Origin of the sequence: Streptomyces ortus (assembly GCF_026341275.1) — a bacterium.
Taxonomy (GTDB): Bacteria; Actinomycetota; Actinomycetes; order Streptomycetales; family Streptomycetaceae; genus Streptomyces; species Streptomyces ortus.
In genome coordinates this window covers 1-54,684 of the sequence record NZ_JAIFZO010000002.1, presented here as the reverse complement: position 1 = coordinate 54,684, position 54,684 = coordinate 1, and the positions used below count along the sequence as shown (strand labels likewise).

Genomic DNA, 54,684 nt, shown 5'->3' with positions numbered 1-54,684 from the left:
TCGCCCCCAGTGTGCCTGCGCTTCCAGGCGTCGATGATGCGCTGCTGGAGAGCGATATGCCCGGCGTCTGTACTGCCGGGGGAGATGCGATGGATGGCTCGTTCGACAGCCAGGACGTGCGCGCCGTTGAGACTGTCTTTCACCGGCGTGAGCTTGAACGACGTCTCTTCATCGGGCAGAGCGTTCCGGAAACCCAAGTCAGGCTCGGTGGCCCGGTAGAGGAGGCAGTAGGCGCGGCGGTAGTGCGGGCCCGGGTAGACCTCGCCTTGCTCGTGTTGCCACAAGGTCTGAGGATTTGCCGCCGGGATTCCCTTCAGCTTGGCCTGCTCAGCAACCGCCCGCAGCCGCTCGCCAGCCTGCTCCAGCGTCAACCCGTGCGACTCTCGCTGCTCGTGCAGCCGCTCGGGCCTCCACCCCAGGTGTCTCCCCACGCCGGTGACCTCCGTATTTCCCATGGCCCGGACCCTATGGCCGGAGCCCAAAAACCCGTGTGTATGCGGATGTTGAAAACGTGTGAACGAGGCCGTGCACAGGCTTCGACAAACTGCTGTGATGTTCCGTTTCCTTCGTCGCCAGTGTGATGGGGCCCACAAGTTGCAGTAGTCGAAGGGGTGCAGAGACGTGGGTGTTGAGGTCTACGACGGTCGTGGTCACCGTCCCTTACGCCGACAGTCAGACGGCCAAGGGCCGGCTCGCGCTCGATCAAAGTATCACCTTAAGTGGGTTCCGCTTAAGGGGGGAGTGATGGAAAGGTGCCCCAGCCTTGAGGCTTGGGACGCTTGGGATGCGACATCACACGACGTTGAGCCGGTACCTCATGCGATAGCGATGCGCAGCTTTCGCAAGAAGGGACACTTCGATCGGGCGGTCGTTATCCGAGTAGACGACACGGAACGTCAACAGCACCGGCATGTCCTTGGGGAGCTGGAGGGCCACCACCTCGTCCTCTGTGGGGATCTCCGAGGAAACCTCGTCGATGAACTCGCGCGGCGGATAACCCAGTTCGCTCAGAAGCGTAGGGGTGCCCCCACGGATCTTCCGGCGCTCCATCATCGCCGTACCTTCAGCCAGCCCAAGAGGGTAGTACGACCGCGTGAGCTCGGTGGGTTCCTCGTCCAGGAGCAGCACCTGTTTACGCAGAAGGGCACGCTCGTCTTGCTCCAGCCCGAGCGCCTGAGCGACTTCACTTGGTGGGGTGACCACAGCTACGTCCATCAGCTTGGACGAACCTCGCTGCGAGCGCTTTGCGGCCTCACTGATCCATCGGTAGGGCTCTCCGGTGGCGGCGGGCGGCATGTACACCGCCGGCGAGATGGCCTGCTGGGTACTGCCCTTGACGAACACGCCCCTGCCGGGTTGGCCGACCAGGAGCTCTTCCTCCTTCAGCATCAGGAGAGCCTTCTGCACAGTGGTACCCGCGACGCCATACTGCTCCATCAAGGCAGGGGTCGACGGCAGTTGCGCTCCGGGAGCCAGATCCCCTCGGGTGATCTGGCGGCGCAAGCCTGCAGCGATCTTCTGGTGAGCCGACCGCTTATCGTCAAATGCTCTCGCCATGGGTCAGCTGGCCTGCTTCCTCTGTCGGTACTGCAGGTGCCGCGTCATGGTCATGACGCTGACTTCCATCGGCGTGCCGGTGGTGGACATGGTGAATCGGGTCAAGACCAGTACGGGTGTGCGTGCCGGCAGGTCGAGCTCCTCACGCTCGCGAGCAGTCGCAGTGGACGCTGCAACGTCTTCAAGGGGTTCGCTTTCAGGGGTGAAGCCCAGTTTGGCGAGCAGCGTTACTGCGCCACCTGGAATCCTTCTCGCGTCCGCGAGCGGGGTGCCTCGGGCGATGTGCGCCGGGTAGTACGAATCGGCAAGCTCGACGGGTCGGTCGTCCAGTGTGATCAGGCGACGGCGAACCACGACCATCTCGCTGGTGTGAATGCCGAAGAAGTCACGCACTGGCTGTGGCGCCTCTACCTCCTGAACTGCCAGAAGGCGCTGACCGCCCCGTCGGCCGTGTGCTGCCGCCTCGGCGCTCCAGGCGTCGCCCTGTCCTGCTCCGCGCGGCACGAGGTACGGCTGCGCTTCGCCCATCCACGCATCGTCGCTGCTCACGACTCATCCCCTTGGATCGTCCAGACCTTCTCCAAACCCTAATCCCCTGACGCTTGAGCCATCATGGCGCCCACGACACCTTGCCACCTTAAGGCTCATGCGCTTATGGTCTCACTTAGTCATCCCGTGAGAGACGGATTACCTAAAGACGCCTGTCTTGATCTGCCCGAATCGCATGGCCCACCTCTGCGGGACCTCCTACCGAAGGGAGCTCCACCTCGTGAACGTCACCCGCCGCCCCGTCTCCAACCTCGCCACCGAGGACCTTGACGCTGAGACACAGGACCTGCTGGACGCGATCGAAGTGGGGCTGCCGGACTTCGGCGACACCGGTCTGGTCGACCTGGACGTCGCCTTCGGTACGCCACTGGCGATGTACGAGGCCGGCTTCCTGCCTCACGAGAGGCTGGAGGGCCTGGACCTGGAGGCGGCGATCGAGGCGATCGAGGCCCGGGAGAACCGGATGCTCGCCGCCCGTGACATCGCGGCCGCCGACCCGGGCCTCGCCCGCTTTGTGCGCGAGCGCCTGATGGATGTCCTTCTTCCCTACGCCGCGCAGCTACAGATCGCCCGGTCGGCCACTGGCACGGCCCTGCCCGTCGCGGCCTGACCTTCCCCTTGCCGGGTCTTCGGACCCGGCTCCCCCACCCGGAACTGCCCCTGTGGGCGGCGCCGGATGAGGGAGCCGGAACTTCGGCCCCTACCAGCACGACCGCAGTAGTCGCCACTTCGGTGGCCCCGGAGTCTGAGGCACTTCTAACTCCTCTCGGGACCAGGACTGCTGTGTGCACGTCGCAGCGCTGATGCGTTGTCTGTCCGTCAGGACGCCGGTTCGCCGTGCGGCCTGGAGGGCGGAGAGAGCACCTGCGAGGCACCCCTGTCACTCCGTAGAAGGAGCCCTCATGCTTACGCGAACCCGTGACCTCACCGCTCAGAAGCGTCCGCGCCGGGCCCGGTCCCGTGCCATCAGCACCCTCCCGCCGCTGGTCGTCTCCAGCCTCAAGCCGCACGAGGTCGACCTCGCCTACTCCACGCTGGTCTGCCCCACCTGCCGCACCTGGGTGCCGATCAGCACGCCGCACAGCTCGCGGCCCAAGCTGGTCCCCCACCACACGGAGAAGGCCGGCACCGACGACCCGATCCGCTGCCCCGGCAGCCACCGCCTGGTCACCGTCAACCTCACCGTCGACCAGTGGTTCCAGCGGCTGGAAGAGGGCCTGACCCAGACGAACGGACGACGCTCCACCCGCGTGATCCGCAAGCCGAAGACTGGTTCGACTCCCGCCGTCATGCAGATCGTCGGCGGCACCGTCGACGACAAGACGGCCCGCAAGCTGGACGAAGCCCACGTCCGCGGCTGTTCCACCTGCTCCGTCAAGGACGACAAGGGCAACATCCTGCGCACCGTCGACCTCACATCCCGGTGCGCGGACGGCCGCCGCCTCGCCCAGCTCGCTGCGCACACCAAACGCCTCGCCCCCACCCGCCGCAAGGCGCAGATGGACCACGAGGACTTCAACGACCGCCGCGCGTGGGGCCTGCGCCTCCTGCACGAGCAGCAGTGGCAGAACGCCTCCGAGTCGGTCGCCGACGCCGACCTCCAGCGCGTCCGCGACACCCTGGCCGCGCTGATCAAGGCGCTCAACCCGGCCAGGATCGACGCACCCCAGCTCACCGACTGGGAGCGCGCCGACCTCATGAGCGCGATCACGCTTCTTGCGGTGCAAGAGGAGCAGCTCAGCCGGTAGCCCTGTCTGACGCCCCGTGTTGCCCAGGCGTCACCGGCCCGCCCTGTGCGGTCCGGTGACGGTGGAGAGCACTGGGAAACATCCCAGTCCCGACATCCGGAGGACCACGATGACGATCAAGCTGGTCAGGGACGTCGTCAACGTCTACGACCTCAACACCAGGCAGTTCGTGCGGTGCGAGAGCCACACGATGAGCCGACGCCAGATGGCGGCGGCCCGCGTCCTGGACGACACGCTGACCGAGTACGCCACCACCGACCGGGACGGCAACCCGCTGTGCGTCGTCCTGCAGGTGGAGAACGACCTGTCGGAGTGGGCCGACTACAGCCTGAACGCCGGCGGCGAGCGTGTGGACGCCGGCACGGTCTGGGAGTTCACCGGCACACAGACCTCAACGGCTGCGGACGTTGCCGTGTACGACATCGAGTACGACGTCCGCTGCACCGCCGACCGTGCCGACCGGGAGCCCTGGGAGCGCATCGCCGGTCATGAGGCAGACGGCGTTCTGGCGGACTGCGCCGCGATGGGCGACACCGTCCAGACGTACGAGATGACCGCCCGCGACGGCACGCCGCTGCGGATCGCGCTCCTGCTGCAGGGCGAGATCGAGGCAGGCAGGACCGACATGGGCGCGGTCTACGAGTACACCCTCTGACCTGCCTGCACGACCGCAGCCTGCGCTGCCCGTCGTCGACCGGGCCCGCCTTGATGGCGGGGTTCGGCCGGCGGCGGAGTGCGCAGGACGCACTAGCCCCGCCGCACATGACGAACCCCCAGGGATTGCGCCCCTGGGGGTTCCTGGTGCTGCGGGCGCCCTTCCACAGAAAGGGAACCCACCGCATGCCCAGCATGACCGACGCCACCATGCCCGTCACCGCCACCCGCCCTCAGCTGCCGCGGCGACCGATCCCGCACGAGAAGACGCCGGACCGTCCCACGCCGACCAGCCCGCGCCCTCACCCCCGCACCGTCGGCGGACACGGCGACTGCGAGGTCGGCCCTCGCCGGCCCGGCGCGATCTACCAGAACGTGACCGGCGCCTTCGAAGTCCTCGCGCTCATCACCGATCCGCGCGAGGCCGCGCAGCTGCTGCGCCGCGACAGCGCGAAGTGGGCGGTCATCGTCCGCGATGTGCTGCGTGCCGACGGCGAGCCGTTCGCGGTCGGCACGGTGTGGACCACCGAGGACCACCTGGTCCGCGAGGCCAAACCGACCACGGTATACGCCCCGGCGGCCTGACGATCCCCCACGGTCCCTCTCCCACCCCGCCAACGCGTCGGGTGTGGAGGCGGGCCGTGGCTGGCCGTCCGGCCCGCCACGGCGACAGCCCCGGAACTCTGACCTTCCGGGGCTGTCCTGGTCAGCAGGAATTGGAGTTCCATATGACCGCTCAGATCATGGCACGGCCCCGCCCCGGCACGGCAGGGCCCGACGACGCAAACCGTCGTCTCGGACAGCACCTCCTGGACGTCGTCCGCCGCCAGGACGCCGCGATCCCCGCCGAACGGCGCGCCCCGCGCACCGTCGCGGAGATGCGGGCCCGGCTCGCGGAGCGCATGACCGATGACGCGTGCGGACTGTGCGGGTTCTGGCGCTGCCGTTGCAGTGAGCAGAGCATCGCGACTGCACACCCGGTGTCGGCCCGCTCGGCAAAGACAGAGGCCACCCGATGATCCTCACTCTCACCGACGCGGAGCGCGAGGAACTGTCGCGCAAGGTCAAGGAAGCCAACAAGCGGTCCGAGAACCGCCCCCGTGGCTGAAGACCTCTACGACCGCTACCAGCTCGCGTATGGCGCGCACCGCGCCCATCACGGCACCTGCACCGCGTGCACGGACACCGAACGCTGCCCGGCCGGGCAGCGGCTGTACGGCACGTTCGCCCGGCTGCAGGAGTCCTACCTCAACCGTCAGCGCGCACAACGGTGCTGACGATCCGACCAGCCCGACACCGCCACCTCTGTCGGCTGCCTGACCCGCACGGCCCGGCCACCGCACCCCCTACGCGATGGGCGGGCCGTGCGCGGTCCAAGGGAGCCACGCAGCCCGCGCACCCTCACCCCACCGTTGACCTCTCGGAGGTTCTGCATGCGCACCCTCACCCCGCCGGCCACACCCTCCCGCCAGCCCCGCAGCCTGTGCACGCACAAGCAGCCCTGCCCGAGCGCCGCCAGCCCCGACCAGGAGGCTGCGGTCGTCATCGCCGCGCACCCGGAGCAGGGATGGAGTCTGCTGTGCAACGGCGCCCTGCTCTTCGACGACACCGGCGTGCTGGCCGACGGCCGGGTCATCGACCCGCACCGGCCCTTCACCGCCACGGCCTGACGGCTGACCGTCACCGCCCGCACCTGCCCGCCGACCACGGCGGCCGGGGGTCGGGCGATGGCGGTCGGCCGGACAGTCCGGCCGGTCCATGAGGAGGATGCCATGGCCCACACCCTTCCGCTCCGGGCGCCGCTGGACGACAACGGCCTGCCCCACCACGAACCGGCACCGGCTCCCGTGCCGCCCCCGGCTCCCGCTCTCGTGACAGAGACCGAGGCCGGGCTCGGGGGGCGCGACTACAGGATCACTCCGCAGGGCATGACCGAGATCTTCGCCCGTCTGACGCCGTATCTGCCGCCGTACCTGAAGGCGGTGCAGCATCACCCGCACTACCTCCGGTTCGAGTTCGCGCCGTTCACGGGACGCGAGCCGGAGCCGTGTGCTCCGGCTGTCCGCCGCGACCCGAAGCTCGCCCACGGGGCGGACGACGAAGCCGAGCGGGCGTTACGGAACGCGGCCGTCGGCATCCTGGAAGACCTGTACGACCAGGCCCGGGGGAAGTGGAAGAACGCCGCGTACGTGGCGGACCTGAAGCAGGTTGTCGGGGATGCCGTCACCCGCTGGCAGACGTACGAGCGGGAGCTGAAGGCGCTGGAATCAGCGTCCGGCTACCTGCGCACTCCTCAGGCTTCCACGGAGTGGATGTCGGCGCTCTCCCGCCTGGTCGACGCGCAGGAGCGGGCCCTGGCCGCGGCTTCCGCGTTCGACGACCGGGCATGCGAGATCGCCCGCGTCCACGACACGCACCTGTACGCCGACCTCGGGCACGACGCCGCCCTCGAACAGGCCGGCTACCCCGAGGCCAAGCACTGGCACATCGCATCCGCCGACACCTACGCCACCTCCTGGGGGCCCGGCGTGCCGCTCACGGAGCAGGTACGCCGCCTCATCAAGGACCAGGACACCCACGTCGCCAAGGTCGCCCGCCTGGCCGGCACGGCCGGCTGACGTAAGCCCGCTCACCGGCCCCCTTGCAAGCAGCCCGCTTCGGCCCCACCGACCGCTGTTTCGAGGGCGGCCGTCCCTGTTTCGGGAACGGCCGCCCTCGTTTCGCGCACGCCCTGAACCGCCCCTTCCGGAGGACCTGATGACGCTCACCGACTGGCCGCGCACCGCGGCCGAACCTGCCCCCGACCCGGCGCCGCCGACCGCCGTTTCGGGAACACCGACGCCGGTTTCGCAGACACCCGCCGCCGTTTCGGACGCACCGGATTCCGTTTCGCAGACGACAAACGGAACCGGAACCACGTCCGGCGGCGACCGGCTGATGACGGCCCTGTCGATCGCGGTTGCGCTCGGCGGACCGCTGATCGGTGTCATCGGCTTCGCGATGTCCTACGACACTCTCTCGAAGAAGGCCGCGAGCTGGGGGTTCAGCGAGCAGCTCGCACCCTGGTTCCCGATCGGCGTGGACGCGTCGATCATCGTGTTCCTCGCGCTGGACCTGTACCTGATCCGCAAGGACACCCCCTGGCCGCTGCTGCGGCTGGCCGCGCACGCCATGACCGGCGCGACGATCTGGTTCAACGCCTCCTCGCAGGGCGAGATCGGCGACGACGTCGTCAAGGCCGCCAGCCACGGCGTGATGCCGTTCCTGTTCGTGATCGGCGTGGAAGCCGCCCGGCGCCTGTTCATCAAGAAGACGCAGCTCGAAGCCGGTACGCACACCGACCGGATCCCGCTGCAGCGCTGGATCCTCGCCCCCGTCGCCACCCCGCGGTTCTACCGCCGGATGCGGCTGCACAACGTCGCCTCCTACCCGCAGATGATCCGCCGCGAGCAGGACCTCATCGGCTACAAGCAGTGGCTCACCCGCAAGTACAACGGCGACCTGTCCAAGGCGTCCGAGGACGAGCGGCTGCCGATGAAGATGGCCGCCCACGGCTACACCGTCGCCGAAGCCCTCGCCCTGCCGGAGCGGCAGGAACGCGAGGCAGAGACCCGGGCGGAGGAGCAGGAGCGCCGGCGTCTGGACGCGGAAACGCGCCGGGAGGTCGCCCGCAAGCGCGCCGAAGCCGAGCGCCTGGAAGCCGACGGCGAGCTGGAAGCCGTCCGCGCCCGGGTGGAGGGCGAGACCGGCCAGGCCCGCGCCCATGCCAAGGCACAGGTCGGCGCTGCCCAGCGGGCCGTGGTCCTGGAAGAGCAGGCGCTGGAGACGGCCGTCATTGCCGAAGCCCGCGCCCGCGAGGCAGAAGCCGCCCGCCGGGAAGCCAAGGAGCGCGAACAGAAGGCCGCCGCTGATCTCCAGACAGCGGTACTGGAGAGGCAGGCAGCCGAGAAGCGGAAGGAAGCAGCGGAGGCCGACCGGGTGGCCGCGGCGGAAGCTTCGGCGATCGAGACGGCCGCCATCGCCGAAGCCCGCAAGGTTGCTGCCGAAGCCGACCGGGCCGCTGCCGAAACGGCACGGGCTGCTGCCGAAACACGGCGCGCTGCCGCCGAAGCCGACCGCCGCACCCAGGAGGAGAACACCCGCCAGGAGGTCGCCCTCGCGCAGCGGCTGGCGGCCCGCGAGGCTGCTGCCGAAGCCGAGCTGCGTGCCGCCGAAGCGCGGCTGGCCGCTGCCGAAATCGAGCGGTCCGCGGTCGAAACCGAGGACGCCGCACGGCTCACCCCACGTGAGCGGGCGGTGCGCAAGGTCGCCCGCATGACGTTCGCGGCCGGCCTCACGGTCGACGGCCTGGCCGCTGAGGACGTCCATCACGAACTGTGCGACCTGATCTCGATCGCCGATGTCCAGCGCGAGCTCGCAGTGTCGTCCACAGACACCGCGTCCAAGTACCGCCAGGAAGCCGCCGCCCTGATCGTGCACGGCTACCGGCCCTGATCCACCCGGACTGTCCCGACGGTTCCGCCGGCCCCCGAAGTGAAGCAAGCACCTCGGGGACACGGCGAAGGCGCCGTAGACGCCACCTGCACCTTTTCACCCCAGCGCACCGCCCCACCACCCCGAGGAGACGCCCCGCCGTGACCAGCACCAACGATCCGAACTACTCGCCTCTGCGTGATGTCGCGCAGTCCCCGGCGGCCACCGCCCGGTACCTGGCAGATGTCCAGCGGGTCCTGCTGGACATCGGCAAGAACCTAGAGACCCTCGCCCACGAGACCCGCGTGCACCTGCGCGACACCCACGTGGAGGGCGACCGCTGGTACCAGGCCCAGCTGCGGGCCCGGCCCGTCGAAAAAGCCCTCGCAGACGTCCTGAAAAACCTGAACAGCCTGACGGCGGGCCTGGAAAAGAGCGCCTACAAGCGCCGCGCCCACGACGAGAAAGTCGTGAACGTGGCACGCGAGAGGAAAACAAAGGAACTGGAAAAGGAGCGGAAGAAGCACCCGCAGATCCCGGCCGCACCGAATTACCCCCCGCAGCAGGGAGGACAGCAGAACCCCGGGCCTGCCTATAGCGCTCCCGCGTCGATTTACGACCTCGGGCAGCGCAGGGAATCCGCGTAATGGCCCGCCCTCTCAGCAGCGTCGAACGCTCCATTCAAGGGCGTAACACCTGGCTGCGGGAAGAGGAACGCAAAGCGATCGAATCACGCGGTGAGATGGGCCGGATGGAATTCTGGCTCCGCGTCACCCGCTCCCAGATCGCCAAGGACGTCAAAGCCGGACGCGAGGACGTCCTTACCGGATTCACCAGCGTGTGCCGCCTGTTCAAGCTCGCGGTCGACAAGCGGGCGCAGGGCGACGCGCGATTGTGGAACCACCTCATGCAGTACGCGAAGCAGGTGCTGGACCAGCACGGCCCGCGTCACTGAACGTCACCAGCGAAGGCCCCGCCGGGCTCCGGCGGGGCCTCGCGCGCGTAAAGCGTGCACACGTGCACGTGCACACGCGTGCACACAAAACCTCACGTTCTGTCAAGCCCTCTTGGAGGGAGGTGCACCGTGTCCGACGCCGACGAACCGAACGGGAACCTGGTCCGCGGCCCCTGGGGCGGTGATTCCTCATACGCCCCGCCGCCCACCCCGGACTTCGCCGACACCATTGACCCGCCGGACGAAAACTCTGACATTCCGCCGGAGTCGCCGGAAGAAACCACCATGGAACTCCCGGCCATTCCGGCCCAGCCCGACCCGCGTTCCGCACTGCGCTCGGAAGGAATTCCCTCCGCTGATCCACAGGCCGACGATGCCGAGGCGGAGGAGGGCGAATATGAACAGCCGCGTTCTCTCGCCGACCGTCTCGGAGACTGGCTCGAATACCGGATAGAGGTCGGCCGCTCCCGTATAGAAGGCGATTCGGCATTCCGTGAAGCGGAAATCGCGCGGAAAGTCGCTCTGCTGGAAGCGCAGACCGAGCGGGAAACCGGGCTGATGGAGGCGCAGAACAAGCTGCGCCAAGCCCGGGTGAAAGCGCAGGCGGACCGTACGGCGGCGCGCGGTAAATCCGACGCGTCGGCGGCCGGTTTCGGCGCGGACAAGGGCCGCGGTAAAGGATCCGGTGGCTCGGGTGGGGGTCGCTCCGGCGGCTCCGGGGCCAGCGGGGGCACGGGCCGCGGCCCGTCTGGCGGGCGCGGCACGGGAGGCGGCAGCGGCCGTGGTCCCGGCGGTGCCCGCGATACGAAAGGCCCCCACAAGGGCGCTGATCGCCCTGCCGGCGGCCGCAAGAACGGTGCGGCGAACCAGCAGACCGGTGCCGGCGGCAAAGGCCGCCAGAACCGCCCTGACGGTTCCGGGGGCCCGAGGAAAGGCCGCCAGAACCGTCAGGACACTCCCGGCAGGAAGGACTCCGCCAGGGGCGGCTCGAAGGACAGCGGCCGCAAGGACGGCAAGCCGTCTCCTGTTGCAGATGCCCGGTCCGAGCGGGCCCGCGGCCGCCAGGAGCGGACAGCTGCCCGCCAGGCAGCGCGCCAGCAACGCCGCGGCGCGGACCAGGCCGCCAAGATCGCGGACCGCAGCAAGGACCGCGACCACGCCCGCGCCGGCAAACAGACCGCACAGGAGCAGCGCCGCGAGCGGAAAGCCGAGAGGCAGGCTGCGAAGCAGGAGAAGCGGCAGAAGCAGCAGGCCGCTTCGGGCACTGATCCGGACCGCGTCACCCTGGGCACGGCCGTGGCGAAAGAGGCACGCGAGCGGTGGGAAAAGCGCCGCGCCGCCGAGGAAGCCAAGGCCAAGAACGACAAGAGCTCGAAGGAAGACAAAACCAAGGAGGACAAGGGCGGCGACACCGGCGCCAAGGATGCCAAGGACGCCAAGGACGGGCCCAAGGGTGATGCCGGCGGCTGGTCCGAGGACGATGCCGACCGGCTGCGCGAGCGCATCGCCGAGGAACGGGCCCGCCGCACAGAGAAGGACAGCGCAGAGAAGGACAAGGCCGCCAAGGACGACACCGGCAGCAAGAAGGACACGACAGACGGTACAAAGCCCGACGGCACCAAGCCGGACGGATCCGACGACGCCTGGTTGGACGAGGACGACCAGGAAACACGCGACCGGTTCGCCGCGGCACAGGCCCGCCGTCGTGCTGCGGAACAGGACGCCGCGAAGGCCGGTAGCGAGAACGCCAAGGGCACGACAGAGGGGGCCGCACAGGAAACCGCCGGCACCGGGCCGGACGGCTCCCAGCAGGCGTCCGGCAAGGACCAGTCTGCCAAGGCCGCCTCCGGGGGCGACGCTGACGAGTGGGACGAGTGGTGTGAGGAGGACGCGAAAGCCTTCCGCGACCGGCTCGCCTTCGAGAAGGCCCGCCGGGCCGCGGAGAAGGATGAGCCCGACCGGGCCGGCTTTGACGACGGGGACGACGACTGGACTTGGACTGACGGCGAGTGGACGTATGACTACGACGTCCGCTCCACCCATGTACGCGAGCGGGAAGAAGCGCAGCGGGAAGAGGCCCGGCGCGCGGAGGAAGCCCGGCGCGCGGAAGAAGCCGCGGCGCGGGCATGGCAGGAGACCGGCACCCCCACCCCCCACTTCTCCGGCCGTTACGCCCGGCCGCCCAAGCGTCACCCGCACCAGGACGACGACATCCACGACGGGGACTTCAGGGAGGCGGCAGAGGGGTGGGCGCTTCCACCTGCGCCGGAGCCACACACCCGCCGGCCCGGCACCACACGAGAGACCAGCATGAAAGGGAGCAGCGTGAGCGCGCAGGACAGTCTCGGTGTCCAGCATCAGACGGACATCACGTTCGACGAGTACCTGGTGGCCATGGTGAACGTCGCCCTCAAGGCGGCCGCCGATCAGGAGCGTGCGGAGACCCTGACGGAGGCGCTCGGCAAGGTCGCTGACGCGCTGCGGGACATGGCCGCCGATCTGGTGGGCGACCACAACGTTTCCACCGCCGTCACCAACCTGATCACCGATCTCGCTGATGCCGCCGACCGCATGAAGCGGCAGGCCGCACGGTGTGCCCAGCAGTGCGACCTGGCCAAGGAGTCGGCCCGGCTCGCGGCCACTCAGGTCGGTCGTGTGTACGGCGAGGACATGGCCGCCAAGGAAGACGCCGGCCTGCAGTACGCGTCGGCCGCCGCCCACCACGACTGAGCCCGATCTGAAAGGACGTCTGCTGATGAGCAGTGAACTCGCAACCCGCTCCGGCGCCGGGTCTCCCGCACCGGCCGATGGCGACAACCGGTACAGGTCCGTGCAGGCCAAGCTGCTACGGCTCGGCAAGGCCATGGACGACGCCACCCTCGAACTCGAATCGCTCAGGCGCAGCATGAAGGCCAACGCGTCCCGGACCGAGGACATCGCGGGCGACATCGCCAACGCCGACCTGGACGCCAAGTTCGTCGAACTGACGAATTTGGTGGCCGTCTCCCTGGGAGGCGCCGCCGTCGAGGTCCGCAAGCTGCACGACAGCGCGCAGGAGACCGCCGATCTCACGCACGAGACCCGACAGTCCCACTCGACGCTGTACGGGGCGCTGGACGACATCCGCTCCGGCCGGCGCGAGAAGACGCCGAAGCCGGCGTTCTTCAACCGCTGAACCCTCACCCCCCTCCCCCGCCACGGGCGGCCCCGCACCACGCGGGGCCGCCCGCCTCTGTTCCTGAAGGAGACACACGCCCATGGCCACGCCGCGCAGTGTCGCGCTCGAACGCCTCGCCTACACGCTCGCCGCGCCCGTGCTGGCCGTGGCCCCGAACATCACCCCCGACAGTCCCGTCAACCAGGTCGTGCAGCTGGCCGGCGCCGCCGGAGTCGGCGGCTGGGTCCTCGCCTACCGCGACGGCGGGCAGGGCTGTGGCCGCAAGATCCTGCGCTGGGCCCCGCTCGTCCTCGCGGCCGCCGTGGACGTGGCCGCCAAGACCACCACGGGCTGGGGGCCGTGGTGGCTGGACGGCCTGCTCGCCACCGGATGGGCGACGGCTGGTCTGCTGGTGCTGCCGTTCTCCCGGCACGCCCGCACCCGCCACCGCCCCGCCTTCGCCACCCCGGCCCCGCAGCTGCAGCCCGCCCCGGCCACGGAGGCGCCCCCGGCCCCGGACAACACGGACCTGCTCACCCGCGACGCCCGCCTGCTGTGGGAGGCCGCCGGGATGCCTGCCCGCACCCACATCGTCACCGCCACCCGGCACCCCGGCATGCAGCACGACCTCACGATCCTGCTGCGGGCCTCCGAGACCGGACGGCCGATCACCGGCCTGTCGGAGGCCGTGGTGGCCGCCGCGTTCGGCGTGCACGCCGACGACGTCGTCCTCGCGGACGTGGCGATACAGCCCGGCCGGCAGGGCGGGCCGGGCTGGATGGAAGCCCACCTCACGCCCGACGCCAACCAGCGGCGCCGCAAAGCGCCGACCGTGCAGGAACGCTGGACGGACAAGGTCGCCGGTCCGAAGGGCGGCGCCCCCGGCTCCGTCCTGGTCCACACGACCCGCGACACAGTGCGCGGGGTGACGTTCTACCGGGCGAGGATGGCTGATGGCACCGAGACGCCGCGTATCGACCTGGCCAAGGTCTGCCGCGGCCTGGGCCTGCCCGAGGACGACTCCTGCGTGTTCGTCCTCATCGACGGCACCGAGTTCCTGATCAGCGCGTTCGATGAGCCGCCGCTGTCGCAGATCTTCACCGCCACCCGCGACCTCCTCACCCCGGATGCGAAGGGCATGTACGTCTGCGGGTTCACCATCACCGGCCAGCCGGTGAAGACCATGGTCTACCAGCGCGACAAGAACGCCGCGGCCCACGGCCTGATCCTGGGTGTGTCCCGGTCCGGGAAGACACAGTATTTCGCGATCAACATGGCCGCTCAGTCCCTGGACGGCCAGGTGGTGTGGCTGTCCACCGTCCGCAAGGACGAAAAAACCACCGTCCTCGGGCGCTACATCGACCGGCAGGGATCCACCGCACTATGGATGGCCCGCCAGCTGCGCGCCGCGAAGGCGCTGTGTGAGATCCGGGCGGAGATGCCGTGGCCGCACGACGGCCAGCCGCACGACTACAAGCCCGGCGACTCCCGCTGCCCCTACCGGCAGCTGAACGTGTATGCGGATGAGTTCATGACCGCGGCGCAGGATGCGTTGTTCGGCGAGTTCATCCAGAAGGACGGCGACGACCTCACCGTCACCGGCCTGAAGTACGGCATCGGCTTCAACCCGGCCGGACAGTCCCCGTTCGCGCACAACGGGTTCTCCACCGAGATGAAGGACAACCTCCGGCAGAACTCCCGGCCGGTCATCTTCAACATGGGCTCGCCCGCTGCCACCCGCAAGGCCGCTGAAGGCACCATGGAGAACACCTTCGACGTGCCGACTATCCCGGCCCGCTACTCCCGCAGCGAAGGCTCCGCGATCGAGCGGGCCATGACCGGGGAGGCCGACCCCGAGAACGGCGTCTCCACCGGCGGTGTCGCCGTCATCGTCCTGGACAACGGCCGCGCCGTGCTCATGCGGTCGCTGTACGCGGACTTCGACACCGACCTCGCCGGGATCTTCCCCGACCAGGTCCACCGGCTCACCGACCACGAGATCCGCGAGCTGGAAAAGCGCGGCCTGTGGTTCGACTGGAACGAGCCCGTACGCCCCGGCGAGTTCTGGCCTGAGCCCGACGAAGACGACGACGGTGACGGAAAACCCCGTCGCCGCGGCGGCGGGGACGGCAGCGGTGGCGGCAAACGGCGTATCAAGTCCGCCGGCCACCGTGCCGAACCAAAGGTCACCTCACCCCAGCAGGCGCTGGCGGCCATCAAGAGCCTCAACAACGCCTGACCCGCCCCTGCACACCCGGCCCGCGCGCCGCGCCCCGACCTCCCGGGGCGCGGCGCCCTGCATTTGGGAGCTCCCGTTGACCACGCCAGCGTCCCTGTCCCCCACCGACTCCCAGCCCACGACGACCGCCCCGGTCACGGCCCGCGCCGCGCTGAGCCTGGAAGCCCGGTTGGCGGCCACCGACGCGGCGATGACCGTACGGCTGGACGAAGCCACCATCGCCTACGAGGTCAACACCGCTCACGCCTCAACGGTCGTCGACTTCGCCGACGTGGTGACCGTCCCGCTCACCCCCACCCTCCAACCGCCTGTCCTCCCGGCCCCGGCCGACGACACCTCCCCCGTCGCCGGGCTGCTGGAACGCGCACACCACCGCATGCAGGCCGACGGATGGTGCTCCGGCACCCTCACCGACGAAAACGGTGCGGTCTGTCTGCTCGGAGCGATCCGCAAAGAAGCCGGCGGCAACCGCGGCCTGGAGGCCGAAGCCAGCGCGGTGGTCCTGGACGCGATCCGCCGCCAGTTCGGCGACGACGTCGACTCCGTGCCCGCCTTCAACGACGCACACGGCAGTGGCGGCGCCCCGCTGCGGATCCTCGCCGACGCGGCCCGCGCCGCCGACGCCCGCGGCCTGTAACCCACCACCGCTCTCCCGCCTCGCCCTCCAGCGGCATCGAGGCGCGTAGCTGACTGCCGCGATCCATCGCGCGACGGCAGCCGTAGTGACCTGCACAGCCTCCCAGTGAGCGCCACGACCCACCCGGGCCGCGGCGCGGCCCCGACCTGAACGGAAACCCCATGAAGAACCTGAAGCCGAGCGAGTTCTGGACCGGCACCTACCACGGCCGCCACAACGGCCGCCCGGTCACGGTCACCGCCACCCGCGACGACACCCGCCCCCAGCCCTACGCCTGGACATGCACCTGCGGGGCCTCCCAGACCTTCCCCACCGAGGACGGTGTGGACCGCACCGCCTGGCGGCACACGCACCCGAGTCTCTGGGACCAGGTGAGGCAGCGGATCACCCGACTGCTTTCCAGGCGCTGAGACCTGACGTCCTGCCTGGTCCTCGCCCCCACACCTCCGTGGGGGCGAGGACCGGACAGGCCGCCTGGCCGCACGCACCACCCTGCGCCCCGCCGATACGAGCTACACGTCGGCGGGGCGCAGCGCTGTCCTCTCGACGCCCGGAGGAGATCACCTGTGCTCATTCCCCGCCCGCGCCGCCGGATCGGCCGGCCCCGCCCCCAGCGGCCCGGCCCCCGCTACCCGCAGCGCCCGGCCCGGCTGCCCGGCCCCTGGATCCGGTGATGCCCACGGCACGCACGAAACGCCCTCGCTGCCCGCAGATGATGCGGAAGCCGCGCGGCGCCAGCGGGCTGCCGGAGTACGACCGCGGCGCCTGCCCCGACCACCTCGCCACCCGACGGCAGCTGCGTGACCGCAGCGTCAGCCCCGGAGGACACGGCCCGGTCGGCATCCTGCGCTGCGCGCGCTGCCGCTACACCCCGCAGTGGTCCTGCCCGCCTGGGCACCGCGGCCGCGCCTGGCTCTACGACCTCCGGCTGACCCGGCCCAAAAGAGTCCCGACGCTCGCTCAGGAATGGGCGCTCGACCGGGCCATGGCCGCGAGAACCACCTGCCCCCGCTGCCGGCGCCGGTACGTGTACTGCCTCCCGCTGCGCACCCTCGGCAGCTGCCTGGAATGCGCGGAGGGCATCCCCGCCGACCCGGCCACCTACACGCTCCCGGCCGGCCCCGCACACCATCTCGCCGCCTGACCCAAGGAGACCCCTCGTGGCCCAGCCCCACATTGCCCGCCCCCGAGGTGAGCGTGCCCGCACCGCCATGCTCCTGGCGGTCGCCACCACCACCGTGGTCCGTACGGCAGCCGCCGTGCTGCGGGCCGGCCGCTGGCAGCTGCACGCCGACCGGCACCGCATCCACCTGCTCCCCCTCGCCGGCCACTCCTGCCCGAACTGCCGGGGCACCGGCGGCCGGTGGACGGGCGGCCCGTTCCCGGAGATGGAGGCCTGCACCTGCTGGTCCAACCGGCGCGAGCTGCACATCCGGCTCCTGCCGCCGGCCGGCCTGCCGGCCGAAGACCCGTTCTGACGCACCCGCCCTATTGCTGCCTGACGTCCTCAAGGAGAGCTGCCATGGCACTGCCCGCCCTGATCGTCCCTGACTACTCCAGCACCCACACCGACCACAACCTCACTGAGGCCTGGGCCGTTGTCAGCGGGGAGATTGCCCGCACCGACGGAAAGTCGTCCCTGCTGCTTGCCTTCACCGGCGCGGTGCTGGCCGGGCTCGCGTCTCTCACCGGCCGCCCGCTGCCCGCCGTCACGCAGGCCTTCGGCGCGGCCGGCGTCCTCGCCCTGGCCGCCGCCTCCATCCTCCTGCTTCTAGTTGTGCGCCCCCGGTTACGCGGAGGCGGCCTGGAGTCGTTCCCGGCGTGGGCACGGATGAGCGAAGCCGACATCCGCGAGGCGCTGCACGGCGACCTCCGCGCCGCCCGCATCCGCATCCTGTCCCTCATCGCCGTGCGTAAGTTCCGCCATCTTCAGCGCGCGGTCGACCTGATCCTCACCGCGCTCGCCCTGCTGCTCCTGGCCGCGATCGGCGCCCTGCTCTGACGGTCCCGTGTCCCGCCCCGCACCTTCGCCGAACCCGTCGGCCGGTGCGGGGCCGGGCGCAGGACCGGACAGCCCGGCCCTGCCACAAGGAGGCCTCCTGCCCGCTCGCACGAGGCCGCCGACCCCGAAGGGAGCCCCATGCAGGTCAATGCCTACGCGATCGGCCCGGCCCGCAGACCGGTCCTGGACCGGGTGTGCGCCATCGCCGACCAAGCCGCCCACCTTGTCGAGAACGAGATGGGTGTGTGCCTGCGCGGAGTGGAAATCCTCGTCACCGACACGTACTTCACCCGCCTCCTCGCCTGCGCAGAAGACGGCGCCAGCCTGTACGGGTGCACCGTGTACGGCCTGGACCGGATCATCGCCATCGCCAACGCCCAAGCCCACCTGAACGATCTGGCCGAGGTCGGCAAAACAGTCGTTCACGAACTCGTGCACGCCGCGCAGATGCTGCGCCCGGGCGTGCGGCGCGTCGAAAAGTTCCGCACCGAAGAATCCCTGTCCCGGCTCTCCGCACCAGCCCTGCAGCAGTACCACACGCGGTGGGACGACAGCGAAGCGCAAGCCTGCGACCTGGAGCGCCTCGCCGCCCACCTCGACCCGGCCGCCGGACCCGTCCGTGAAGCCCGCCACGCACCGATCCGCACCATCGTCTGAAGAAAGGACCGATGCCGAAATGGAGGTCGCGCTAGCCGGCCTGCTCGCCCTGGCGGGCACCGTGACCGGCGCACTGCTCCAACAGCGCGCCGAACGACACCGCGCACGGGCCGCCGACCAGGCCGCGCACCGCCAGGCGATGCGCGGGACGGTCGTGGACCTGGTGTCCGCGCTCAGCGCGCACCGCGAGCACCTCTGCCGCCGCTGGGAACTCGCCCGCGACGATGCCGCCACCGGCGAACAGACGGAAACGGAAGAGGTCCGGCTCGCCGGCCGTGCCTCGCGCGGTGCGGTCACCGCAGCCCTGTACCGGCTGCGGGCGCTCACCCGCGACGACGTCCTGCTGACCGCCGCCACCGCGGCGGTGGGCGCCGCCTACGCCGTCAAACCATAGGGCGAGGACCTCACCCAGGTCACCGCCGCCATGCAACGGCGCTATCAGCGGGCCATCGACGCCGACGACGCCGTCCTGACCCTCTGCGCCCGGCGCCTCAACCCCTGACCCGCCAGGCAGGACAGAACGTCATGCCTTGATCAGCACTCGCCACGCCAGACGAGGCTCTTCAGCTCCACTCCCGTCGGGAAGGAGAGCTTGTAGTCGCCCGGTCCCGGGTTGAAGTGCAGACACCTGTCCCAGGTACGGCCATCAAAGACCCAGGTGGCCTGGATGTGATCGGATCCGGGGCTGGGAAAGCCGTTGTTCATGATGAAGCCCACGCGCAGCGACCCGGACCAGTTGCCCTCAGTCTTCAGGATCGTAGGCCCGTGATAGCCGTCGGACGACCAAGCGCAGACGTTTCCTGTGGGGCAGTCCGGAGGGCTGGGCTCGGCGGATGCGTTCGGCGCGATGGCGATGACACCGAGGATGGCGGCAGAGGCAGCAAGAGCTGCGGAACTCCGCTTGCGCATGATGATCTCCCAGAAATGTGACGTATGAACAGGCTTCGACTCCAGCCGCCTTGGCGGCCAAGAAGTCGCCCCGAGCTGACGCCCCGAACCGTAGATCGCGGCAGGGACGCCGCGTCCCTGACAGATGTCAGGATGCGGTCTTCGCCGTCGATCCCCAGCAGGCGGGGCCAGCGACGAAAGGCCTCACGTCACGTGGACACGAACACCGCATTCCTCGCCTACGGCGTTCACGTCGGTGGCGACGGCCAGGAGGCTGAACGGATCGACGAAGTCCTGCTCACATTCAAGGACCGGTGCCCCAACGTGCACTCTGCGGTCGGCGGCTCCTGCCTCGGCGAAGAGGTCTTCCTGGTCGCCTACAGCAAGCAGGTCGCCTCCGGCGGACACGGTCGTGCGGCGGGCATCTCCCCGGAGCAGCAGGCCGGCTGGGACGTCCAACTCGCGGACTCGACCCGAGTCCTCGGCTACACCGGCAGAGCCAGCCTGCAACGGCCCGCCTGGCTGTGCTCCACCGAACTGTCCTGACCACCCCCAGGCCCCCGACCGTCCACAGTGACCGGTCGGGGGCCTGGGGGTGGAACCATTGCCCCACGCGCACAGCCCGGAGGAGGAGACATGCCGCACTTCAACGTCGTCACCTACCCCGCCGGCGAGTATGAGGACGCCCCCTCATTGGCCGACTGGTTCGACCCCGGCTTCGCCACCGGATACGAAGAGGACGCCGGCAACGTCTGCCCCACCGCGCTCGGCCGGTACGGGCACCAGGCCCTCTGCCGCGCCCGCGACGGCCGCTGGCTCTTCAACGCCTGGACTGAACAGGAAGACTCAGACACCTACGGATTCGTCGACGATGCGACCGCGAAAGCCTGGCTGCTCAACAACGGACATCATGACGCGGCCGAGCACTGGTTCGGTGAACAACAGTCAGCCTGAGCTGACACCAACCTCCCGAGACAGCACAGCTAAAGAGGCAAACCGGCCGCCCCGGGAGAATCGCTCCCGTCCCAGCAGGCCCGACCGCAGGTCAGGCCAGAAGGAAATGATCAAAAGGGCAGTACGAGGCGTCGCTTAGTCCTGCGGAGCCGCAGACTACGGCCCGGCGTACGGTTCGCAGGCGACCCCGTCGCCGTCACGGTCCAGGTGCGGCCCGTAACCCGGGTCCCCGCGGTACACCGGAGCCGCGCCGGCGTCCCGTGCCGCGTCACAGTTCTCGTAGTACACGTTGGCGTCCGGCGGTGGCTCCGCAGTGGTCTCTTCGCGGGTCGGTTCTGTAGTGGTTTCCTCACGGCGCGGCTCCCGGCTTGGTTCCGGGGCCGTCGTGTCTGGTTCCGCCGGACGCGGCGCGGACGTGAATGTGGGGCTGGCCGTCACAGGCTCCGGGGGCGTCTCAGCAGCGCTGACCGGGTCTGTCGGCGTGGCTGCGGGTGTGCTGGTGGGATCGGGCTCAGCAGGCTCTGAAGTCGTCACAGGGCTGGACGTGGCAGGTGCCCGAGGCTCTTCGTCCCCCGCGCCGCACGCCGCGAGGATGCCACCCAGCGCTACGAACAGCACGAAGAGACCCACAACAGCGCCGAGGACAGCTGTGAAGATCCGGCCCGGCAATCCCATTGCGGCCCACCTGCGCCGCGCCCGCCACATCCGCCCCCGCTTGTGCTGCCTGCCGGTATAGGCCATGGCCACTCCTGTTGAGCCGCGTCACCAACTCACCATCAGTGCAGCACGCGTCAGCATCCACCGCACGGCGATCTTGAAGCCCTCGCTGGCTCCCCTGTCTCTCTGACCACATCCATACACAGCAAGAGGCGCACCCCCGTGCCATGCAAAGCCGGGGTGCGCCTCTCCCATACCCGCCCCCGCAAAGGGCGAGAACTGGAGACCATCATGCCCGGACCCGGCGCCTTACGGCTGCCGACCCGCACACTCCTCATCACCGCGACCGCGCTGCCGCTCGCCCTGGCCGTCGTCGCCGACGACGTCCGGGTGCGGCGCCAGTTGCACACGGCCCGCCGGGACCCGCTCACCGGGCTGCCCGGCCGCGACATCCTCATGCACCGCATCGACCGCCTCGCGCACACACGCCGCGAGCTGCTGCACGTCCTCGTCTGCGACGCCGACGGACTCAAGACCGTCAACGACAGCCTTGGGCACGCTACCGGTGACGTCCTGATCGCCGCGGTCGGCCGTCGCCTCAGTACGTGGGCGGCCGGCCGGAGCGGGATCGCCGCGCGTCTGGGTGGTGACGAGTTCGGGGCCGCGGTGCTGATGCCGCCGGCTGCGGCGGTGCGTGAAGTCCTTGCGCTGCGCGAGGTGCTGGCGCAGCCCATCCGGCACGAGGGGCAGCTGCTGCACGGCATCGAGGGGCAGGTCCTGCGCCCGTCGGTGTCCATCGGTATCGCCCGCGCCACCGTCCTGCCGGAGGGGGTCGGTGCCTCGCGGATCCTGCGGAGTGCGGACGTGGCGATGTACCGGGTCAAGACCGGCGAGCAGCCGGTCGGGTATAGGGCGGCCCGCCGGGACGCGTACGTGCCTGCGGTGCACGGCCGCCGTCCTGGCCGTCCCGGCACCGCGCTGGCGGCGCGATGACGGCCCCGCTGCACGCCCCCGACTGGCTGCGCGGCATCACCGTCAAAGAACCCTGGGGGACGTGCATCGCGCGCGGCCGCAAGCGCGTGGAGAACCGGCCGAAGCCGTGGGCGCCGGGCTGGCGACTGCTGCATTGCGGGGCGGAGAAGACCATGGACCGGGCCGCTCTGCGCGACCCGCTCGTGGCCCGCACGATCCGCGGCCATCAGCTGCAGTTCAGCGCGGTCCTAGGTGTCATCCGGATCACCGGATCCCACGACTCCCGCACCGAGGCGGGAGACCTGTGCAGTCCGTGGGCGCAGCCCGGCTGCTTCCACCTCGACCTCGATGACGTCCACGTCCTGCCGCTGCCCGTGCCCTGCCCCGGAGCGCTCGGGCCATGGCGTGTTCCGCAGCCCGTCTTCGAGCAGGTCCTGCTCCAACTCCCCCACCTGACCGCACTGTTCCCGGAGGCCACGTCATGAGCCGGCCCGGCATTCCCAAGCCCACCGACTATGTGGATCTCGACCCGCGCTTCCCCTTCCCCCACACGCCCACCCGCACGGTCTGCCAGGAGAAGCCGTCCCTGTTCGACTTCGCCGCCGGTGACCGCGTCGCCGACCGTGCGGCGACGGAGAAGCGGCTGGCGCAGGCCGACGCGGCGTGTGCCGGCTGCCCGATCGCCGCCGCGTGCCTGCGGTGGGCGCTGGTCAACAAACAGGCCACCCGCACTGGGGTCTTCGCGGCCACCACCCCGAGGCAGCGCACCGTCCTGCGTGAGCGGCTCGCCGACCGCCTCGGACCCGACTGGATCGATGTCCTCGCAGCTCAGGACCAGAACCGCCGGGAGCGGGCTGCCGCGGCCCGCCACGATCCGCTGACGGTCTCCCAGTCACGGATCGTGCGGCTGGACCGTGACGTCAACGGGCCCCTGCGTCCGCGGCGGGGGCTTCCTGCCGTCCGGCAGCAGAGCAACCGCGCGCTCCTGGATGCGGCCGCCCAACAGCACTACGGCCGCGGGCTGCCCCGCCTGAACCAGCCCAAGTCGGCCTGACCAGCCGACACCCCCTGATACGGCCCGGGGCAGCCGTCGACCCCCGCGTCCGGCTGCCCCGGCTGCCATCCCCCTCCGCGCACTCGCGCACGTGGGGCGCACCCCCCTGGCTGACCGGCTGAGGGCACGCCCCACTTCCCCCGTCAGGAAGGGACGGAGGCCCTACGACATGACCACACACGGTGCCGGAGCGACAAGCACCCCGGCACTCCTGCGCATCGCCGAAGACGAACTGCAGAAACTGCGCGGCCAACTCGCCACGGCTGCCGGATTCATCCATGACCCCGCCCACGACCTGTCCGCCCGCCAGGCGCTCGCGCAGCTGCTGAAGCTGCCCCACCCGGTACTCTCCGGCCGTGCCGGACCGCAGGAACCCCACCCCACGCCTGATCCCGCTCCGTCGGCCACCGACCCGTACAGCCGCCATCGAGGAAGGACCGCCGCATGCCCTCCGTCGACCACCTCATCGGACCCGAGCGCACCGCCCGCGTCATCAACCCCCTCGTACGCGAGCTGATGCGCGACGACCTGCTGCCGGAACCGGATCGTCTGCGAAGGCGTCCTCGCCGGAGACCCGTGGTGGCTGGCCGAACCCGGCCAAGCCTGGACACCGCGCCCCGACATCACCGACCCCGCCCCCGGCCTGCTGGTCATCGTCCGCAGGGACACCGACCAGCTCACCGTCGAAGACGAGGACGGGCAACGCCAGCAGATCCCGCTGTGCGCGCTGGCCACCTACGAACTCACGTCGTGGTGCTGGATACGCGACGACACCCCCTGACATACCCCTACCTGTGCACGTCCCCGGTCCGGGCGGGGCCGCCTGTCGTGGGCGGCCCCGCCCAGACCGCTTTTCGCCGACCGGCACCACCGACCTCACAGACAGGAACTCTTCGTGCAGTTCACCGTCGACCAGATCGACCTCGCCGCGGCCGTCAGTTACGCCGCCCACAGCCTGCCCGCCAAACCGCCCGCCCCCGTCCTGGCCGGACTGCTCCTGACCGCCACCGACGACATGCTGCGTATCAGCGCCTTCGATTACGAGACGTCCAGCGACACCACGATCCCGGCCGCCGTCACCGGCCCCGGCCGCGCTCTCGTCTCCGGCCGGCTCCTCACCGACATCGCCGCTCGCATCCGCGGCACCGTACGCATCGAACTCGACGGACCCCGCCTGATCCTGACCGCAGGCAGTGCCCGGTTCACCCTGCCCACGCTGCCGCTGGAGGACTACCCGCAGCTCCCCGACCCCGGCACCGGATCCGGCACGCTGCCCGGCCCGGCGCTGGCCGAAGCCGTTACCCAGGTCGCTGCCGCGCTCGGCAACGACGACGCCTTGCCCGTCCTCTCGGGGATCTCCCTGCACCACGACCAGGAGGCGGGCACGCTCACCTTCACCGCCACCGACCGCTACCGGTTCGCGGTACGCACCCTCACCTGGAAGCACTGCGACCTGACCGGAGAGCGCACCGCCCTCGCCCCCGGCACGCGCCTCCTGGACGCGGTCAAGGCCTGCGCCGATGACCCCACCGTCGACCTGACCATCCCCGGCGACAGCAACTCGGGTCTGTTCACCGTGCGCAGCGAGACCAGCACCTCCACCTTGCGCGCCATCGAGGGCTCCCTGCCCGCCTACAGCACGCTCTTCCCCACCGAGTTCGCCCACACCGCCACCGTAGAGATCACCGTGCTCAAGGAAGCCGTCCAGCGCGTCGCCCTGGTCGCCACCAGGAGCACCCCCGTCCGGCTGACCTTCACCGCCGACGGCTCCCTCGTGCTGGAAGCCGGCAGCAGCGACGACGCGCAAGCCGTCGACACCGTCGACACCGCCCTCCGCGGCGAAGAACTGAACATCGCGTTCAACCCGGGCTTCCTCGTGGACGGCCTCAACGCGCTCACCGCCGGCGGCGCAACCGCCGTCGACTTCCAGTTCACCTCCCCCACCAAACCGGCCGTCCTGCGCGGCCACGACAGCCACGACCACGCCCTGCGCTACGCGCTCATGCCGGTCCGTCTCACCAGCTGACCCCACCCCTCAGGCATGCGGGGCGGCCGTCGACACTGCTCCGGCCGCCCCGCAGCGCTAACGCCCGCGCTTTGCGAAGGAATCAGCAGCCCATGACCGCACTCACCGACGCCCGCCCAGCCAGAGCCACCCTCACCGGTAGCGAGGGGCACGAGCCGTTAACGGGACGACGGGGGCGTGAATCTACGCTTGGGCAAGGGAGAGGCTGCCTGAAATGCCGAGTTCCGCACGTGCAGTAGAAATGGCGGCGAGGCGAGCTTCAGAAAGGTGAATGTGTACGGCCTCCTCCGTGAGCTGCCTTGCTGATTCGGTGAGTCGCTCGCTAAGGGTGTAGACCGCATCGGCTACCGGCTGTGTACAGAGCAGGTGCACCTCGACATGGAGCAGCCAAAGGCGACTGGTCAGGTCTGCGACCTCCTCGGCTGCTACCTCTTCGCCGTCGTAGCGCCGCTCCGCAACCCGCTCGAGTGCTCGCACAAGTGAGAAGAAGCGGATCAACACCTCTTTACGTTCGTCCCGGAGACGCAGATCGGCTGCGCGCCGATCTTGATCAGCTGAGGTCCGTGCTCGCCACCGCTCGCTGAGAAGAACGCTGGCGCTGCCGATACCAGCGCCGAGCAGCCCGGTAGCGGCCGTGATGATGATCGCCCATAGATTCATGGCACCCACTGTGCTGTCTGTTTGAGAGCCGCATGCCGTAATCCGGTAATAGGCACCCGCCAACGCGGTCGTACCCGCACGGCACCACACTCTGGCGATCAAACCCCGGTGGCAGCCGCGCCGACAGCCCGCTCCTGATCCTCCCCCGCGGCCACGTCGCGGACTTCTCAACCGATCACGCAGTCCCTGCCACCGTGCACCTGCGCGCCGCCGAACCCGCCGGGCAACTGGACGACCCGTGGAACCCCCTGCCCGGCTCAACTCACTTGGGCGGCCGCCACCTGACGGCGACCTCGATTCACCCTGTCCAGGAAGGAACCCATGCGTCACCAGACCGCCAACACCGCCTCCCGCCCGCCGATCGTCGTCCTGTGCGGATCGACCCGGTACTGGGAGCAGTTTGCCGAAGCCACCCTGTACGAGACAGCGGCTGGCCGCATCGTCCTCGCCCCCGGCTGCAACCTCAAGCAGTCCCACCCGCTGTGGGCCGACCCCGTTCAAGCAGACCGCCTCAAGCAGGTGCTGGACGACCTGCACCTGCGGAAGATCGACCTCGCTGACGAGGTCCTCGTGGTCTGTCCGGACGGATACATCGGCGACAGCACGGCCCGTGAGATCGCGTATTCCCGCAGCCTCGGCAAGCCCATCCGCTACACCCACGCCCACCCCGCACCCGACGGGGAGGCGAACGGTGGCTGACACCACCGGCGGTGACTCGATGCCCCCTGAGCAGGCTGCATGGATCCGCGAGTACGTGTGGCGTCCGTCGTGGCTGCGCCACTTTGCGTTTTGGGCCACTCACATCTTCAGGACCAGCATCAGCGCCGTGAAAGCCGCCAGTGTGACTCCCAGCGTCGGCATAAGCGCAGGAGCGACCACCACGGCGATGCCGGCGACAGCGGCACCGATCGCAGCCACCGTGACGATCAGGGTGCGGTCGTTGGACGGCATGAATGTCCTCCTCAGTCTCCAGAAAAAGATGTCCCCTCCGGACACCCCGGACTGTGAGGGAGGCAGGGGTAAGCGGCGCAACTGCCGTGTGCCGTGAGGGGCCCGAGGTACTGCACCGCCCGGAGCATCCGGGTTTGATGCGGGGCTAGGCCTGACCTAGCGGTTCGGTCCCTTGCTTTCGGTGTCCGGTGGACTCCCCAAGTGGGGAGTGATGCCCGCAAGCCAGTGCTGGCAGGGGCTGAGGGTGTGCCCCGACATCCCTGCCCTGTCCCCGCCGTCGTCCTGGCCTCAGGCCATTGGCGGAAGGTAGGTGAGGCGCCTCCCACTGGTACAGATGTGGGCGGGATTCGCAGACGGCCGGTTAAGTCCTCTCCGGCAGCCATGCGGCAGCAAGAGCGACCGTCGCCGGAACCGGAATACCGACGGCAGAGAGAAGCCCTTCGGGAACCGGGCCCGTTACACCTCTGAAGTGCACCGTGCTGCCGGAGAACACCGCCCCTCGGAAGTTCATCGTGCCGCCGGAGAACACGGCGTCGCGGAAGTGCACCGTCCCGCCGGAGAACACCGCTCCGCGGAAGTACACCGCGCCACCACGGAACAGCGCGTCGCGGAAATGCACCGTGCTGCCGCAGAAAACGGCGTCGCTGAAATGCGCCGTGCCACCGGAGAAGACGGCATCGCTGAAGTGCACTGTGCCGCCGGAGAAGACCGCTCCGCTGAAGTAGACCGTGCCACCGGAGAAGACGGCATCGGTGAAGTGCATCGTGCCACCGGAGAAGGCTGCCCCGCTGAAGTAGACCGCGCTGCCGGAGAACACGGCGTCGCCGAAGTACACCGCGCCACCACAGAACACCGCGCGGTTGAAGTGCAGCGCGCCGCCAGGAAACACCGCTCCGCTGAAGTTGACCGTGCCGCGAGGGAACACGGCTTCGCTGAAGTCCATCGTGCAGTCGATGGTGACGCCGCTGAGGTCGAGGTCGCAGCCCTGCCAGGAGCGGTGGGTTCCCATGGGGCGTCGGTAGTGGTCGCTGATGAGGCGCAGGATTGTGTGCCGGACTTTGCGAAGGGCCAGATAGCGGTGGTGTCTCTCCTGGTGTGCCGGGTCGCTGTTGCCGGGGTCGGGTGTGAAGGGGAGCTGGAGATAGGCGCACAGGACATCGATGCAGGTCTGGCGTAGGTCTTGCGTGGGGGCGTCATCGGCGAGGCCGGACAAGGCGTGGACGCCGCCGAGCCGGACTGCGGGTGAGTCCGATCCGAGTTTGTCGACGGCTTGGGAAAAGCGTTCGGCGTGCAGGCGGGTGGCTTCACGGTGGGCGCCGGCCTCGTCGACGCGCTGACGACGGTAGGCGACGACCAGGGCGACCAGCGCGCCGGCTCCGGCGACCACCCCGAAGGAGAGTTTCACCAGGTCGAAGAGCGTCTTGGCGTCGAGCTTGGTGGTGGTGTCGATCTCCTTGAAATCGAGCAGCACTACCAGCCCGTAGAAGATACCGCCGGAGACCAGGACAGCAGCGGCGAAGGCCCAGGTCAGTGCCCGACCGACCTTCCACAGCCGCAACTCCCGATCATTCGGGGCGGGGCGCGGCCTTCGATTGGCTGTCATGACACTCAAGACAGGGTGCGGAAGGCGGCGGTTGCGAGTAGCGACCACCGCGCCTACAGCGACCCGTACGAACACGACGCCCTTGTGTTCCTGGCGGCCGCGGTCGGCAGGGAGAGATGGAACCACAGACGCTCCGGTCCACGTCGCGCCGCCGGAATGCTCTGACGCACACGACCGACCCAGGAAGAGGCCGTCAGAGGTACGGGCCTCTTGTGTTCCAGAGCTCAGTCGGTTGGGGGCTCGCCCACGACCCACCAGTCGTCCGTATCGGCTTCGTCCAGATCCATAAGCAGCGCGTCTCCCATACGCCCGATCTCTGCCTCGGCTGAGCCCGGAGCGAGACTTGCTCTGTGAGGACGTGTCGCCTCCCAGTACTCGCGAAAGATCGGGTTGACGAAGAGGATGCGCAGATTCCCGAACAGCTCCTGCCTAGTCGCGGCCCCGATCCGCCATTCCAGCAGATAGGTTCTGTAGACAGCCTCGATGAACAGGAACTGCTTGCGCTTCGCGGGTGTGACCTCGACGGCGTACACGTCCAAGGTTGCCGCGAAGTCCGGGTTGTCGATCGCCTCGCTGAGCAGACCGAGACGCATGTCGTGCACCGTCACCAAGTTTGTGAGGTACTCATCCCGGTCCCGTCGGCGCTGCCCGCCCACACGCTGCACCTGCCCCCGTGAGGAACTCCCTCGACGCGCTTCGGCAATGCCCTGCGAAAGGCCGGTCAAGAAGCGACTCGCACTCAGGCCGAATCGTCGGCCGCGCGCCTTCCACGCGTCCCTTGCCCCGCCGTGTGCCGCCATGAAGAGCCGCCTCAAGTCGTCGATGTCCGCACCTGTCGGATCGGTCCGCATGCCGATGGCGGCGATCATGGCGGCCACCTGATGGATCTCACCGGCCTGCCGCTCCGAAGACGCATCACGCAGCATCTGCTCGATGACCGCGTCCACCGGCTTACGCGGAGCCATAGAGTTGCCCTCGTCCGAGGGCTGACGCCTTGTCATAGCGCACATGCCCAGCACTTGTGCTCTTGTACCAGCGTCCAGGCCAGCATTTGAGCAAGGCGCTCGGCCCGGCGTAGCGCCTCGTCCGCGTGCATGCTCTCCAGCTCCTTGGCATTGTGCGCGATGTACTCCACTGTCCGCGACCAGTGATCCTGCGCCCTGCTCCACTCACCATCATGCGGATCTTCAACGAACTTCTCGACAAACTCGCGCGCTTCGCCGCCCTCCGCATGAAGCTGATGTAGCGACTTCACTCGCGAACCTCTGGCGGATCCACCGAGTAGCCTGCCTCCCTGCGCATTTGTGCCAGAAGTTCCTCCGCGTCCACAGTTCTACGCCGATCGATCTGGCGGGTGACGAGATAGCCGGCAGCGCCCCCGATGATGGCCGGTACCAGCAGCCAGCCCAGCAGCCCCAATGCGTATCCGTAGAGCGGAACCTCTGTGTCCCCAGGCGCTTTGAGACCCACCAGCACTTCGTACGCGGAGCGCCACCCGAGGGATACGCCCCCGACGACGTACAGCAGGCAGAAAGCCGCGAACCATGCAGGGCCCCGTGTAACGAGCCAATATCGTGGGCGGTTCAACCGCGATAGACCGCGAATTTTGTCGCGTGTCCGCTCCACCCAGGTTGGCTTCGGTGGAACCATGACAGGCTCGGACATGGCGTCACCGTAGCGACTGGACACCGGCCGGGGCAGGCCCATCACGCAATCAGCTGACATCCAGCCCTTGATCACTCTGCCCTCTGTGACAGACGACAGGAAGCGGAACATGTGTAGGCCCCGCAGTCCACCGAGATTCCCCTGGAGACTGTGGGGCCTACGCGCTGGTGATGTGGTGCCGTCAGGCGTTCTGGTCGACGTCCAGGATCTCAGCGTCGACGGGCTGCTTCTCCAGCTCCGCGACCACAGTGCGCCGTGCCGCAGCCAGACGCTTGGCGACCCGCTGCAGCTCCGCGTCAAGCTCATCCAGCTGCGCGCCAACGGCGACCGGATCAGCCTCCGCAGCTGTCTTCACGGCTGAGGGTGCGAGCATGGTGTATACCCGCTCCCGCACGACTGCTGCCGTCCGTTCCAGCCCAGACGTTGTGACGGCGGCAGGGGCCGACGGAGTCGGGTCAGAAATTTCTGACCCCACGTTCTGGCTCGGAATCGCCGGGGCTGTCAACTCGCGTGCCGTCTGCGTCAGCAAGGCCGCCGTCGGCCTCTTCTTGCCCAGCTTGGACGCTTCCGCGAGGCTCTCCGTCATGACGACCTGAGCTGTCTCCAAGCCGTGGTTGGTGATGACGTCCGCCATGACCTTGCGGGTGGAGGCCTTGGTGAGATGCTGCGCGAGATCCGTTCCGAGCTCGCTGACGGCCCGAATGCGTGCCGCGTCCTGAAGAAGCTCGAAGACGTACTTCTCTTCGATATCCAGGACCCCGCCCGCCCACTGCGCGAAGTTCGAATGGCCGGCCACCTTGTGCAGCCCGCGCTCCTGCGCGATCTCCAGCAAGACGCCCTTGTTGAGGACCATGAAGTCCTCGGCCCGCCTACCGAGATTATCGATCTCGACAAGCCGGTCGGTGACGTAGGCGAGCTGCTCTTCGGGTGTGCCCTGGACGTCATCAGCGGAGAGAACTCGGGCCCCGGCGAAAGCGCTGCTGGCGGCGGCGAGAACGGGAAGAGCGTCGGCGCTCTGCTGAGTCGCTTTTTCCGGCGCACGGCTCTGCAGCTCGGCAGGCACAGCCGGGTCAACGGCCGCGTCAGCCGCCTTCCTCAGACGACTCGTGCCCGCTTTGATCAGCTTGTTGTTGCTCACTCCGCCACTCCTGCTGCGATGAGGATCCGGTCGTAGGCATCCGTGAGTGCTTGAGCCTCACGGCCGGGCGCGTCTGTGATAGGCACGCACGCGAAACGCGTCTGCTGACGCAACGAGTGACGGGGGATCACCAGGTCGTCGCGGTACAGCGAACCGTACTCATCGGCGAGGAACTCCCCTATGGCGTCTTTCAGGGTGCTGCGCCCGCCCGGGACTATCGACGGCACGATGCCCACCACCCGCAGGTCCGGGTTCATGCCCAGGTCCTTGACGAGCTTGATCGTGTTCAAGGCTTCCTTCGCCCCGATGCGTCCGTCCTCGTCAAGTGTGGCGGGGATGATCACATCGGTCGCGGCTACCAGAGCCGACGTCACCAGTTTCCCGCCGGCCCGAGGAGGCAGGTCGAGAATGCCGACCATGTTCTCCCCAACGACGCCCTTCAATCCCAGTCGCAGCCGGAACTCCAGCCCCACAGCAACATTGTCGGTCTCCCGGTTGGCCAGAGCCCGCTCCGCCGCGATGACCTGCACGCCCGACCAGGCTTCCGACGCAGGAGCGAACGCGTCTGCGGCCAGGCCCGTCTCACCCTGAGGGTCGAGGGCCAGCAGGTCGTTCATGGAGAACGCCGGTGCCTCCTCGGCCGAGATGCCCAGCTCCGCGGTGAAGGTCCCCCGCGGGTCGAGATCACCCGCGATGACACCGAGCTTTCGTTTCCGTGCAACCGCGACCAGGCCCGCGGACAGGGCACTTTTGCCCACGCCGCCCTTCTCGCTGTAGACCGCCAGCACTCTGCTCATGTCGGAACCCTCGTCAGTCGATGCGCCCATTTCACGGGCGAAGCGTATCGACAAGGAGCTGCTTGACCAGCGGGTGACTGGCACATTTCCGCTCACTGCGCGCCTGAACCAGGGCATCGTGACCGAGGTGGACGGGAAATGCGACCGAACCAGCTGATCAAGTCGACACCTGTGTAGGGCACTTGAGGGTGATCGGTGGGTGGCTGCCAGGCAGGCAGCCACCCACCGATCCTGCACTCTGGTCCGGTCGCAGCGCACGACCGGGCCGGGAACATCTGGCGGTGCGTGCTGGTTGCAGCAGGTGTGGTTATGGAGGGGACAGTGTCCCCGGGCCTCACCTATAGCCCATGAGGACGATCGTTCGGCTGAAGCCTCATGGAGCCTTTCGCCGCGTAGGCGACCGCCCCTCCACAACCACGCTCTTTGTGAGCAGCCGCTGCCAGGACTCCCTTCCTGACAGCGGCTGTTCGCGTCCTGCCGTGCAGTGAATGCATTCCGGACGAACCGGCACCGATGCGGAGGCCATGATTGGGACACAGCCTCCGCTGCGGCGCCCCGGTGACGTACCCGACTACGGCCGGTCAGCGCGGTGCGATCGTGCGGGGGACGTCGACGCCGACCTTCACCACCAGTCGGCCGGACCAGCATTATTCAGTGTTGCCCGTGTGCCCCAACCGGCGCTCAGCGACCAGCCCGTCCACGGGGACTGCCAGGGCCTGCCGGATTGGGAATGCTGGTGTGTGGGCTGACCGCGCGGGACAGGGCGGTGGCGTAGCCGGACGCTTGGCGGCTGGAAGAGATCATCGGCTAGACGCAGAACATTGCTGAGCTCACCGTCCGGTAGGCACGGCAGTGACATCGCGGTAGGCATCAGCAGACCGGCCTGTTCGGGCTCGCGGAATGTCGTCCTTCTCGACTGGGTACGACTGTTGGCTCCGCACACGGTCGACTTACTATGGGGGCGAACGCGTGTGAACCAGACCGTAGTCGTCATATCGGGTACCGCACTGCTGATCAGCCTCTACTCGCTCTACCGGTCGGCCAGGAACGACCGGCGGGACGTTTCTCTGAAGCTGCACGAGTCGCTTATCGACCCGAAGCTTCAGTCCGGCCGGAAAGTGCTTCACGAGATGCAAGGAGGCCCCGGAAGCCTGACGCCCGAGCAGTACGAACTGGCGAACAGAGCTCTGGCAGCACTGGACATCGCTGGCTTCTACTGCGCAAAGAAATATGTGCGCGAGAAGGACTTCCTGGAACTCTGGGCACCTGCGCTGGTGACACTAAAGCGCTCTGCAGCCCCCTTTTTAGCGCACCGCGACGCCCAGCGGCCCGGCGCCGTACCCGTGTGGCCTTACTACCGGCGTCTGACCGAGCGGTCCGAGGAGTATCTGCGCAGCCGGGGAGTGGACATCGACAACTAGTGGCTACGGCTTACGTATCGTTCCGCTGACGCCTCATGAGCCTGTTGCCGCGTAGGCGACTGCCCTACACGACCACGCTATTCACCGCAGCGGCCGCAGGGACCCGCTCCTGCGGCTGCTGCGGAACGGCCTCGTTGGAGCACCCGAAGACTTCACAGAGGGGTGGTGGGGAGACGAATGACTGCTCGCGTGTGTCTGCGAAGCCGTCCTGTCCGCGCGGCAGTGGCTCTTAGTACTGCAGGCGTCCCTCGGTGTCGTACCTGCCGAGCAGGAGCGTGCGTGGTGCTGTGGTTTGGCCGGTGATGGCGCCGACGATAGCTTCGGTCGTCTCGTGCGCTTTGTACTTCGACCAGCCCCTGGCCGACGGCCGGTACGGGCCGTCCAGCTTCTTGAAGGCGACGCCCTCCAGCCCGACCGTGGTCCAGGTGGTCAGTCATTCGTGCACGGTGTGCGGGTCGGTGGTCGACGGGCACAACGCCAACGGCGCCACCAGTCGGCGCTCGCGGAACAGTTCCTCAAGTGCCGCCCGGCGCCGCGCATAGGGCGGTGCCCGCCAGGCGTAGGACGTTGAAGGCGACGAAGTGGGCCGGTTGCTGCGCGGCGGCCCGGACGGCTGAGGGACCGCGGCGGTGCAGACGGTTCTGCAGCTGCTCGAACGCGAGCCGCCCGCCGGCACTCCACACGATGAGTTCGCCGTCCAAAGTGGTGGAGTCCGGCAGCTGCGCGCCGCCGGCCACAATCTCAGGAGATGAGGACGCCATCTGGGTGCTGCGGCGTGAGCGCAGCACGACCTGGTTGCCGTCGTCGGGCAGTGCCGCGCGGAAGCCGTCCCATTTCGGGTCCGCGGCCGACCGCGCTGGTAAGGCGGGGATGCTCACTGCATGGGTGAGCATGGGCTCCGGCAGGAATTACGTCATGCACTGCGTTTCGCCTTTGCAGCCGTCTTCTTGGCAGCGGTCTTCTTGGCAGTGGTCTTCTTCGGGTGTAGTTCGTGGACGTCGGCGTTGCTCTCGCCGCGGGAGGTCCGGGCTTTTTTCACGGAGGCTTCCAGGGCGGCCATCAGGTCGACGACCTTCCCTTGGGGTGACGCCGGTTCCGGCATTTCGGGGGGTGCGTGGCCTTCGCGTTTGGCTTTGATGACTTCGGCGAGGGCGTCGGTGTAGTGGTCCTCGAACTCGCTGCCTTCGAGGTCGTCGCGGGTCATGTGGTCGATGAGGGCCTGCGCGCCCTCGATCTCATCGTCCGACACCTCTACCGCGTCGGGGATTAGTTCTTTGGGGGAGCGGATTTCGTCGGGCCAGCGCATGGCGTGCAGGACGATCGCGTCGTCGCGGACGCGCAGCATGCCGAGGCGTTCGCGGCCGGACCAGGCGTATTTGGCGATGGCGACCTTGGCGCTGCGTTCGAGTGCCATCCGCAGCAGTTTGTACGGTTTGGCGGCGACGGGGCCGTCGGCCTGGAGGTAGTAGCCGTCGCCCACCTGCAGGGGGTCGATCGAGGCGGCGGGGACGAACGCGGCGATCTCGATGGCCTTCGCGGTGGGCAGCGGCATCTCGCGCAGTTCCTCATCGGTGACCGCGATGAGGGTGTCCTTGCTGATCTCGTACGCCTTGCCGATCTCGCCCTGGGGGATCTCGCGGTCCTCGATCTCGCAGATCTTGCGGACGCGGACCCGGCTCATGTCGTCGAGGTGGTACTGGTGGAAGCGGATCGCGTGGTTCTCGGTCGCGGACACCACATGGATCGGCACGGTCACCAGACCGAACGAGATGGCACCTGACCAGATGGTTCGGGGCACGACAAACCTCCTGTACGGCCCCGAGGTCTTCAGCGTACGAGGAGCCGACCGGACCGGCACGCGCACCGCGACTGCGGCCTCGGGCCGGTCATCGGGCCGGTCCTGCCGCCTGCCGGCGACGGACAGCTCACCGCGGCCCTGGCGCACGCAAGCGGCGGCATGGCCCGGCGGTTGATGAAACCGCCGGGCCATGCCGCCGCAGGTCGCTACCTGCCGCAGGCCATCACTTCACGGTCACGGCCTGGGGCGGGGTGGGGGTGGTCAGCGGCGGTGGTGCCCGCCACCACCGTGGCCGTGGCCCCAGGACTCGCGGTCGATGCGGCGGTCGTTGTCGTTGCGCAGGGTGGCGGTGTCGGAGCGGTTGTCCCACACGTAGTGGCGGCGGTCCTGGTAGACGTGGCCGTCGCGGTCGCGGCCCTCGCCGGTGTGGACGCGGACGGACTCGTGGCCGCCGAGGCGGTAGTGGCGGAAGGTGAAGGTGTGGCCGTCCTCGTCCGTGAGGGTCCAGCCTTCGAGGTTGACGGCGCGCCGTCCGTCGTTGGTGATCTCCACCCACTCCTTGTTCAGGGAGCGGTTGGAGCGGTCGTCGCGGCCGGGTGAGTCGTACTGCACGGCCGAGATCTCGACGTGGGAGCGCCGGGCCTGCTGCTGGCTGCTGTCCGCGGTGGCGGGCAGGGCGGTGGCGCCGAGGGCCGCGCCGGCGGCGAGGACCGCGGCGGCGATACGGCGGGTAGAGCGTGAAGACACGAAAATCCCCCAACGGTGCGTGTCCCGGCGGCCGGCCCTGACCGGTCACCGTGGACGGTGGTGCGTTCCCGGCGAGTGCCGAGGACCCACAGCTTGGCCACGCCCGGCCTGATGCGGCAGATGTCCTGCTTGGTGTTGCTGTATGCGGACATTTCCGTGACTGTCGGATGTATCCCGCAGCTATCCCGGCGGACTGGCGGCGCCAGGTCGGTGCCCGCCACACCCACACCGCAGGACCGCCGTGGAAGCGGTTTCCAGCTCCCCGCACGCCCCCGCCCCACTCCCGCCACGCCCCCGACCGGCCCTCCCGCATACCCGTAACAGGTCGCAGACCCGGTTTGTCGCTCCGCTGTTCCCCCGCACAGGTAGGCGTTCGATTCCCCTGGCGGCGCCGGTCGTTGCGGAGGCGGCCGAACGGCGACTCGTCAGCGGGTCCTGCCGTCACCTCGCCTGTGTGCGGGTGCTGGTGAAGTGCACGGCCGGTCCCCAGTTGTCGCGGGCGGCTGCGAGGCACCACTGGCACAGGGGTAGTCCACCACTGCCGTATTTCAGCGTGGCGCGTTGGCAGCCGGAACACGGTCCGACGTGACTGCTGGAGGTTTTGAAGGTCGACGGGTCCGGTTCGCTGATTGGTGGCGGGGGAGTGCTGGTCATCGCGGGGTGTCCTGTCGGGGGTGCGGAAGTGGGTGGACACCGCGGTGCAGTGTGGCTGGCCGTGACAGTGCGGGAAGCCGGTCAGTGCGCCGCGGCGTGAAGGGCCGGGCGGCTGGATAAGGGGATGTCGAGCGCGGTGTCCGGGGCGCAGTGGCTGCACGCGCGCAGGCCGGCATCGAGAAGCCGGCGGGCTTCGTCACGGCTGATGGGCCGGCGGCGCTTGCCGATGGCGTAGCAGCGGCCGGCGTGGACTTCGACGGGTGGGCGGCCGTCACCGATACCGAGTTCGACGACCCATTCCGGTTCCGGGAGCCGGGCGAGCCGGCCGTGTTCCTGCTCGGCTTCGCGTTGCCGGACGGTGGCGATCTTTGCGTCGATACGCTCCAGCCACATGGCGTGCCAGGTCCTCAAGGTCAGCAGTCTTGCCAGGTCAGCGGGCAGGTCATCAAACATAATCTCGCTCCTGGATGTGCGGACCGGTCCGGCCCGTCCACTCGCGTGTTCGAATACTAGTTCGATAGTCTGCGGGTGGAGGAGGTGGGGTGCCATGGCGGCAGCGGAAGGCCAGGTGAGGGTGTCGAGTGTGATGCATGTGCGCTGTCCGGACCGGCTGCCGGATGACGTGTTCCGGCAGGTCCTGGAGCAGTGTGCGGAGCTTTCCCCGACCGTCCAGGCCCTGCCGCCGTCCGCGGCTCTGGTGGAGCTGAAGGGCGCCCTGTGCTACCACGGCGCGGACGCCCGGCGCCTCGGAGAAGTGCTGCGGGTGCGCACGCTCTCGCAGCTCGGCACCGACGTCCGCGTCGGCATCGGGCCTACGATCACTGTTGCGGCGACCGCCTCCGGCCAGATCGACGGCCCCGGCGGTGTCCTGGCCGTGGACCCGGACCAGGTTCTCGACTGGCTCGGGCCGCTGCCGGTGGAGGCCCTGCATGGTGTGGGTCCGAAGCAGGCGGCGGCGCTGCGCGAGTACGGCGTGCACTGCGTCGGTCTGCTCGCCGCGGTCCCGCCGGCCACGGTGCAGCGTCTGCTGGGTGGTAAGGCCGGCCGGGTTGCCGTCGACCGGGCCCGCGGCATCGACCCCCGTCCGGTCGCCCCGCGCGCGATGCCCGCGTCCGCGAGCGTGCGGCACTCCTTTGTCCAGCACACCCTGGACGGCGCCGTGGTCCGCGGCGCCCTGCTCGACCTGGTCGTCCAGCTCGGGCTCCAGCTGCGCGGCCGTGGCCAGGTGGCGCGCGGCCTCACCCTCGTGCTGCGGTTCGTCGGCGGCACGTCGTGGGAGAAGACGCGCCGTCTGCCGGAGGCGTCCGCGCACGAGGACGACCTGCGCACGATGGCGTACCGGCTCATCGATGCCGCGGGCCTGCAGCGCGGCCGACTGACCGGGCTCGTCCTCAGGGGCGAGGACCTGGTCGACGCCGGCCAGATCGCCGAGCAGATCAGTCTCGACCAGGCACGCGAGGACCGGCTGGTCGCGGAGGCGGTCAGCGACCGCATCCGAGGCAAGTTCGGGCCCGGCGCGATCGGCCCGGCCGCTACCTTCCGCCGCGCCTCCTGACCACCCCCACCCCCACCCATCGGCTACACCGGCCCAATCTGCCCTGGAAGCGAGAACTGGTGCTGCTCAACCCGCCCGGCATGCTGGATCCCGCATCGCTGCCGCACTGGCCCTACGCCCGGGCCGTCGACCAGGAGCTCACCGGCCGCGGCATCCCGCCCGGCGCCGTCCGCGTGGAACGCGACTACCGGCGCGAGACCGCCATGCGCCTGGTCTTCACCTGGGACGCCTCCCGCTGCGCCGGCCCGGGCGGCATCCGGCTGATCTGGCACGACGACACCGGCTGGGCCCACAGCCTGCTACGCCCGGACGCCGTCGGCGCGATCCCGCGTGGCCCCCTCACCGCACTGCACCGCGTCTACGCCACACCCGACGACGTCGCTCAGGTGGCCGGCGCGCTCGTCTCCCGGCGCTTCCATCTCTACAGCGGCGATCACCACCAGGAGTGGGAGCAGGCTGCGCAGGTGCGTGCCGCGATCGACGCCTTCCACCTCACCGTGGTGGGAGCCTGCAGGGCGGGCTGACGAGGACGCCCGCAGTAGCAGCGCTTCTAGACGTCGGGTTCCTGGTGCAGGTCGAGGAAGCAGCGCAGGCGTACGCCGGGCGCGCCGGGCTCCCTCGCGGTGCGGTCCGCGGGTGCGATGGCGCAGTGGGCGCCGAGCAGCTGCTGGACGGCGAAGGCGGTTGCGTCGTCGGCGGCCGCGATCTCCACCACGGCCAGGCCCGGCCGGGCCACGTGTGCGTTATTGATCGGGTTCATATCCGGTCCGGCACGACGTGCCGGCCGCCGTGCGGGTTCTGCGCGTCGGGCGTGTTCACCCGACCGGGTCCGGCCGCCGGCCGGTGCCCGTCGCCTGCAGCGTACGGGCACCGGCCAGAGCCGGTCCGGGGATCTTCGCCAGTGCGTGGGGGCGGTCTACCACCAGGGGGTGCAGGTGATGCCGCTGCTGGTGCCGAGGCTGTCCACCTGCGCGCAGACACGGAAGGCCCGGCTCGCCGAGCTGCTGGTCGGGTAGGCCGGGGTCGTGATCCTGGTACCGGCCGAGAACACCGCGAACGGACCACACTGGATCCACGACTTCTTGTTGTCGTTGGTGACATCCATCCAGACCTGTCCTCTGGCGGTGGGGCCCCAAATACTGGCACTGGTGCTCAGGACGCCCCATCCCATCGATGTGCCGCCGACGTTGCCGGTCTGCATCGCGTACGAGGCGACGGCCGGGGGAGTGCTGATCGACAGCGCTCCCGCCCCCGCCACACCCGTTCCGCTGAGACTGTCGGGGATGTCGGTGAAACCTTTCGCACCTCCCGTACAGTCCGCTGGCGCCGCCTGAGCCGCACTGGACGAGCCGGCCACGAGTCCTGCCCCCAGCATGAGTGCGGCTGCCCCCACGCTGAAGATCCGGCGAATGCTGTGCATGTTGTCTCCCTGGTCTACGTGCGGACGGCTCCCGCAGATCGGCTCTGTGCCGCACTGCCCACCTGCCGGGACCTTCGTCGTGTCGTCGGCTACTGGGCAGCGTTCACGGCGCTCCCACTCCAGCCGCCGTAGGCCAAGAGTTGTCCGAGTCAGCGATGGGGACGGTAGACCGTGCCCGGGGCGCCGCGTCCCTGACAGATGTCAGGGTCCGATGAGGTGATGGATGGGTGCAGTGGCATGCCAGGCCGTTCGCGCCGCTCCTGTCGCCGGTGAAGATCCCGCGCTCGCCGCTCCGCCACGTCGTCGCTGCTCTCGCCGCCCGCAGGTGGATGGGCGCCGTGGAGGTGAAGGATCTGACACCGGGCACTTACGGCGCCGGGGTGTAGTCGACCGTCTCCTGTCCGCAGCCCGCGGCGAGTTCGGTCAGGGCGGCCCGTTCGCGGCCGTCGGTGGTCAGCTGCCAGCGCAGTTTGGTGGCGACCCAGTCGGTGGCGTAGGTGCAGCGGGCGTCGGCGAGCGGTGGGGTCCAGTCGGCCGGGTCCTGGTCGCTCTTGGAGCGGTTGGTGCGGGCGGTGACGGCGACCAGGCTGCGGTCGGCGTCGAGGTCGTTGGCGTAGGCCTCGCGCCGTGCCGCGGTCCATCCCGAGGCCCCGGAGTCCCAGGCTTCGGCGAGGGGGACCATGTGGTCGATGTCCAGGCCGCCCGGCGCGGTGAGGGTGACGCCGTCGTAGTAGGAGTACCACTCGCCCGCCACGACTTTGCAGCCCGCCTCGATGGTCGGCTCGACCCGGGATTCGGCGATCAGGACTTCCGCCCGGGTGTTGCAGGTGTCGCGGTCGGCGTCGACCCAGTGCTTGAAGCTGGTGCGCTGGTATCCGTCGCGGGATTCGGCTGCGGTGGGCAGGAGTTGGACGGCGTCGGCCAGCGGCAGGGATTCTGCCCGTGCCTGGTCTGCGGCGGCGGGTGCAGCGGTGAGGGGGAAGGCCAGGAGGGCGGCGGCAGTGACTGCGATCTTCGAGAACATGAGCTCTTGCTAGCGGTGGCCGGTCGCGACTCGCCCGGACTTGGGCCTGCTCTCACCCGGGTGAGGGCATTGGTCGTACCGCTCGCGGCGGACCCGGCCGCGGGAACGGCGCGGCTGTGCTGTGCGGATGCTCCTGCCGTCGGATGCGCGCACCGCTTCCGCGCTCCGGATGGGGCCGCGTCTTGTGCCGTCAGGCCAGGGTCTATGTGCAGGTGTCGTGCTTGCGGGTGGGTTCCGGGGCGGGGGCCGGGCTGGGACTGGGATCCGGGCTGGGGCTGGGGTCTTGGCTGGGTGTGGGATAGCTGGTGGGTGTGGGTTGGGGGAAGTCCGCGGGGCAGCTGGTCCGGCCCATGTAGTAGATGCACATGCCCGGGGCCTGCAGGGCCGCTTGCTGTACTTCGGCTGCGAGAGCCGGGGAGTGGACCTGCCGGGTCTGTTCGGTGCGGAGCGAGATGCTGGTGCTGCTGGTGTGTGCGGTCGGGCAGAGGTGGGGGCTGCTGGCGTCCAGGGCGAGGATCAGTACGCCGGCCAGGCTCGTGGCCGCCAGGGTCCGGCTTGCCTTGGTCAGAACGCGTCCCGCGAAGCGGCCGGATCCTGCCGACGGGCGCGGCGCGGCCACGGCCGGCGCAGGAGTATCAGCGGCGGGTGGTGGCGCTGTGGGTGCAGCCGCGGGCCCGGGAGCACCGCTGTGAGGGGCATCGGGACCAACTGGTTCCAGGCCGACGGGTGCCGGTGTCTGCGCCGGTGTTGGTGTACGGGTGGGGGCGGGCCGGGGCCGGTGGGTGCGCAGTTCGGTGATGGTGCGCCACTGCTCGTGCCAGAAGGCGAGGTCGGGGTGGGTGCGGTCGGGGGCGGGGCAGGGCTGGCCGTAGGGATCCCAGGACATCAGGGTGCGCACGAGGACGATCAGTTTGTCGAGGCTGACGTAGCGGCCGTTGAACGCGGCATGCTGGGTCGCCAGCGGCAGCGGCACCCCCTCACCGAACAGCCCCTTGGCCCGCGCCTGGATCCTGCGCAACGAGGGATCACCCCGCTGCACCTTCAACCGCCGCAGCGCCTGCGCCTGGCGCTGAAGATGCTGTTCGTACAGGCCCTCGCGCTCAGTGCTTTCGGCCTTCGTGTGGTGCTCGCTCACCGTCGCCCATCCCCCGTACCGCTGTGCTGAGCAGGCTAGAAGGACGGTGGTGGAACAGCACCGAACTTCAGCGAACAGCCCGCCGGTGTGACACAGAGGCAACGCTGCGTTCGACCGGACCGGAGAAGTGTTCACTCACGCCGAGCTGCCGATCGGGTGTCATCGGATCCGTTCGGCCCACGCCTGCCGTCGCCCCACCCGGCGGGACCGTTAAGCCATGAGCCCTCCTGAACCCGTCCAGCCCATCGCGCCCGCTCGGCCCGGCACCGCCTCACCGTCCGGTTCCGCGGAGCAGTCTCGCCTCGCGCCGGCCCCCGGCACTGAGCCGTTCTTGTCCCTGCACACCACCGTCGTCCTGCTCGCCGCCGCGGTCATCGGCCTCGTGATCGCCGCCCTCACTGTCCTGTCCGGCGCGCACCCGGCCACCGCGGTCATCGCCGCACTGACCGCCACCGGCGCCAGCACCACCGTCCTGCGCACCCTCATCGGATGACGACCCGCCAGGCAACTCGCATGGTTACCGCGCCGACAGGCTCCCGGACCCCGGCCGTGCAGGAATCAGGACGGCCATGAGACGGCCGGAGCTCTTCATCCTCACAGCGGATACAAAGGGTCTCCCGGCACCACGCCCTCCCCGCCGACCTGGGGCGGCTCCCGCACGCCCCAGGAGGGAGGACCCACCGGCGCGGGGAGACCTGCGGAACACAAGGGGAGCCGTGGTGCCCCCGCGCCGGCACGGCCGGCTACCGCCGATCACCGACAACCGGCGGCAGCTGCTCCCGCCCGCCGCCTCCTCACGGAAGGACTGCAAGCCGCCCCCACTTTTTTTGCGGTGGACGGCCCGCCGAAGGCCCGGGCGGGAGTACATGAGGTCATGGTTCCTGCGCTGTAGCGGCTTCCTCGGTGAGGGCTGTGCGCAGGGCGGTCAGGTCGGCCAGGTCCGCCTCCCGTACAAATCTCTCGATCAAGACACCGGCCCGCCAGTAGTCCTTCTCACGGACTGCCGCCACGACCTCCACGATCGCCGCGGCCTGCTCTGCCGATGAGACCTGCAACAGGCCTCCTTCCAAGGAGGACGGAGCGGAACCGACCAACGGCTCCGGGTTCCACCCTCCTCGCTTCGCCTGAAGAAAACCGATATCGCCTGTAACAGTATTAGTTTGGCATGCCAGGGTTACGTGCAGGCTCTGGCCGCTTCACGGGCGGCGGACAGGCCGCCGGGCCCGGGCCCGGACCGCTACCTTCACGTGGTCAGACAACGCTGAACAGCCCCTTCCTGCCACAGGGGGAAAAGCAGAAAAGGGGCCGACGCGCCGGAGCGTGTACGCCCAGCCTGACACACCATCACCATCCGCTACGGCGCGCGTGGGTGTGGCTGCGCCGCGAGACGGCAGAGGGTAGCCCGTGATGCGGCTGCGCGCTCGTTGCGGTACGCGTCACGGCTGTCCATCACGCAAGCGTCGCCGAGGTGTGTGAGGAAGCCGGCCCCGGACGCCTGCAAGGGTCTTCAAGTCCCCTACCGTGTTTCCTACCGATCCCCCTACCAACTCCCCTACCGGTACCACCAGTAGACTGCACACGGTTTATGCAGCTCAGCCCCCTTGCCCAGCCCTGACCACGACCCATGGCAACCCTCTTCTGTCTCCCTTCCTGTTCCTGCTGGTTGGTGGGGGATGTGTTGTCTGTGGCAGGTGGCAGGCTGGATGCGTCGTGATCAGAGGGCCCGGGCGGCGCGGCTGTTCGGTTGCGGCCCGGCGCGGTCGGTCCGCTCGCAGCGCGGTGAGTGGGTACACCGCCGCGTCAGGCGCGGCCAAGAGGAAATGATGAAGGGGCGGGTTCGGGGTGGGTGGTTCGAAGGCGTATCCGTACGGGTCGACGGCCGCGGTGCGTGGACACGTCCTGGCCGCGCTCGGAGTCCTGAAGGTGGCGACCGCAGACCAGGTCCACCGGCTGACCGCTCCCGGTCACAAGGACAACAAGGCGTTCCGCAACGCCCTGCTCGACTTGTCCCGGCACGGACTGACGGTTTCGGAGGGCAGTGCGCGGGACGGGAACAAGCTGTGGAGGCTGACTCCGCTCGGTCTGGGCGCCGCGGCCGAAGTCCTGTGCCGGACTGTCGGCGAGATGGGCTCCACCGCGCGGGGAGCGGCTCGTTCGGGTGCTCCGCATGCGATGGCGGTCAACGAGACCATTATCGCGATCACCCGCACCGTGCCGGAGCCCACCCGCCCGGTACGGCGTACGACCGCCACCACGTTGCCGATCCCCGCACAGATCACCGCTGCCGCCACGGTGTCCGACGCTTCGACCGGCGAGTCGGCTGTGCCCGGCGTGGTGGCCGGGGTGGGGTCGGTGAGGGCCTGGTCGACGGAGGTGGCGATGGCGCTGCCCAGCAGCGGCCGCAACCGTGCCACCGTCCGCACTGACGCCGTGCTGCACGCGCCGGAGGCGGGGGTGCCGGTGCTGCTGTTCGAGGTGGACAACTGCACGGAGTCCGCGGATGTCCTGGCGGCGAAGTTCGACCGCTACCGCCGTTTCTTTCGCCAGAAGACCAAGGACCACCAGGGCCGCGAACTGCCAGTGTGGCGGACCCTGTATCCGCCGACCTTCCGGGAGGGGTACCCGCCGGTCGCGGTGGTGTTCAACCCGGGGGCCCGGACTGGGGAGCAGGCGTTGAGGAACCGTATGAACCGGGTCCTGGACCTCACCCGGGAGTTCTGGTCGGGCAGCTGGGAGCGCATGGGCGGCTACAACGGCGAACCGGACGACGGATACCGCGACTACGGCGACGCGATCCCGCTGCTGTTCACGACCCTGCCCCTCCTGCAGGAGCAGGGGCCGCTCGGGGAAGTGTGGCGGCGGTGCGGACACCGCCAGTGGCAGATCCTCACCGACGCCCTGGCCAATCCCGATGACATCGAGGTGTGGCGCCACCGCGACGAACAGCGCAGCCAGGAGCGCGAGGCGCACTGGGAAGCCGAACGCGCCCGGCAGCAGGAAGACTGGAAGCGTGAACGCGAGGCCGGGGTGAGCGGTTGGGAGAACACCTCGCACTACGTCCCGGATGACGCTTCGGGGGGTCGGGGGCCGGTGTCTGCTCCGGCCGCGTGCGAGCGGTGCGGCCTGCCCGTCACCGGACGCCCGGGCTATCTCTATGACGACGTCCCGCCCGAGGACGGCCGGCACTGCCCCGACTGCCGCACCGGCCTCCGGCAGCAGCCCCGGACGCTGCGCCAGTCCCTGTTCGGCAAACGCCCCGGCAGGTAGCCGCTCACGGTGGCTGTGGCGGCCGGGTCCGGCACCATCCACGTTCCGCAGCCGTCGATCCCCGCCCCGACCGCGGCTCCGGACAATACGAAGACGGGCCCGCCGGGGCGCAAGGAGGCAGGCTGCGATCCACACGTGGGTGCGACCAACGCCGCGGGACACGCCCTGGTTCGGCGGGACCAGGTGCTCATGGATGAGGACGCCACCCTGCGGCGCTTCCCCACCGATGCCGAGCACCTGCAGAAGTGGCTCCGGACGATCGGGCGCAACCTTGCGAAGGTCGCCGTGCCTGCCGACGACGTCGTGGACGCGGAGATCGTGGAGGCCTAACCCCAGAGGTGACAAGGAACCCGGCAGATTTGCCGGGTTCCTTGTGGATGACGGGAATCCGGCGATGTGCCGGGCCTGCCTGGCTCCGCAGGCGCCGCCAACCGTCCCGTACGGCCGCCGGGTGTGGTCTGCTGTCAGCTCAGAGCGGTGGGGCGCCGTGGGGGCGGGAGCGCCCCCAGCAGTGTCCACAGTGGTTGGGAACCGGCCGCCCACTGGGCGAGTGTGCGCCGGTCCACCAGGTACAGGCGCTGCGCTGACGCGAACGCGACCCCGGGTTTTGTGACCCGGCCGTTCGTCACCAGGACCGCAATGTCCGCGCCGTGGACCGGGCGGGCCGTCCCGTTGAGGACCTGCAGGTCGGGGGTTCCCACGGCGGAGCCGTGGTCCCCGCCGCGGCGGTGCTTGCACTGGATCACCCAGCGCCGCCCGAACGGGTCGGTGGCCTTCACGTCGGCTCCCAGGTCACCGCCCCCGCCGACCCGCACCGCATCCTGGCAGCCGTCCCGGCGCATCAGCTCGCGTACCGCGTTCTCGAACTCGCGGTGGTGCAGAGCGTCCAGCTGCGGCATCGCATACCGCAGGGCACGGGCCTGCACCTGCTCCCACTGCGCCCGCTGCTGACGCCGCTGCACCCACCCAGTAACGACCACGGCCCCGACCGCGAGCAGGGCGATGAGCACCCACCAGTGGACCAGCAGCCACTGAACCACCGCCACGAACAACATGATGACGAGCCCGCAGGCTCCGAGAACCACCACCAGCCCTGCATCCACGGGCGCCTTACGGCTGCTGCGCCGGCGCGTCCGCCGCCGGGTCACCGGATCCCGCCAGAGACCCACGGAACCGGGTACGACACCGCGGGCTGAGGCCGCTCGACCCTCGCCGTGCTCTCGAACTCGACCGGATACTGCTGCACCGTCGTACCCGGCCGAGGAGCACCGCCGTCCCCGCCCGTACCGACGCCGCTGTTACTCATGCCGACAGCCGCCAGAGCGACCACCGCTAACACCGCCATGTCCCGACGCGCCCCCGGAGCCCACCGGGAATACCCCCGGACCGGCGTCCCGTCTGAGCGCTCATACGGCCTGACCCAAGGCACAATGCCCCCCCTTTGTCGTGGCGCGTCTCCGCGCAACTGCACATCCTCGCAGCCGGCACTGACAACGGGTCAGGAACCAAACACTCCGCGTGATCAATTCACGCTGAAGCCGAGACGGGTCAGATAAGACGTGGGCGCTGCCCCCGTAGGCCACCCGCTCGCCGCGTTCGCGATGCTGCCCCGACTCAAAGCCGGCCCGGCGTTACGTCGTGGGGGGCAGCTCATGGGGTGAGGGCCCAACGCCATGACGGGTATTGGGCCCTCGGAGACGGCGCATCCGCTGTGAGGAAGCGGGTGCGCGCTACTTCGTCAACGACGTCGCCGTCGGGTGGACACGCTGTTCACCGCTCTGTTCAGGGCGTGTGTGGGTCCGTGCCTGCTCCGACAGGCACGGACCCACCTCGAACCTACCCGGCACCCTGCCGAGGGTGCCTTGCGGGTCTGGATCATGGGTCGGCCGGGCGCCCTGCCGCTGACGGCCGGTCAGCCCGGCATCGGGGACAGCAGCGAGTACCGCTCCAGTGCCAGTGAGCGGTCGTCCCCGTGTCAGCGAGTGCCGTCTCCCGATGACCCGGTGGTTGCCGCGGATCGGGCGCGCGACGATGCCCAGCAGTGGTCAGCGGACCACTGCCTGCTTGTCCGCGGCGATCACGTCGGCGACGGTGCGGCCGTGCACGGCGACGGTCAGCGCGGCGTCCACGGCCAGGCCGCGCGCGGTGTCGAGATCGAAGTGGTGTCCCTCGCGGGACCAGGTGCCGTCGGCACTCAGGTACTGGCCACCGTGGCCACCCCGTGGACCGGCATGGAAGACCTCCCACTGGCCGTGCCAAGGGCGGAAGATCACCCGGATCACGAAGTCCGCGTAGTCGGGATGACTCGTGGGGAGGGCGCACGCGGCGTACTTCACGGGCTCAAAGCTCACGACGGGGACGTTCGTCATTCCCGCTCCTCTGATCAAGTTGTTTACGAACAACTTGGCTTCAACGCCACCAGCTATCAGTACAGCGCTGCGGATACTCCCTAGACAAGCACCGAGCGGCCGGTTTCAGAGGCTGATGCCGGAGAGCCGGGAGAGTCGTTCGAGCTGGGGGTTATTGCGTCGGTTGAGGGACGACAGGACGCGGAAAACTGCTCGGACCCGGTACCGCTTCGTGGGGCACACGACGACGCGGATTCATGTGACTGAGCGCTTCACTTGGCGGATGAGCGGTTGAGTTGGCGAACTGAGCACCCGCGCGCGGGTGCGCCTGGCAAGCCGAAGCGCTCAGTCACACGTTGTTGAGCAGGTGTTCCTACTTCCCAAACCCTTCGTGGATCTCCTCGGCGAGGACGCCGTCCTCTTCGCTAATGCTGCCCGTACTCCGGTGTCGGCGGCGTCCGCGACCACGATCGCCTCCCAACTCGCCCCGGCCTGCCCGGGTTACGCCGTCAAGCCGGATCAGCGCCTGGCTACACTCCGACTTCATGACGACGATCTACACGACCCAGGAGTGGAAAGGCCACGGGAGGCAGAACTACTACTGGAACGAGTACAGGCTCGAAGGCGGCACCGTCGTCAAGTACAAGTGCCACCGGCAGAAGTTTTTTGACGGCGATGAGAACACCTGGCAGAAGGACGAATCGCTCCAGGAGTTCTGGGGACTCGACGACCCGAGCATGCCCGACTGGCTGAGGCGGTATCTCTGATCACGTCCCTATCCCTGTAGCCCTGGAACGCATCACCGCGTGCCTGTATGGCTGCTGACAGATTTCTCGGAGCCATGAAGCGGCGGCGGAGCCATCGGCGTGCCTGTGGCGCCCGCGCCGGTACGGGCCGGCGGCCGGGGGCGAAAACGCGCGCGGGTGCTCAGTTCGCCAACTCAACCGCTTATCCGCCAAGCGAAGCGCTCAGACACAGTTCACCGGTGTGAGTGATGACAGGTGGTGGTTGCGGCGGGACGCTCGGCCAAAAGCCAAGTGGGAGCCCGGTCGTTGAGCGCGGCCGGGCCGCGCGCCGTCAGGCGACCTGCTGGTGTCGATGTCCCGCACTCTTACTGGGACCGTGGGTGCGGGACATCGTCTTGAGCGGGAATAGTTGCTGCACGATCTGGAGACACTGATGCTTCGCGCTGCGTGCCGGTGCAATCGGGCGACGTCTGGCGCGAGGAGCAGAGACAGCCGGCAGAAACCGGCTTCGGGGCGCCCGTACGATGATCTCCGTGACCACCCGCCGCACGCTCGGCGCCGGACCCGACGTTCCTGCCCCGGGCATCCGCGCCACACAGGCCGACCTCCATGACGCGCTGCCCGGTGTCCGCATCGCGGACCTCGACGAGCTGCGGGCCCGCGGTGTCATGGGGAACCTTCCCCCCGCGCCACCCAGAGCCCGGCGCAGCCTGGGAGCAGGCCAAGAGGACACTGCTTCGCCCGACGCGCTCGACTGAATCCTGCGGCCCGCCTGCTCCCGTATGACGAAGTCGGCGACGACGAGGAAGCCCTCCACGGGGAACCCCCGTCTGGATGATGACATCGATCTCGTACTCGGCCTGGTTCTGCAGGGCGGGGTTCGTATCGGTCGCGTAAGGGCGCCGATTTTTAGTGGTGGTGAACGGGGGCCGGGCTGGCGGGATGCTGACTCGAGGACCCTGCCTGGCGTGTACCAGGACGTGGGGCGGGGTGGTCGCAGCCGGAGATGTTCTTGTTGCTCCGGAAGCGGAGCGGCGGATCACCGGGCGCCAGGTGCGCGTTCGTGTACTGCGAGCCGTTCACAGGGGTAGGGCATCAAGCTTGACCCCGATCTCCAGGATGTGGGCGCTAGGCACTTGGTGTGCGATGCCGATGCCGTGGTCCATCAACTCCTGGAAGTCTCGCTCCTTGGCGAAGATGTCCTGATAGTCCGAGACTGGTTGCGGTGCTCTGCAGTCCTGGATGTTGTACGCAGTCCGTCCCGGCTACAGCCCTGACCTGGAGTGGTCGGACCTGCAGTCGGGACGGAGGCGTTCTGCCGGAGAGGCTGTTGTCAGTGCCGGGTTCTACTGTGGCAATGACAGCGAGGAGCAGGTGATGGCGGCGGAGATTTTTCGTACCGGCGGGGTGCACCCGGGCGTCGTGGCAGACGCCCGGGCGGTAGTCATCGCCGGATGTGCACGGTGATCTGGAAGCCGCCGGCAGTGGCTCCTCCCGCCGCGGCGACAGCGGCGGCGGCGATGCCGTTGCCGGTCAGGGCGAGGACGAGGACGGTGGCGAGGGTCGCCACCGTCGTCAGGACGGGCAGCCACGGGTAGAACCGGGCGGCGGATGATCTCGTACCGGAAGCGGTACGGTCGATGGGCGTCACGGCTTCTGAGTTCCTTATCGACGGAGCGGTAGCCCGACGTCAGGCGAGAGGGAGGCCCCTTTCTGAATCTGCGAGGCAGCTTTCGTAGGGCGTAGCCGCGCGGACACAGAGCAGGGGTCCCCCCTTCGCCGTTCCGAAGGGCACCCGAAGGCTTCGGGTGCCTTGAGACTATGGGTGGGCACTGACACCGTGACGCCCGTACCCGGAGCGCCACGGCGGGGAACTTCGTCCCTAGCTCTTCCTATCGCACGACCCTGACAATCGTGCGTACTGACGAGAACACCCCAGGTCAGACCACGGGCATGTGTCTCAGGGGGTCATTGTTCTTCGCGCACGCCCGGTGGTGCGATCCGCTGCAGTCCGGCGGGCATCTTGCCGGACTGCAGCGTGCTGCCCGCTCACTTTTCAGCGCAGAATGCCTGGTCGGGCCTTATGAACATCAGTGATGCGCGTGACGGCGCGCCAGTTGAGCAGTAGGAGCTCGTCGATGAACTTGATGGAGCCCTTGTCCTTCGTGCCGATCGTGCAGAGAGTCGATGGACTTCGCGAACTCGACGATGCCGAGTGGCGCGTTGTCCGGCTGCCGATGTCGATGACGACCAGGGCGTCGTTCTTGTCGTACTGCACGTACGTGATGACGTTGTTCTTGAAGACCAGGTCCTCGACCTTCACCACCGACACACCGAACTTGCCCTTCGCGTGCAGCTTGCGTTGCGCGTGACGTTCTCCCTGGGCAGCGCATGAACTCCGCGATGACCGGGTGCCGCGGGTCGGTGCACGGTGGGAGCGAAGAAGGAAGTCCGCAACCCACAGGACCGTCATCTGTTGCGACAAGTTGCGCAGTCCTCAATGATTCTGTGCGGGTCACCACGCCCTTACAGGTGTGGTCGGGGTGCTGATATCCCCCTCAGAGCACCCCGCGCCTGACTCACCAGGAAGAGAAGGGCGGAGGGAAGGGTCGGGCACGGCGAGCGCTTTGGGCGATCGGGCGCCCCGCAGGCCTTCTCGCGCGCGTCGGCGGGGCCGCGCGCCGCAGTGGCAGGTGTGGCCGCAGAGTCAGCGGCGGGCGAAGGCGAGTGCCACGGCCGCGAGGAGCACCGTCGCTACGCCTGCGGCCACTGAAAGCGGCTGCGCAAGAGCCGGGTGCTGGTAGGTCACATACATCGCGAAGCCGCTGATAGCCAGGATGACCAGGACGGCCACCAGGCCCAACAGGGCAAGCGCGTTCGAATCACGACTCGGGCGAGAGGGCACCGGAATGCGTCCTTCACGAATCAGGGCACGCGGACAGAGGGCCGCACACTGCGTCGGGACGTGCATGACGGCCGTCAGACTAGCAGCACGAAAAACAGCCCACACACACTCTGACCTGCGCTTATAGGCATTGCATTGCCATGCTGCTCGCGTTACTGTGAGCGCTCTGTGGCGGGGGCGAGGAGCGCCTGGAACGGCCTGCCCCGGTTGCTGGTCCGGTGAAGGACTGGGACTTTCCCGGCCTCCCGGCCGACTGTGCTCCGGGCCGCAAGCCCGAGCTGCTGACGGAGGAGCAGGTGCGGGCGATCTCGTACGGGCTGACGCGGACGGACTGGACGCAGCGGCGGATCGGGGCGTTCGCGGGCCGGTCGGCGGCGGCGGTGAACAGCGGTGGCGTAGAGCGAATTGCGGGGTGGCACTGCGAAGCCTTCTGTATTTCCCAGAGAGATCCGGATGCTGCGTTTTCCCGAACCCTGTGCGGCTACTTACCAGCGCATCCCCAGTTCATCGAGTGTCGCGCGTCGTTCGGGGCTGAGTTTGGCAGCCCGGCGACGGCTGTTGTCCAAAAAAGCCCCGAGCTTGACCGGCTCGCTGTCCACGACTTCGATGTGTTTGCGGGCGGGGCGTAGGTGGCCTTCGCGTGCGTGGAACTGCTGGGCGGCGGCGATATTTGCGTTCCAGCGTTCGTCTTGTGACCGCCGTACCGGCACCACGATCTCGCCTTCCTCGGGCGGCTCGATGCCGAGGGTCTTCAGGAGGTACTGCTGTGCGGGCATCAGGTCGTTCCACCCGGCGCGCTGCGCGGTGATCCATGTCCCGAGGTCTTCGCCCTGGACGACCAGCTCGCCCGTCCCGGTCGGGAAGGCGCCGCCGGCTTTCGTGTGGGTGAGGGCGAGTCGGTACGCCCGCTGCCAGGACACGTCCCACGCAGGGCACCACCCTGGGTCGATCTCTGCCAGCGCCTCCTGCCGGGCTTCTGAGAGCTCTCCGGCGTAGGAGATGTGGGTTTCCCCGGCGGCGCGCCGTACGGCGTTCTCTGCCGCTTTCCTGGCCGCGGCGCGCTGGTTTTTGGCCCATACTCCGATCGGCATGGAGCCGGCGCCGCCTCCAGTCCCGTTGGCCCCTCTGCTGCCCCATACGGCGCCGGTGGGCGGGAGGAAGTGCCCGTGGACGGCGGCGTATGAGCGGGCGACCTCCAGCCCGGCGTCCCACGCGGAAGCGTGTACGGACCAGACCATGCCGAGCTTTTCAAGCGCCCTAACGCGCGAGGCTTCCAGCGTCCCGGCCACGTAGTACCGGCGTTGATCTGCTGTCCATACCCCCAGCGGATGCGAGCCGGCGGATACCCACTCCTCCGGTGTGACGTACGTGTACGGGACCCGCAGCTCCGTACTGCCGGTCTCGCGCAGCCAGCGGGTGGCGGCCTCGATGCCGCGCAGCCAGTAGGCGCCTTCGGGGTCGATGACGCGCAGCTGCACGAACCGGGTGAGCGCGGCCGGGTCGCGTTCCTCGCTGAACCGCAGCACCCCCGCGGCCCGTTCGGACACCCGCGCCGCCGCCCGGTCGACGTCGCCCTCGTCCTCACCGTCCGCCAGCTCGTCCTCGCCACGATCGTCGTCGGCGGCGGGTCGGCTGTTGCGCAGCCGGGGGTCCGCGAGCGCCTCGATCGTCTCCGCATCGTGCGCCCGCAGGGCTCCGAGGATCTTACTCAAGGCCGTATAGGCATCCGACGTGAGCAACTCATTCGGATCTTCACCCGGTCCGAGAAACACCGGAACAACCAACGTGGCGAGCTTTCCGTGATTCGGATTCAACCGCAGAGCACGCCCAACCATCTGCACAATATCCACCATCGAACCACGCGCATCCGAGAAAAGAACCGCGTCACACTCGGCAGTATCGACACCCTCTCCGAGAACCCGAACCGAAGAAAGAACACGCAATTCCGCCCGAACATTACGGCCTTTATATTCGACCCCTCCGAGGAAATCGGACGCAAATTCATCGAGTACCTGACGGCGGTGCCCAGGAGCATGCTCGCCGTAGAGCCAGTCCGACCACACTTGATCCGCGGGCGGGTAGGTATCGGGGTCGTCCTCGGCGAGCCGTGCCGCGACCGCCGGCACCGACACGGCCATGGCCTCGGCCTCGGTGACCCGGCTGTGGAAGGACAACACGCGCCGGAACCGCTCCTTCACGGCCGCGTGCATCAGCCCGCTCTGCACGGCCGCGAGCCGGGCCCCGCGCACCGCATCCGAGCCAGTGGCCTCCGTGGCCAGCGCCGCATAGAGGTCGGGATCGCGGATGTCCAAGCACAGCACCTGATACGGGGCGACGATGCCCCGGCCGATCGCCTCCGACAACGTCAGCTTGTACGCCACCGGACCGAACACCGGGGAGCCGTCCTCCATCGACGCCACCAACCGCGGCCGCTCACCCTCCGCCTCCCACACCCGCGCCGTCGCCGTCATGTACAACCGACGCTCGGCAGGGAGCTGTGCCTGGTCGTGCACGGTCGCCCACGGCTTCAAGCCGTCCCCACTGGTCCGGTGCGCCTCATCCACGACCATCAGGCTCCACACCCCCAAGCCAGCGGCGTGCGCGCGCTGCAGGACGCCGAGCCCGACCGACGCGTACGTGGCGAACACCGTGACCGTCTCCAGCCCGGACAACCACGCCACCAGCTCGTCGGGATCGGTCGTGCACGGCAGTCCCTGGCTCTCCTCCGCCCGCAGCGAGCACACCCCGACCATCGCTCCCGACCGGCCCGCCCGACGCCACGCGCCGGCCATCTGCGTCAGCAGGTCCAACGTCGGGACCAGGACCAGCACCCGACGGGCTGAAAGACGGTGCGCAGATTCCGCGCCGATCAGGGTTTTACCGGAGCCGGTAGCGGCGATTACCTGAGTCCTCAACCCCTCGGGAGGCATACGGCCACCGGGCGGCACACCGAGAATGCGGACGACGTTATCGACCGCCTCGACCTGATGCGGACGCAATTCCATCTGAGCCATAATACCTCACATTCTCGGTATGAAAAGAGATGGTCTGGCCCTAGCTCAGATTCCATCCAGGACGCAAAATGACGACTTACCAGAATCCCGCAGTGATGACGTTACGCACAGCTCTCCAGAAGGAAGAGGTACCTGGCAATCATCCCAGAAGCAAGCCAGCATTGAAAGTGACGCACACGGTTTGGTCGGAAGCGGTCGAGGTTGGTTTCAGAGTGTGGCGTGCCCGCAGCGGATGAGGGCACCAGTACGACAGGAGGTGTCTCGTGACCCGATCACCAGAAAGGTATGACCCGCCGGCCTGGACGAAACCGGGGGCCCGCTGGATCGCTTGGATGTGCTGGCCGATGCTCGCCCTGTGCGTAGGCTTGACGGTGTGGCGGATAGCTGAAGGCTCCACAAGCCAAGCCCTCTACGCGGCCTTCATGAGTCTCATGTTCGGCATCCTGCTGATCTCTCATCGGGTGAACCGGCGAGCCCGACATCACTGACCCAGCCAGCGCTTTTCCTGCTGCGCGCGGAGCGCGTAGCAGCTCCCGTACGGGACTGCGGAGCAGGCCTGTACGGGGTGAGGATCCGGCGAAGCCGGATCCGTCCCGGATCGCGGAGCGATTCCGGGCAGGCGGAACGGAGTTCCGCCGCATTCCACGGAGTGGAATG

At 68.9% G+C, this 54,684-nt stretch carries 65 protein-coding genes (1 of these 65 only partly in view); 37 read left to right on the top strand and 28 right to left on the bottom strand.

The window, feature by feature from the left end; all coding sequences use genetic code 11:
* The 3 genes from K3769_RS03095 to K3769_RS03085 all read right to left on the bottom strand — a co-directional run.
* Nucleotides 1-455, bottom strand: the 5' end (the start) of a protein-coding gene (locus tag K3769_RS03095; RefSeq protein WP_267024893.1) for a P-loop nucleotide/nucleoside kinase family protein. 580 nt of this gene lie to the left of the window's left edge; the window shows 455 of its 1,035 coding nt (coding positions 1-455); its start codon is at nt 453-455; its stop codon lies beyond the left edge, outside the window.
* Nucleotides 456-792: 337 nt separating this feature from the next.
* Nucleotides 793-1,557, bottom strand: coding sequence for a GntR family transcriptional regulator (locus tag K3769_RS03090; protein WP_267024892.1), 765 nt, complete (start codon nt 1,555-1,557; stop codon nt 793-795).
* Nucleotides 1,558-1,560: 3 nt separating this feature from the next.
* Entirely contained in the window at nt 1,561-2,106 is a 546-nt protein-coding gene (locus K3769_RS03085) for a UTRA domain-containing protein (protein WP_267024891.1), read from the bottom strand.
* Nucleotides 2,107-2,326: 220 nt separating this feature from the next.
* Here K3769_RS03085 and K3769_RS03080 point away from each other — a divergent pair, with 220 nt between their 5' ends.
* The 21 genes from K3769_RS03080 to kilB all read left to right on the top strand — a co-directional run bounded on the left by K3769_RS03080 (nt 2,327) and on the right by kilB (nt 19,022).
* Nucleotides 2,327-2,716, top strand: a complete 390-nt coding sequence (locus K3769_RS03080) for a hypothetical protein (RefSeq protein ID WP_267024890.1) — start codon at nt 2,327-2,329, stop codon at nt 2,714-2,716.
* 292 nt (nt 2,717-3,008) lie between these two features.
* The gene (locus tag K3769_RS03075) at nt 3,009-3,854 is read left to right on the top strand and encodes a hypothetical protein (RefSeq protein WP_267024889.1); all 846 of its coding nucleotides are present in this window, start codon (nt 3,009-3,011) and stop codon (nt 3,852-3,854) included.
* Nucleotides 3,855-3,963: 109 nt separating this feature from the next.
* Nucleotides 3,964-4,509: a hypothetical protein gene (locus tag K3769_RS03070; RefSeq protein WP_267024888.1), complete on the top strand. Its 546-nt coding sequence runs from the start codon at nt 3,964-3,966 to the stop codon at nt 4,507-4,509.
* 185 nt (nt 4,510-4,694) lie between these two features.
* On the top strand, nt 4,695-5,093 hold the full coding sequence (locus K3769_RS03065) for a hypothetical protein (protein ID WP_267024887.1): 399 nt from the start codon (nt 4,695-4,697) through the stop codon (nt 5,091-5,093).
* A gap of 143 nt (nt 5,094-5,236) precedes the next feature.
* A complete protein-coding gene (locus tag K3769_RS03060; RefSeq protein ID WP_267024886.1) occupies nt 5,237-5,527 on the top strand; it encodes a hypothetical protein in 291 nt (96 codons plus the stop codon).
* A gap of 81 nt (nt 5,528-5,608) precedes the next feature.
* Nucleotides 5,609-5,785 (top strand): hypothetical protein, encoded by a 177-nt coding sequence (locus K3769_RS03055; RefSeq protein ID WP_267024885.1) that lies wholly within the window; start codon nt 5,609-5,611, stop codon nt 5,783-5,785.
* Between the two features lie 156 nt (nt 5,786-5,941).
* Nucleotides 5,942-6,178, top strand: coding sequence for a DUF5999 family protein (locus K3769_RS03050; protein WP_267024884.1), 237 nt, complete (start codon nt 5,942-5,944; stop codon nt 6,176-6,178).
* A gap of 102 nt (nt 6,179-6,280) precedes the next feature.
* Nucleotides 6,281-7,126, top strand: coding sequence for a hypothetical protein (locus K3769_RS03045; protein WP_267024883.1), 846 nt, complete (start codon nt 6,281-6,283; stop codon nt 7,124-7,126).
* Between the two features lie 319 nt (nt 7,127-7,445).
* Nucleotides 7,446-9,002 (top strand): DUF2637 domain-containing protein, encoded by a 1,557-nt coding sequence (locus tag K3769_RS03040; protein WP_267024882.1) that lies wholly within the window; start codon nt 7,446-7,448, stop codon nt 9,000-9,002.
* Nucleotides 9,003-9,142: 140 nt separating this feature from the next.
* Nucleotides 9,143-9,628, top strand: coding sequence for a hypothetical protein (locus K3769_RS03035; protein WP_267024881.1), 486 nt, complete (start codon nt 9,143-9,145; stop codon nt 9,626-9,628).
* Nucleotides 9,628-9,936: a hypothetical protein gene (locus K3769_RS03030; RefSeq protein WP_267024880.1), complete on the top strand. Its 309-nt coding sequence runs from the start codon at nt 9,628-9,630 to the stop codon at nt 9,934-9,936. The genes K3769_RS03035 and K3769_RS03030 overlap by 1 nt, the downstream gene beginning before the upstream one ends.
* 129 nt (nt 9,937-10,065) lie before the next feature.
* Nucleotides 10,066-12,666, top strand: coding sequence for an ATP/GTP-binding protein (locus K3769_RS03025; RefSeq protein ID WP_267024879.1), 2,601 nt, complete (start codon nt 10,066-10,068; stop codon nt 12,664-12,666).
* Between the two features lie 25 nt (nt 12,667-12,691).
* The gene (locus tag K3769_RS03020) at nt 12,692-13,111 is read left to right on the top strand and encodes a conjugal transfer protein TraB (protein WP_267024878.1); all 420 of its coding nucleotides are present in this window, start codon (nt 12,692-12,694) and stop codon (nt 13,109-13,111) included.
* A gap of 82 nt (nt 13,112-13,193) precedes the next feature.
* A complete protein-coding gene (locus K3769_RS03015; protein ID WP_267024877.1) occupies nt 13,194-15,332 on the top strand; it encodes a chromosome segregation protein ParM in 2,139 nt (712 codons plus the stop codon).
* Nucleotides 15,333-15,408: 76 nt separating this feature from the next.
* The gene (locus K3769_RS03010; protein WP_267024876.1) at nt 15,409-15,969 is read left to right on the top strand and encodes a DUF6197 family protein; all 561 of its coding nucleotides are present in this window, start codon (nt 15,409-15,411) and stop codon (nt 15,967-15,969) included.
* 161 nt (nt 15,970-16,130) lie between these two features.
* A complete protein-coding gene (locus K3769_RS03005) occupies nt 16,131-16,379 on the top strand; it encodes a hypothetical protein (RefSeq protein WP_267024875.1) in 249 nt (82 codons plus the stop codon).
* Between the two features lie 263 nt (nt 16,380-16,642).
* Entirely contained in the window at nt 16,643-17,113 is a 471-nt protein-coding gene (locus K3769_RS03000; protein ID WP_267024874.1) for an RRQRL motif-containing zinc-binding protein, read from the top strand.
* Nucleotides 17,114-17,129: 16 nt separating this feature from the next.
* The gene (locus K3769_RS02995) at nt 17,130-17,447 is read left to right on the top strand and encodes a hypothetical protein (protein WP_372514857.1); all 318 of its coding nucleotides are present in this window, start codon (nt 17,130-17,132) and stop codon (nt 17,445-17,447) included.
* A gap of 44 nt (nt 17,448-17,491) precedes the next feature.
* Nucleotides 17,492-17,971, top strand: a complete 480-nt coding sequence (locus K3769_RS02990; RefSeq protein WP_267024873.1) for a Pycsar system effector family protein — start codon at nt 17,492-17,494, stop codon at nt 17,969-17,971.
* A gap of 138 nt (nt 17,972-18,109) precedes the next feature.
* Nucleotides 18,110-18,628 (top strand): hypothetical protein, encoded by a 519-nt coding sequence (locus tag K3769_RS02985; protein ID WP_267024872.1) that lies wholly within the window; start codon nt 18,110-18,112, stop codon nt 18,626-18,628.
* Nucleotides 18,629-18,647: 19 nt separating this feature from the next.
* On the top strand, nt 18,648-19,022 hold the full coding sequence (gene kilB, locus K3769_RS02980) for a plasmid transfer protein KilB (RefSeq protein ID WP_267024871.1): 375 nt from the start codon (nt 18,648-18,650) through the stop codon (nt 19,020-19,022).
* 140 nt (nt 19,023-19,162) lie between these two features.
* Here kilB and K3769_RS02975 read toward each other — a convergent pair whose 3' ends face one another.
* Nucleotides 19,163-19,537 carry a peptidase inhibitor family I36 protein gene (locus K3769_RS02975; RefSeq protein WP_267024870.1) on the bottom strand — a complete coding sequence of 125 codons (375 nt, stop codon included), beginning with the start codon at nt 19,535-19,537 and terminating at the stop codon, nt 19,163-19,165.
* A 192-nt stretch (nt 19,538-19,729) separates the two neighbouring features.
* Here K3769_RS02975 and K3769_RS02970 point away from each other — a divergent pair, with 192 nt between their 5' ends.
* Nucleotides 19,730-20,062, top strand: a complete 333-nt coding sequence (locus K3769_RS02970) for a hypothetical protein (protein WP_267024869.1) — start codon at nt 19,730-19,732, stop codon at nt 20,060-20,062.
* A 90-nt stretch (nt 20,063-20,152) separates the two neighbouring features.
* The gene (locus tag K3769_RS02965; RefSeq protein WP_267024868.1) at nt 20,153-20,470 is read left to right on the top strand and encodes a hypothetical protein; all 318 of its coding nucleotides are present in this window, start codon (nt 20,153-20,155) and stop codon (nt 20,468-20,470) included.
* Nucleotides 20,471-20,626: 156 nt separating this feature from the next.
* On the opposite strand, the gene K3769_RS02960 is transcribed toward K3769_RS02965, so the two are convergent.
* Nucleotides 20,627-21,145, bottom strand: coding sequence for an excalibur calcium-binding domain-containing protein (locus K3769_RS02960; RefSeq protein ID WP_267031225.1), 519 nt, complete (start codon nt 21,143-21,145; stop codon nt 20,627-20,629).
* Nucleotides 21,146-21,418: 273 nt separating this feature from the next.
* Between K3769_RS02960 and K3769_RS02955 the strand changes: the two genes are divergently transcribed.
* The 5 genes from K3769_RS02955 (at nt 21,419) to dnaN (ending at nt 25,179) form a co-directional block, all read left to right on the top strand.
* Nucleotides 21,419-22,120, top strand: coding sequence for a GGDEF domain-containing protein (locus K3769_RS02955; protein ID WP_267024867.1), 702 nt, complete (start codon nt 21,419-21,421; stop codon nt 22,118-22,120).
* Complete coding sequence (locus K3769_RS02950) at nt 22,117-22,584, top strand: hypothetical protein (RefSeq protein WP_267024866.1); 468 nt, start codon at nt 22,117-22,119, stop codon at nt 22,582-22,584. Before K3769_RS02955 ends, K3769_RS02950 begins: the two co-directional genes overlap by 4 nt.
* Nucleotides 22,581-23,153 (top strand): WhiB family transcriptional regulator, encoded by a 573-nt coding sequence (locus tag K3769_RS02945; RefSeq protein ID WP_267024865.1) that lies wholly within the window; start codon nt 22,581-22,583, stop codon nt 23,151-23,153. The genes K3769_RS02950 and K3769_RS02945 overlap by 4 nt, the downstream gene beginning before the upstream one ends.
* 169 nt (nt 23,154-23,322) lie before the next feature.
* Nucleotides 23,323-23,670, top strand: a complete 348-nt coding sequence (locus K3769_RS02940) for a hypothetical protein (protein WP_267024864.1) — start codon at nt 23,323-23,325, stop codon at nt 23,668-23,670.
* 378 nt (nt 23,671-24,048) lie between these two features.
* A complete protein-coding gene (gene dnaN, locus K3769_RS02935) occupies nt 24,049-25,179 on the top strand; it encodes a DNA polymerase III subunit beta (protein WP_267024863.1) in 1,131 nt (376 codons plus the stop codon).
* Between the two features lie 183 nt (nt 25,180-25,362).
* Here the strand turns inward: dnaN and K3769_RS02930 are convergent, their stop codons facing one another.
* Nucleotides 25,363-25,839 carry a hypothetical protein gene (locus K3769_RS02930; protein ID WP_267024862.1) on the bottom strand — a complete coding sequence of 159 codons (477 nt, stop codon included), beginning with the start codon at nt 25,837-25,839 and terminating at the stop codon, nt 25,363-25,365.
* Nucleotides 25,840-26,160: 321 nt separating this feature from the next.
* Here K3769_RS02930 and K3769_RS02925 point away from each other — a divergent pair, with 321 nt between their 5' ends.
* Nucleotides 26,161-26,538 (top strand): hypothetical protein, encoded by a 378-nt coding sequence (locus K3769_RS02925; RefSeq protein ID WP_267024861.1) that lies wholly within the window; start codon nt 26,161-26,163, stop codon nt 26,536-26,538.
* A gap of 99 nt (nt 26,539-26,637) precedes the next feature.
* Here the strand turns inward: K3769_RS02925 and K3769_RS02920 are convergent, their stop codons facing one another.
* The 7 genes from K3769_RS02920 to K3769_RS02890 form a co-directional block, all read right to left on the bottom strand.
* A complete protein-coding gene (locus tag K3769_RS02920) occupies nt 26,638-26,790 on the bottom strand; it encodes a hypothetical protein (protein WP_267024860.1) in 153 nt (50 codons plus the stop codon).
* A 361-nt stretch (nt 26,791-27,151) separates the two neighbouring features.
* On the bottom strand, nt 27,152-28,468 hold the full coding sequence (locus K3769_RS02915; protein WP_267024859.1) for a pentapeptide repeat-containing protein: 1,317 nt from the start codon (nt 28,466-28,468) through the stop codon (nt 27,152-27,154).
* Nucleotides 28,469-28,617: 149 nt separating this feature from the next.
* Nucleotides 28,618-29,340 (bottom strand): DUF6082 family protein, encoded by a 723-nt coding sequence (locus K3769_RS02910; protein WP_267024858.1) that lies wholly within the window; start codon nt 29,338-29,340, stop codon nt 28,618-28,620.
* 50 nt (nt 29,341-29,390) lie between these two features.
* A complete protein-coding gene (locus tag K3769_RS02905) occupies nt 29,391-29,648 on the bottom strand; it encodes a DUF6313 family protein (RefSeq protein ID WP_267024857.1) in 258 nt (85 codons plus the stop codon).
* Nucleotides 29,645-30,058 (bottom strand): DUF6313 family protein, encoded by a 414-nt coding sequence (locus K3769_RS02900; protein ID WP_267024856.1) that lies wholly within the window; start codon nt 30,056-30,058, stop codon nt 29,645-29,647. The genes K3769_RS02905 and K3769_RS02900 overlap by 4 nt, the downstream gene beginning before the upstream one ends.
* Before the next feature lie 181 nt (nt 30,059-30,239).
* The gene (locus K3769_RS02895) at nt 30,240-31,196 is read right to left on the bottom strand and encodes a hypothetical protein (RefSeq protein ID WP_267024855.1); all 957 of its coding nucleotides are present in this window, start codon (nt 31,194-31,196) and stop codon (nt 30,240-30,242) included.
* Entirely contained in the window at nt 31,193-31,993 is an 801-nt protein-coding gene (locus K3769_RS02890; protein ID WP_267024854.1) for a ParA family protein, read from the bottom strand. The genes K3769_RS02895 and K3769_RS02890 overlap by 4 nt, the downstream gene beginning before the upstream one ends.
* A 971-nt stretch (nt 31,994-32,964) precedes the next feature.
* Between K3769_RS02890 and K3769_RS02885 the strand changes: the two genes are divergently transcribed.
* On the top strand, nt 32,965-33,414 hold the full coding sequence (locus tag K3769_RS02885; RefSeq protein ID WP_267024853.1) for a hypothetical protein: 450 nt from the start codon (nt 32,965-32,967) through the stop codon (nt 33,412-33,414).
* A gap of 515 nt (nt 33,415-33,929) precedes the next feature.
* Here the strand turns inward: K3769_RS02885 and K3769_RS02880 are convergent.
* The 4 genes from K3769_RS02880 to K3769_RS02865 form a co-directional block, all read right to left on the bottom strand.
* Nucleotides 33,930-34,307, bottom strand: a complete 378-nt coding sequence (locus K3769_RS02880) for an ATP-dependent DNA ligase (protein ID WP_267024852.1) — start codon at nt 34,305-34,307, stop codon at nt 33,930-33,932.
* A 20-nt stretch (nt 34,308-34,327) separates the two neighbouring features.
* Nucleotides 34,328-35,212 carry a non-homologous end joining protein Ku gene (gene ku / locus K3769_RS02875; RefSeq protein ID WP_267024851.1) on the bottom strand — a complete coding sequence of 295 codons (885 nt, stop codon included), beginning with the start codon at nt 35,210-35,212 and terminating at the stop codon, nt 34,328-34,330.
* Nucleotides 35,213-35,473: 261 nt separating this feature from the next.
* The gene (locus tag K3769_RS02870; RefSeq protein ID WP_372514856.1) at nt 35,474-35,959 is read right to left on the bottom strand and encodes a lamin tail domain-containing protein; all 486 of its coding nucleotides are present in this window, start codon (nt 35,957-35,959) and stop codon (nt 35,474-35,476) included.
* 735 nt (nt 35,960-36,694) lie between these two features.
* Nucleotides 36,695-37,066 (bottom strand): DUF6233 domain-containing protein, encoded by a 372-nt coding sequence (locus K3769_RS02865; RefSeq protein ID WP_267024850.1) that lies wholly within the window; start codon nt 37,064-37,066, stop codon nt 36,695-36,697.
* Nucleotides 37,067-37,160: 94 nt separating this feature from the next.
* Between K3769_RS02865 and K3769_RS02860 the strand changes: the two genes are divergently transcribed.
* Together K3769_RS02860 and K3769_RS02855 are read left to right on the top strand one after the other, a co-directional pair.
* Nucleotides 37,161-38,168 (top strand): DNA polymerase Y family protein, encoded by a 1,008-nt coding sequence (locus tag K3769_RS02860; RefSeq protein WP_267024849.1) that lies wholly within the window; start codon nt 37,161-37,163, stop codon nt 38,166-38,168.
* Between the two features lie 80 nt (nt 38,169-38,248).
* On the top strand, nt 38,249-38,692 hold the full coding sequence (locus K3769_RS02855) for a hypothetical protein (protein WP_267024848.1): 444 nt from the start codon (nt 38,249-38,251) through the stop codon (nt 38,690-38,692).
* Between the two features lie 26 nt (nt 38,693-38,718).
* Here K3769_RS02855 and K3769_RS02850 read toward each other — a convergent pair whose 3' ends face one another.
* The 4 genes from K3769_RS02850 to K3769_RS02835 all read right to left on the bottom strand — a co-directional run bounded on the left by K3769_RS02850 (nt 38,719) and on the right by K3769_RS02835 (nt 41,747).
* Nucleotides 38,719-38,928, bottom strand: a complete 210-nt coding sequence (locus tag K3769_RS02850) for a DUF6207 family protein (RefSeq protein WP_267024847.1) — start codon at nt 38,926-38,928, stop codon at nt 38,719-38,721.
* Nucleotides 38,929-39,084: 156 nt separating this feature from the next.
* Nucleotides 39,085-39,588 (bottom strand): hypothetical protein, encoded by a 504-nt coding sequence (locus tag K3769_RS02845; protein WP_267024846.1) that lies wholly within the window; start codon nt 39,586-39,588, stop codon nt 39,085-39,087.
* A gap of 367 nt (nt 39,589-39,955) precedes the next feature.
* Nucleotides 39,956-40,612 carry an HNH endonuclease family protein gene (locus tag K3769_RS02840; protein WP_267024845.1) on the bottom strand — a complete coding sequence of 219 codons (657 nt, stop codon included), beginning with the start codon at nt 40,610-40,612 and terminating at the stop codon, nt 39,956-39,958.
* 202 nt (nt 40,613-40,814) lie between these two features.
* Nucleotides 40,815-41,747 carry a hypothetical protein gene (locus K3769_RS02835; protein ID WP_267024844.1) on the bottom strand — a complete coding sequence of 311 codons (933 nt, stop codon included), beginning with the start codon at nt 41,745-41,747 and terminating at the stop codon, nt 40,815-40,817.
* Nucleotides 41,748-41,964: 217 nt separating this feature from the next.
* Here K3769_RS02835 and K3769_RS02830 point away from each other — a divergent pair, with 217 nt between their 5' ends.
* Nucleotides 41,965-42,240 (top strand): hypothetical protein, encoded by a 276-nt coding sequence (locus K3769_RS02830; RefSeq protein WP_267024843.1) that lies wholly within the window; start codon nt 41,965-41,967, stop codon nt 42,238-42,240.
* Nucleotides 42,241-42,619: 379 nt separating this feature from the next.
* Here the strand turns inward: K3769_RS02830 and K3769_RS02825 are convergent, their stop codons facing one another.
* Nucleotides 42,620-42,802 (bottom strand): hypothetical protein, encoded by a 183-nt coding sequence (locus tag K3769_RS02825; protein WP_267024842.1) that lies wholly within the window; start codon nt 42,800-42,802, stop codon nt 42,620-42,622.
* A 787-nt stretch (nt 42,803-43,589) separates the two neighbouring features.
* Here K3769_RS02825 and K3769_RS02820 point away from each other — a divergent pair.
* Both K3769_RS02820 and K3769_RS02815 read left to right on the top strand, forming a co-directional pair.
* Entirely contained in the window at nt 43,590-45,014 is a 1,425-nt protein-coding gene (locus K3769_RS02820) for a replication-relaxation family protein (RefSeq protein ID WP_267024841.1), read from the top strand.
* 135 nt (nt 45,015-45,149) lie between these two features.
* Entirely contained in the window at nt 45,150-45,344 is a 195-nt protein-coding gene (locus K3769_RS02815; protein ID WP_267024840.1) for a hypothetical protein, read from the top strand.
* A gap of 134 nt (nt 45,345-45,478) precedes the next feature.
* Here K3769_RS02815 and K3769_RS02810 read toward each other — a convergent pair whose 3' ends face one another.
* Together K3769_RS02810 and K3769_RS02805 are read right to left on the bottom strand one after the other, a co-directional pair.
* Nucleotides 45,479-46,069, bottom strand: coding sequence for a restriction endonuclease (locus K3769_RS02810; protein ID WP_267031223.1), 591 nt, complete (start codon nt 46,067-46,069; stop codon nt 45,479-45,481).
* 990 nt (nt 46,070-47,059) lie between these two features.
* Entirely contained in the window at nt 47,060-47,383 is a 324-nt protein-coding gene (locus K3769_RS02805) for a hypothetical protein (protein ID WP_267024839.1), read from the bottom strand.
* A 524-nt stretch (nt 47,384-47,907) separates the two neighbouring features.
* On the opposite strand from K3769_RS02805, the gene K3769_RS02800 reads away from it, so the two are divergent.
* Together K3769_RS02800 and K3769_RS02795 are read left to right on the top strand one after the other, a co-directional pair.
* Complete coding sequence (locus K3769_RS02800) at nt 47,908-48,129, top strand: hypothetical protein (protein WP_267024838.1); 222 nt, start codon at nt 47,908-47,910, stop codon at nt 48,127-48,129.
* A 512-nt stretch (nt 48,130-48,641) separates the two neighbouring features.
* Complete coding sequence (locus K3769_RS02795) at nt 48,642-48,866, top strand: hypothetical protein (RefSeq protein WP_267024837.1); 225 nt, start codon at nt 48,642-48,644, stop codon at nt 48,864-48,866.
* 686 nt (nt 48,867-49,552) lie between these two features.
* Here the strand turns inward: K3769_RS02795 and K3769_RS02790 are convergent.
* The 4 genes from K3769_RS02790 to K3769_RS02775 all read right to left on the bottom strand — a co-directional run bounded on the left by K3769_RS02790 (nt 49,553) and on the right by K3769_RS02775 (nt 54,018).
* The gene (locus K3769_RS02790) at nt 49,553-49,759 is read right to left on the bottom strand and encodes a hypothetical protein (protein ID WP_267024836.1); all 207 of its coding nucleotides are present in this window, start codon (nt 49,757-49,759) and stop codon (nt 49,553-49,555) included.
* A gap of 405 nt (nt 49,760-50,164) precedes the next feature.
* Nucleotides 50,165-50,440 (bottom strand): hypothetical protein, encoded by a 276-nt coding sequence (locus tag K3769_RS02785; RefSeq protein ID WP_267024835.1) that lies wholly within the window; start codon nt 50,438-50,440, stop codon nt 50,165-50,167.
* Nucleotides 50,441-50,815: 375 nt separating this feature from the next.
* A complete protein-coding gene (locus tag K3769_RS02780; protein WP_267024834.1) occupies nt 50,816-51,079 on the bottom strand; it encodes a hypothetical protein in 264 nt (87 codons plus the stop codon).
* Between the two features lie 419 nt (nt 51,080-51,498).
* A complete protein-coding gene (locus K3769_RS02775) occupies nt 51,499-54,018 on the bottom strand; it encodes a helicase associated domain-containing protein (protein WP_435369361.1) in 2,520 nt (839 codons plus the stop codon).
* Nucleotides 54,019-54,684: the final 666 nt, after the last annotated feature.

Excerpts from the sequence above, each read along its gene's own strand:
- K3769_RS03090 (WP_267024892.1), bottom strand. The coding sequence starts at position 1,557 with ATGGCGAGAGCATTTGACGATAAGCGGTCGGCTCACCAGAAGATCGCT.
- K3769_RS03075 (WP_267024889.1), top strand. The coding sequence starts at position 3,009 with ATGCTTACGCGAACCCGTGACCTCACCGCTCAGAAGCGTCCGCGCCGG.
- K3769_RS03070 (WP_267024888.1), top strand. The coding sequence starts at position 3,964 with ATGACGATCAAGCTGGTCAGGGACGTCGTCAACGTCTACGACCTCAAC.
- K3769_RS03065 (WP_267024887.1), top strand. The coding sequence starts at position 4,695 with ATGCCCAGCATGACCGACGCCACCATGCCCGTCACCGCCACCCGCCCT.
- K3769_RS03060 (WP_267024886.1), top strand. The coding sequence starts at position 5,237 with ATGACCGCTCAGATCATGGCACGGCCCCGCCCCGGCACGGCAGGGCCC.
- K3769_RS03050 (WP_267024884.1), top strand. The coding sequence starts at position 5,942 with ATGCGCACCCTCACCCCGCCGGCCACACCCTCCCGCCAGCCCCGCAGC.
- K3769_RS03045 (WP_267024883.1), top strand. The coding sequence starts at position 6,281 with ATGGCCCACACCCTTCCGCTCCGGGCGCCGCTGGACGACAACGGCCTG.
- K3769_RS03040 (WP_267024882.1), top strand. The coding sequence starts at position 7,446 with ATGACGGCCCTGTCGATCGCGGTTGCGCTCGGCGGACCGCTGATCGGT.
- K3769_RS03030 (WP_267024880.1), top strand. The coding sequence starts at position 9,628 with ATGGCCCGCCCTCTCAGCAGCGTCGAACGCTCCATTCAAGGGCGTAAC.
- K3769_RS03020 (WP_267024878.1), top strand. The coding sequence starts at position 12,692 with ATGAGCAGTGAACTCGCAACCCGCTCCGGCGCCGGGTCTCCCGCACCG.
- K3769_RS03015 (WP_267024877.1), top strand. The coding sequence starts at position 13,194 with ATGGCCACGCCGCGCAGTGTCGCGCTCGAACGCCTCGCCTACACGCTC.
- K3769_RS03005 (WP_267024875.1), top strand. The coding sequence starts at position 16,131 with ATGAAGAACCTGAAGCCGAGCGAGTTCTGGACCGGCACCTACCACGGC.
- K3769_RS03000 (WP_267024874.1), top strand. The coding sequence starts at position 16,643 with ATGCCCACGGCACGCACGAAACGCCCTCGCTGCCCGCAGATGATGCGG.
- K3769_RS02990 (WP_267024873.1), top strand. The coding sequence starts at position 17,492 with ATGGCACTGCCCGCCCTGATCGTCCCTGACTACTCCAGCACCCACACC.
- K3769_RS02985 (WP_267024872.1), top strand. The coding sequence starts at position 18,110 with ATGCAGGTCAATGCCTACGCGATCGGCCCGGCCCGCAGACCGGTCCTG.
- kilB (WP_267024871.1), top strand. The coding sequence starts at position 18,648 with ATGGAGGTCGCGCTAGCCGGCCTGCTCGCCCTGGCGGGCACCGTGACC.
- K3769_RS02975 (WP_267024870.1), bottom strand. The coding sequence starts at position 19,537 with ATGCGCAAGCGGAGTTCCGCAGCTCTTGCTGCCTCTGCCGCCATCCTC.
- K3769_RS02965 (WP_267024868.1), top strand. The coding sequence starts at position 20,153 with ATGCCGCACTTCAACGTCGTCACCTACCCCGCCGGCGAGTATGAGGAC.
- K3769_RS02960 (WP_267031225.1), bottom strand. The coding sequence starts at position 21,145 with ATGGGATTGCCGGGCCGGATCTTCACAGCTGTCCTCGGCGCTGTTGTG.
- K3769_RS02955 (WP_267024867.1), top strand. The coding sequence starts at position 21,419 with ATGCCCGGACCCGGCGCCTTACGGCTGCCGACCCGCACACTCCTCATC.
- K3769_RS02950 (WP_267024866.1), top strand. The coding sequence starts at position 22,117 with ATGACGGCCCCGCTGCACGCCCCCGACTGGCTGCGCGGCATCACCGTC.
- K3769_RS02945 (WP_267024865.1), top strand. The coding sequence starts at position 22,581 with ATGAGCCGGCCCGGCATTCCCAAGCCCACCGACTATGTGGATCTCGAC.
- K3769_RS02940 (WP_267024864.1), top strand. The coding sequence starts at position 23,323 with ATGACCACACACGGTGCCGGAGCGACAAGCACCCCGGCACTCCTGCGC.
- K3769_RS02930 (WP_267024862.1), bottom strand. The coding sequence starts at position 25,839 with ATGAATCTATGGGCGATCATCATCACGGCCGCTACCGGGCTGCTCGGC.
- K3769_RS02925 (WP_267024861.1), top strand. The coding sequence starts at position 26,161 with ATGCGTCACCAGACCGCCAACACCGCCTCCCGCCCGCCGATCGTCGTC.
- K3769_RS02920 (WP_267024860.1), bottom strand. The coding sequence starts at position 26,790 with ATGCCGTCCAACGACCGCACCCTGATCGTCACGGTGGCTGCGATCGGT.
- K3769_RS02900 (WP_267024856.1), bottom strand. The coding sequence starts at position 30,058 with ATGTCCGAGCCTGTCATGGTTCCACCGAAGCCAACCTGGGTGGAGCGG.
- K3769_RS02890 (WP_267024854.1), bottom strand. The coding sequence starts at position 31,993 with ATGAGCAGAGTGCTGGCGGTCTACAGCGAGAAGGGCGGCGTGGGCAAA.
- K3769_RS02880 (WP_267024852.1), bottom strand. The coding sequence starts at position 34,307 with ATGCTCACCCATGCAGTGAGCATCCCCGCCTTACCAGCGCGGTCGGCC.
- K3769_RS02865 (WP_267024850.1), bottom strand. The coding sequence starts at position 37,066 with ATGTTTGATGACCTGCCCGCTGACCTGGCAAGACTGCTGACCTTGAGG.
- K3769_RS02860 (WP_267024849.1), top strand. The coding sequence starts at position 37,161 with ATGGCGGCAGCGGAAGGCCAGGTGAGGGTGTCGAGTGTGATGCATGTG.
- K3769_RS02855 (WP_267024848.1), top strand. The coding sequence starts at position 38,249 with ATGCTGGATCCCGCATCGCTGCCGCACTGGCCCTACGCCCGGGCCGTC.
- K3769_RS02850 (WP_267024847.1), bottom strand. The coding sequence starts at position 38,928 with ATGAACCCGATCAATAACGCACACGTGGCCCGGCCGGGCCTGGCCGTG.
- K3769_RS02845 (WP_267024846.1), bottom strand. The coding sequence starts at position 39,588 with ATGCACAGCATTCGCCGGATCTTCAGCGTGGGGGCAGCCGCACTCATG.
- K3769_RS02840 (WP_267024845.1), bottom strand. The coding sequence starts at position 40,612 with ATGTTCTCGAAGATCGCAGTCACTGCCGCCGCCCTCCTGGCCTTCCCC.
- K3769_RS02830 (WP_267024843.1), top strand. The coding sequence starts at position 41,965 with ATGAGCCCTCCTGAACCCGTCCAGCCCATCGCGCCCGCTCGGCCCGGC.
- K3769_RS02810 (WP_267031223.1), bottom strand. The coding sequence starts at position 46,069 with ATGTTGTTCGTGGCGGTGGTTCAGTGGCTGCTGGTCCACTGGTGGGTG.
- K3769_RS02805 (WP_267024839.1), bottom strand. The coding sequence starts at position 47,383 with ATGACGAACGTCCCCGTCGTGAGCTTTGAGCCCGTGAAGTACGCCGCG.
- K3769_RS02800 (WP_267024838.1), top strand. The coding sequence starts at position 47,908 with ATGACGACGATCTACACGACCCAGGAGTGGAAAGGCCACGGGAGGCAG.
- K3769_RS02780 (WP_267024834.1), bottom strand. The coding sequence starts at position 51,079 with ATGCACGTCCCGACGCAGTGTGCGGCCCTCTGTCCGCGTGCCCTGATT.
- K3769_RS02775 (WP_435369361.1), bottom strand. The coding sequence starts at position 54,018 with ATGGAATTGCGTCCGCATCAGGTCGAGGCGGTCGATAACGTCGTCCGC.